Source organism: Caulobacter sp. Root1472 (assembly GCF_001426985.1).
GTDB classification, from domain to species: Bacteria; Pseudomonadota; Alphaproteobacteria; order Caulobacterales; family Caulobacteraceae; genus Caulobacter; species Caulobacter rhizosphaerae.
Genome location: NZ_LMFX01000020.1, coordinates 1 through 55,322, shown reverse-complemented (window position 1 = coordinate 55,322; position 55,322 = coordinate 1). Strand labels below are relative to the sequence as shown.

Annotated in this window: 55 protein-coding genes and 2 pseudogenes (1 of these 57 running past the window's edge); 33 read left to right on the top strand and 24 right to left on the bottom strand. The window is 67.4% G+C overall.

The genetic code is table 11. The features are described from left to right. From ASD47_RS14350 to ASD47_RS14280, 15 genes are all read left to right on the top strand, one after another. A protein-coding gene (locus tag ASD47_RS14350) for an ABC transporter permease (protein WP_056757735.1) crosses the window boundary here: on the top strand, window positions 1–890 show its 3' portion. It extends 241 nt beyond the left edge of the window; only the last 890 of its 1,131 coding nucleotides appear in the window; the start codon falls outside the window, past its left edge; it ends in the stop codon at window positions 888–890. Window positions 891–901: 11 nt separating this feature from the next. Continuing rightward, window positions 902–1,804: an HlyD family efflux transporter periplasmic adaptor subunit gene (locus tag ASD47_RS14345; RefSeq protein ID WP_056757732.1), complete on the top strand. Its 903-nt coding sequence runs from the start codon at window positions 902–904 to the stop codon at window positions 1,802–1,804. Continuing rightward, complete coding sequence (locus tag ASD47_RS14340; protein WP_056757727.1) at window positions 1,801–3,126, top strand: TolC family protein; 1,326 nt, start codon at window positions 1,801–1,803, stop codon at window positions 3,124–3,126. Before ASD47_RS14345 ends, ASD47_RS14340 begins: the two co-directional genes overlap by 4 nt. Then, window positions 3,123–3,797 (top strand): ABC transporter ATP-binding protein, encoded by a 675-nt coding sequence (locus tag ASD47_RS14335; RefSeq protein WP_056757726.1) that lies wholly within the window; start codon window positions 3,123–3,125, stop codon window positions 3,795–3,797. The genes ASD47_RS14340 and ASD47_RS14335 overlap by 4 nt, the downstream gene beginning before the upstream one ends. 72 nt (window positions 3,798–3,869) lie before the next feature. Beyond that, window positions 3,870–4,157 carry a hypothetical protein gene (locus ASD47_RS14330; protein WP_056757723.1) on the top strand — a complete coding sequence of 96 codons (288 nt, stop codon included), beginning with the start codon at window positions 3,870–3,872 and terminating at the stop codon, window positions 4,155–4,157. A gap of 63 nt (window positions 4,158–4,220) precedes the next feature. Beyond that, window positions 4,221–5,453, top strand: a complete 1,233-nt coding sequence (locus ASD47_RS14325) for a hypothetical protein (RefSeq protein WP_056757720.1) — start codon at window positions 4,221–4,223, stop codon at window positions 5,451–5,453. Continuing rightward, the gene (locus ASD47_RS14320; protein WP_056757716.1) at window positions 5,453–6,574 is read left to right on the top strand and encodes a glycosyltransferase family 4 protein; all 1,122 of its coding nucleotides are present in this window, start codon (window positions 5,453–5,455) and stop codon (window positions 6,572–6,574) included. Before ASD47_RS14325 ends, ASD47_RS14320 begins: the two co-directional genes overlap by 1 nt. Then, the gene (locus ASD47_RS14315) at window positions 6,571–7,827 is read left to right on the top strand and encodes a cyclopropane-fatty-acyl-phospholipid synthase family protein (RefSeq protein ID WP_056757713.1); all 1,257 of its coding nucleotides are present in this window, start codon (window positions 6,571–6,573) and stop codon (window positions 7,825–7,827) included. Before ASD47_RS14320 ends, ASD47_RS14315 begins: the two co-directional genes overlap by 4 nt. 136 nt (window positions 7,828–7,963) lie before the next feature. Then, a complete protein-coding gene (locus tag ASD47_RS14310; RefSeq protein WP_056757710.1) occupies window positions 7,964–8,641 on the top strand; it encodes a response regulator transcription factor in 678 nt (225 codons plus the stop codon). Beyond that, window positions 8,642–9,964: a HAMP domain-containing sensor histidine kinase gene (locus ASD47_RS14305; protein WP_056757706.1), complete on the top strand. Its 1,323-nt coding sequence runs from the start codon at window positions 8,642–8,644 to the stop codon at window positions 9,962–9,964. 90 nt (window positions 9,965–10,054) lie between these two features. Then, complete coding sequence (locus ASD47_RS14300; RefSeq protein ID WP_056757703.1) at window positions 10,055–11,416, top strand: TolC family protein; 1,362 nt, start codon at window positions 10,055–10,057, stop codon at window positions 11,414–11,416. Continuing rightward, window positions 11,413–12,306 (top strand): efflux RND transporter periplasmic adaptor subunit, encoded by an 894-nt coding sequence (locus tag ASD47_RS14295; protein ID WP_056757700.1) that lies wholly within the window; start codon window positions 11,413–11,415, stop codon window positions 12,304–12,306. Before ASD47_RS14300 ends, ASD47_RS14295 begins: the two co-directional genes overlap by 4 nt. Window positions 12,307–12,309: 3 nt before the next feature. Next, window positions 12,310–15,405, top strand: a complete 3,096-nt coding sequence (locus tag ASD47_RS14290; protein WP_056757697.1) for an efflux RND transporter permease subunit — start codon at window positions 12,310–12,312, stop codon at window positions 15,403–15,405. A 41-nt stretch (window positions 15,406–15,446) separates the two neighbouring features. After that, complete coding sequence (locus ASD47_RS14285; RefSeq protein WP_056757695.1) at window positions 15,447–16,466, top strand: YncE family protein; 1,020 nt, start codon at window positions 15,447–15,449, stop codon at window positions 16,464–16,466. Between the two features lie 144 nt (window positions 16,467–16,610). Then, on the top strand, window positions 16,611–16,853 hold the full coding sequence (locus tag ASD47_RS14280; RefSeq protein ID WP_056757692.1) for a hypothetical protein: 243 nt from the start codon (window positions 16,611–16,613) through the stop codon (window positions 16,851–16,853). A gap of 317 nt (window positions 16,854–17,170) precedes the next feature. On the opposite strand, the gene ASD47_RS14275 is transcribed toward ASD47_RS14280, so the two are convergent. The 6 genes from ASD47_RS14275 to ASD47_RS14250 form a co-directional block, all read right to left on the bottom strand. Then, window positions 17,171–18,079 carry a hypothetical protein gene (locus ASD47_RS14275; protein WP_056757689.1) on the bottom strand — a complete coding sequence of 303 codons (909 nt, stop codon included), beginning with the start codon at window positions 18,077–18,079 and terminating at the stop codon, window positions 17,171–17,173. Between the two features lie 340 nt (window positions 18,080–18,419). Further along, entirely contained in the window at window positions 18,420–19,061 is a 642-nt protein-coding gene (locus tag ASD47_RS14270; protein ID WP_056757684.1) for a ChrR family anti-sigma-E factor, read from the bottom strand. Continuing rightward, window positions 19,058–19,621 (bottom strand): sigma-70 family RNA polymerase sigma factor, encoded by a 564-nt coding sequence (locus ASD47_RS14265; protein ID WP_308424030.1) that lies wholly within the window; start codon window positions 19,619–19,621, stop codon window positions 19,058–19,060. Before ASD47_RS14265 ends, ASD47_RS14270 begins: the two co-directional genes overlap by 4 nt. A gap of 136 nt (window positions 19,622–19,757) precedes the next feature. Further along, window positions 19,758–20,276 (bottom strand): lipocalin family protein, encoded by a 519-nt coding sequence (locus ASD47_RS14260; RefSeq protein WP_162251646.1) that lies wholly within the window; start codon window positions 20,274–20,276, stop codon window positions 19,758–19,760. A 14-nt stretch (window positions 20,277–20,290) separates the two neighbouring features. Further along, on the bottom strand, window positions 20,291–21,064 hold the full coding sequence (locus tag ASD47_RS14255; RefSeq protein ID WP_056757676.1) for a DUF1365 domain-containing protein: 774 nt from the start codon (window positions 21,062–21,064) through the stop codon (window positions 20,291–20,293). Continuing rightward, window positions 21,064–22,410 (bottom strand): NAD(P)/FAD-dependent oxidoreductase, encoded by a 1,347-nt coding sequence (locus tag ASD47_RS14250; RefSeq protein WP_056757674.1) that lies wholly within the window; start codon window positions 22,408–22,410, stop codon window positions 21,064–21,066. The genes ASD47_RS14255 and ASD47_RS14250 overlap by 1 nt, the downstream gene beginning before the upstream one ends. A gap of 136 nt (window positions 22,411–22,546) precedes the next feature. On the opposite strand from ASD47_RS14250, the gene ASD47_RS14245 reads away from it, so the two are divergent. The 4 genes from ASD47_RS14245 (at window position 22,547) to ASD47_RS14230 (ending at window position 26,181) form a co-directional block, all read left to right on the top strand. Beyond that, a complete protein-coding gene (locus ASD47_RS14245) occupies window positions 22,547–23,401 on the top strand; it encodes a DUF1295 domain-containing protein (RefSeq protein WP_230983663.1) in 855 nt (284 codons plus the stop codon). After that, entirely contained in the window at window positions 23,398–24,423 is a 1,026-nt protein-coding gene (locus ASD47_RS14240) for a cyclopropane-fatty-acyl-phospholipid synthase family protein (protein WP_056757672.1), read from the top strand. Before ASD47_RS14245 ends, ASD47_RS14240 begins: the two co-directional genes overlap by 4 nt. 11 nt (window positions 24,424–24,434) lie before the next feature. After that, on the top strand, window positions 24,435–24,836 hold the full coding sequence (locus tag ASD47_RS14235) for a DUF2177 family protein (RefSeq protein ID WP_056757669.1): 402 nt from the start codon (window positions 24,435–24,437) through the stop codon (window positions 24,834–24,836). Window positions 24,837–24,954: 118 nt separating this feature from the next. Further along, on the top strand, window positions 24,955–26,181 hold the full coding sequence (locus tag ASD47_RS14230; RefSeq protein ID WP_056757666.1) for a cyclopropane-fatty-acyl-phospholipid synthase family protein: 1,227 nt from the start codon (window positions 24,955–24,957) through the stop codon (window positions 26,179–26,181). On the opposite strand, the gene ASD47_RS14225 is transcribed toward ASD47_RS14230, so the two are convergent. The 3 genes from ASD47_RS14225 to ASD47_RS14215 form a co-directional block, all read right to left on the bottom strand. Then, a complete protein-coding gene (locus ASD47_RS14225; RefSeq protein WP_056757662.1) occupies window positions 26,178–26,498 on the bottom strand; it encodes a DUF4238 domain-containing protein in 321 nt (106 codons plus the stop codon). The two genes, ASD47_RS14230 and ASD47_RS14225, sit on opposite strands and share 4 nt — an antisense overlap. 337 nt (window positions 26,499–26,835) lie before the next feature. Beyond that, on the bottom strand, window positions 26,836–27,666 hold the full coding sequence (locus ASD47_RS14220) for an aldo/keto reductase (RefSeq protein ID WP_056757659.1): 831 nt from the start codon (window positions 27,664–27,666) through the stop codon (window positions 26,836–26,838). A gap of 81 nt (window positions 27,667–27,747) precedes the next feature. Then, a complete protein-coding gene (locus tag ASD47_RS14215; RefSeq protein ID WP_056757656.1) occupies window positions 27,748–28,467 on the bottom strand; it encodes a DUF2786 domain-containing protein in 720 nt (239 codons plus the stop codon). Between the two features lie 684 nt (window positions 28,468–29,151). Here ASD47_RS14215 and ASD47_RS14210 point away from each other — a divergent pair. Continuing rightward, the gene (locus tag ASD47_RS14210) at window positions 29,152–30,573 is read left to right on the top strand and encodes an aldehyde dehydrogenase family protein (RefSeq protein ID WP_056757653.1); all 1,422 of its coding nucleotides are present in this window, start codon (window positions 29,152–29,154) and stop codon (window positions 30,571–30,573) included. 32 nt (window positions 30,574–30,605) lie between these two features. Here ASD47_RS14210 and ASD47_RS14205 read toward each other — a convergent pair whose 3' ends face one another. Beyond that, window positions 30,606–31,226, bottom strand: a complete 621-nt coding sequence (locus ASD47_RS14205) for a TetR/AcrR family transcriptional regulator (protein ID WP_056757783.1) — start codon at window positions 31,224–31,226, stop codon at window positions 30,606–30,608. Window positions 31,227–31,427: 201 nt separating this feature from the next. Here ASD47_RS14205 and ASD47_RS14200 point away from each other — a divergent pair, with 201 nt between their 5' ends. From ASD47_RS14200 to ASD47_RS14185, 4 genes and pseudogenes are all read left to right on the top strand, one after another. Continuing rightward, window positions 31,428–32,222: a Coq4 family protein gene (locus ASD47_RS14200; RefSeq protein WP_082564616.1), complete on the top strand. Its 795-nt coding sequence runs from the start codon at window positions 31,428–31,430 to the stop codon at window positions 32,220–32,222. Between the two features lie 86 nt (window positions 32,223–32,308). Continuing rightward, complete coding sequence (locus tag ASD47_RS14195) at window positions 32,309–32,581, top strand: 4a-hydroxytetrahydrobiopterin dehydratase (RefSeq protein WP_056757778.1); 273 nt, start codon at window positions 32,309–32,311, stop codon at window positions 32,579–32,581. A gap of 87 nt (window positions 32,582–32,668) precedes the next feature. Beyond that, a pseudogene (locus ASD47_RS28240) lies at window positions 32,669–33,332 on the top strand (SDR family NAD(P)-dependent oxidoreductase). Between the two features lie 265 nt (window positions 33,333–33,597). Then, on the top strand, window positions 33,598–33,837 hold the full coding sequence (locus ASD47_RS14185; protein WP_056757650.1) for a hypothetical protein: 240 nt from the start codon (window positions 33,598–33,600) through the stop codon (window positions 33,835–33,837). Between the two features lie 54 nt (window positions 33,838–33,891). On the opposite strand, the gene ASD47_RS14180 is transcribed toward ASD47_RS14185, so the two are convergent. From ASD47_RS14180 to ASD47_RS14160, 5 genes are all read right to left on the bottom strand, one after another. Next, window positions 33,892–35,115 (bottom strand): NAD(P)/FAD-dependent oxidoreductase, encoded by a 1,224-nt coding sequence (locus tag ASD47_RS14180; protein ID WP_056757646.1) that lies wholly within the window; start codon window positions 35,113–35,115, stop codon window positions 33,892–33,894. Between the two features lie 310 nt (window positions 35,116–35,425). Then, entirely contained in the window at window positions 35,426–35,896 is a 471-nt protein-coding gene (locus ASD47_RS14175; protein ID WP_056757643.1) for a VOC family protein, read from the bottom strand. An 18-nt stretch (window positions 35,897–35,914) separates the two neighbouring features. Further along, entirely contained in the window at window positions 35,915–36,235 is a 321-nt protein-coding gene (locus tag ASD47_RS14170) for a 2Fe-2S iron-sulfur cluster-binding protein (protein WP_056757776.1), read from the bottom strand. Between the two features lie 79 nt (window positions 36,236–36,314). Beyond that, window positions 36,315–36,800 (bottom strand): RidA family protein, encoded by a 486-nt coding sequence (locus tag ASD47_RS14165; protein ID WP_082564614.1) that lies wholly within the window; start codon window positions 36,798–36,800, stop codon window positions 36,315–36,317. A gap of 134 nt (window positions 36,801–36,934) precedes the next feature. Further along, on the bottom strand, window positions 36,935–37,663 hold the full coding sequence (locus tag ASD47_RS14160; protein ID WP_056757637.1) for a TetR/AcrR family transcriptional regulator: 729 nt from the start codon (window positions 37,661–37,663) through the stop codon (window positions 36,935–36,937). A 267-nt stretch (window positions 37,664–37,930) separates the two neighbouring features. On the opposite strand from ASD47_RS14160, the gene ASD47_RS14155 reads away from it, so the two are divergent. The 3 genes from ASD47_RS14155 (at window position 37,931) to ASD47_RS14145 (ending at window position 42,060) form a co-directional block, all read left to right on the top strand. Next, window positions 37,931–39,145, top strand: a complete 1,215-nt coding sequence (locus ASD47_RS14155) for an MFS transporter (RefSeq protein WP_235525882.1) — start codon at window positions 37,931–37,933, stop codon at window positions 39,143–39,145. 63 nt (window positions 39,146–39,208) lie between these two features. Then, window positions 39,209–39,547: a hypothetical protein gene (locus ASD47_RS14150; protein ID WP_056757633.1), complete on the top strand. Its 339-nt coding sequence runs from the start codon at window positions 39,209–39,211 to the stop codon at window positions 39,545–39,547. A 245-nt stretch (window positions 39,548–39,792) separates the two neighbouring features. After that, entirely contained in the window at window positions 39,793–42,060 is a 2,268-nt protein-coding gene (locus ASD47_RS14145; protein ID WP_056757631.1) for a TonB-dependent receptor, read from the top strand. Window positions 42,061–42,231: 171 nt separating this feature from the next. Here the strand turns inward: ASD47_RS14145 and ASD47_RS14140 are convergent, their stop codons facing one another. The 5 genes from ASD47_RS14140 to ASD47_RS14120 form a co-directional block, all read right to left on the bottom strand. Further along, the gene (locus ASD47_RS14140; protein ID WP_056757629.1) at window positions 42,232–42,999 is read right to left on the bottom strand and encodes a class II aldolase/adducin family protein; all 768 of its coding nucleotides are present in this window, start codon (window positions 42,997–42,999) and stop codon (window positions 42,232–42,234) included. 47 nt (window positions 43,000–43,046) lie between these two features. Continuing rightward, on the bottom strand, window positions 43,047–43,856 hold the full coding sequence (locus ASD47_RS14135; RefSeq protein ID WP_056757626.1) for an SDR family oxidoreductase: 810 nt from the start codon (window positions 43,854–43,856) through the stop codon (window positions 43,047–43,049). Between the two features lie 266 nt (window positions 43,857–44,122). Next, window positions 44,123–45,397 carry a D-arabinono-1,4-lactone oxidase gene (locus tag ASD47_RS14130; protein ID WP_056757623.1) on the bottom strand — a complete coding sequence of 425 codons (1,275 nt, stop codon included), beginning with the start codon at window positions 45,395–45,397 and terminating at the stop codon, window positions 44,123–44,125. Between the two features lie 60 nt (window positions 45,398–45,457). Then, window positions 45,458–46,240: an HpcH/HpaI aldolase/citrate lyase family protein gene (locus tag ASD47_RS14125; protein ID WP_056757620.1), complete on the bottom strand. Its 783-nt coding sequence runs from the start codon at window positions 46,238–46,240 to the stop codon at window positions 45,458–45,460. Between the two features lie 37 nt (window positions 46,241–46,277). Continuing rightward, a complete protein-coding gene (locus tag ASD47_RS14120) occupies window positions 46,278–47,444 on the bottom strand; it encodes an amino acid deaminase (protein ID WP_235525881.1) in 1,167 nt (388 codons plus the stop codon). A 343-nt stretch (window positions 47,445–47,787) separates the two neighbouring features. Between ASD47_RS14120 and ASD47_RS14115 the strand changes: the two genes are divergently transcribed. Together ASD47_RS14115 and ASD47_RS14110 are read left to right on the top strand one after the other, a co-directional pair. Continuing rightward, a complete protein-coding gene (locus tag ASD47_RS14115) occupies window positions 47,788–48,648 on the top strand; it encodes an SMP-30/gluconolactonase/LRE family protein (RefSeq protein WP_056757614.1) in 861 nt (286 codons plus the stop codon). A gap of 76 nt (window positions 48,649–48,724) precedes the next feature. Then, complete coding sequence (locus ASD47_RS14110; RefSeq protein ID WP_056757612.1) at window positions 48,725–50,002, top strand: cytochrome P450; 1,278 nt, start codon at window positions 48,725–48,727, stop codon at window positions 50,000–50,002. Window positions 50,003–50,039: 37 nt separating this feature from the next. Here the strand turns inward: ASD47_RS14110 and ASD47_RS14105 are convergent, their stop codons facing one another. After that, a complete protein-coding gene (locus ASD47_RS14105) occupies window positions 50,040–50,387 on the bottom strand; it encodes a cupin domain-containing protein (RefSeq protein ID WP_056757610.1) in 348 nt (115 codons plus the stop codon). 338 nt (window positions 50,388–50,725) lie between these two features. Between ASD47_RS14105 and ASD47_RS14100 the strand changes: the two genes are divergently transcribed. From ASD47_RS14100 to ASD47_RS14090, 4 genes and pseudogenes are all read left to right on the top strand, one after another. Beyond that, a complete protein-coding gene (locus ASD47_RS14100) occupies window positions 50,726–51,574 on the top strand; it encodes a metal-dependent hydrolase (protein WP_056757774.1) in 849 nt (282 codons plus the stop codon). Window positions 51,575–51,692: 118 nt separating this feature from the next. Further along, window positions 51,693–52,802, top strand: a complete 1,110-nt coding sequence (locus tag ASD47_RS14095; protein ID WP_056757607.1) for an S-(hydroxymethyl)glutathione dehydrogenase/class III alcohol dehydrogenase — start codon at window positions 51,693–51,695, stop codon at window positions 52,800–52,802. A 60-nt stretch (window positions 52,803–52,862) separates the two neighbouring features. Further along, window positions 52,863–53,093 (top strand): annotated as a pseudogene (locus ASD47_RS27655) (hypothetical protein); the annotation flags it as partial. After that, window positions 53,060–53,836, top strand: a complete 777-nt coding sequence (locus tag ASD47_RS14090; protein WP_056757606.1) for an SDR family oxidoreductase — start codon at window positions 53,060–53,062, stop codon at window positions 53,834–53,836. The pseudogene ASD47_RS27655 and the gene ASD47_RS14090, both read left to right, overlap by 34 nt. 115 nt (window positions 53,837–53,951) lie before the next feature. Here ASD47_RS14090 and ASD47_RS26675 read toward each other — a convergent pair whose 3' ends face one another. The 3 genes from ASD47_RS26675 to ASD47_RS14075 all read right to left on the bottom strand — a co-directional run. Further along, a complete protein-coding gene (locus ASD47_RS26675; protein ID WP_056757601.1) occupies window positions 53,952–54,296 on the bottom strand; it encodes an epoxide hydrolase N-terminal domain-containing protein in 345 nt (114 codons plus the stop codon). A 63-nt stretch (window positions 54,297–54,359) separates the two neighbouring features. After that, window positions 54,360–54,776, bottom strand: coding sequence for a nuclear transport factor 2 family protein (locus ASD47_RS14080; protein WP_056757599.1), 417 nt, complete (start codon window positions 54,774–54,776; stop codon window positions 54,360–54,362). Window positions 54,777–54,844: 68 nt separating this feature from the next. Beyond that, a partial coding sequence (locus tag ASD47_RS14075) for an SDR family NAD(P)-dependent oxidoreductase (protein WP_156402249.1) occupies window positions 54,845–55,322 on the bottom strand: 478 nt, incomplete at its 5' end.

Sequence of the window (55,322 nt, the reverse complement as noted above, 5' to 3'; positions counted from 1 at the left end):
CCGACCCGCGCATCGCCCAGGTCGAGCCCTTCTATTGGGGCTCGGGCGAATGGCGCACCAGTCGTCACGGCATGGTCAATGTCTATATCGTCGGCCTGGACCCGAGGCCTGGCGCGATGGTGTTGTCCGACGTTCTGCCGACCGACCTGCGCGTCGTCCTGGGCGAGCCGGACGCGGTGCTGGTCGACCGCGCCGACCTCGCGAAACTGGAGACCGGCGTCGGCGGTCTGGCCGAGATCAACGGTCGGCGGGTGAGGATCGTTGGGGTGACCGAGGGCCTGCGCGCTCTGGGCGGCGTCAACGTCATCGCCTCAGCCGCCACGGCCCGGCGCCTCGATCCCGCGATCGGCGTCGGGGAGGGCGCGGCCTACTTCACCGCCCGGCTGAACGATCCATCGCAGGCCCGCGCCGTCGCCGCCGGCCTGCGCGAGGTGGGGCGCCGGCGCGGCTTCGAGCCGATGACCAGCCAGACCTTCGCCGACCGCAGCGTCCGCTACTGGCTGGCTGAGTCCGGGGCCGGGGTGGCCTTCGTGTTCGGCAGCGCCGTGGCGATCCTGGTGGCGGTGATCGTCACAAGCCAGACCCTGGCGGCGGCGGTCGCGGCCTCGCTCAAGGACTACGCGGCCTTGCGCGCCCTGGGTTTCACCATCGGCGCCCTGCGCGCCATTGTCCTGGCCCAGACCGCCTGGATCGCGGCGGCCGGCGTGCTGCTTGCCGGCGCCTTGGCCGCCGTCCTGGCGATAGCGGCGCGGCTGGGCGACACGCCGCTGGTCTTGACCGCGCCGATGGTCGCCGCCGCGATCGGCCTGGTGGCGCTGGTCGCCTTCGGCTCGGGCCTGTGGGCGCTGCGCCGAGTCGCGCGGGCCGATCCGGCCGTGTTGCTTCTGTGAGGATTTTGACGATGCCCCGCCACGCGCCCAACGGCCGCGTCCTGATTCCGGTCCTGCTGGCGACCGGGGTGCTGCTGGCCGCCTGCCAGAAGGGCCCCGACGTCGCCGACGCCCAGAACCGTCCCGCGCCGGTCGCCGTGGCCCGAGGCGTAGTCGCCGTCGAGGGCGGTCTGATCCCGATCGCCGCGCCGCGCGACGGGCTGATCGCCCAGGTCAGTGTCGAGGAGGGCGCGCATGTCGAGCGCGGCGCGGTGATGGCTGAGCTCGACACCGACCGCAGCGCCTTGCTGGCGGCCCAGGCGGCGGCGGAGACCGCCCAGCAGGTGGCAGCCTGGCGAGGCGCTCAGGCGCGGTCCTCGGCGGCGGCGATCGAAGCCGCGCGCCTGATGCGATTGGCCTTGGCCGACGCCGCCACCCGGCGCGAAGCCGAACAGGCCAAGCAGGCGGCGGCGGTGGCGGCCGCCCAGACCGACGAGGCGGCTCGCGCCGTGGACGTAGCGCGAGCTCGCCAACGCCTGGCCGAGCTGGAACGGACCGTCCGCACGGTTCGAGCCCCGGCGTCGGGCCTGATCCTGCGCCGCACGGCGGCGGTGGGCGCGGCGGCGGTGGCTGCGTCAGGAACACCCCTGTTCATCCTGGCGCCCGACGGACCCCGGATCGTCCGCGCCGAACTGGACGAGGCCTTTGTCGACCGGGTCACGCCCGGCGCTGTCGCCTGGGTCACCGACGCCGCCGGCGGGGGGCGCGTGCTGAAGGCGCGGGTGCTTCGAATCTCGCCGTCCTTCGAGGCCGCGGCCCTGGACGACCAGCCCGGCGGCCGGGCCGATGGCCGGGTGCTGCGCCTGGTCCTGGCGTTCGACGAGCCCAACACCCTGCGGTTGGGTCAGCGCGTGTTGGCGAGGATCGGCGGATGATCAGGTTCGCGCTTGCCGCCGTCCTGGCCGTGACGCCCGCGACGACGTCGGCCGGGTCGCCGCGCGCCCCGACACCAGCGCCGGGCGCCGCGTCGCTCGCGGCGAACCCTTGGTCGCCGACCCTCGACGATCCCGTCCTGGCCGACCTGCTGGCCCACGCGGAGCTGGGTTCCTTGGACATCCGCATGGCCCTGGCGCGGCTGGAGAAGGCGCGGGCCGATGTCGATCTGGCCCGGGCCGGCGGCAGGCCGCGCCTGACGATCGGCGCCGAGGCCGCGATCGGCGGGGCCGACTTCTCGTCGAGCAGCGCCGGGGCCGGCGCGCCCGTGCTGGGCGGCTACGAGGTTGATCTTTTTCATCGCCTGAAGCACGGCCAGGAGGCGGCCAAGTCGGACGAGGCCGCCGCCCTGCAGGACGTCGCCGCCGCGCGCCAACTGGTGCTGGCCGAGGTGGCTCGGACCTATGTGGGCCTGCGGGCCGATCAGGAGCATCGCGCGGCCGCCCAACTCCGGGCGAGCCTGGCGGGACAAATCGAGGACCTGATCCGCCGCAAGACGGTGGAGGGCTCGGCCCGTGACGAGGAGCTGACGTCGGCGCGGACGGCCCAGACGCGGGCGCGCGCCGAGGTCCAGCGCGCCAAGCACGCCGTGGAGGCTGACCGGATGCGGCTGGGCTTGTTGCTGGGACAGGACAAGCTCATCGACGAGCCGGCCTATGCGGGCGACGAGATTCCGGCCACGCCATCGACGACCACGATCGCGTCCGAAGCCGTCCTGGCGCGTCCCGACATTCAGGCCGCGTTCGCCCGCCTGCAGGCCGCCGACGCCCGTCGGGCCGAGGCCGTCGCCGCGTCGCGTCCGAGATTCACGCTGACCGCCGGCGTCGGGTCCGGCGACACCGATCTGCTCTATCTGCTGGACGTGCGGGCGCTGGCCTGGGCGGTCGCCGGCGGGCTGACCCACGAACTGCTGGACGGGGGCGCCGCCAAGGCTCGCAAGCGCGGCGCCGAGGCCGAGGCGCAGCTGGCCGAACTGGCCTACCGAAAGACAGTTGGCGAGGCCTGGGGCCAAGCCCGGCTGAACCTGGCGGCCTTGCAGGACGCCGCCACCGCCGAAGCCGTGGCGAAGAGGTCCTGGACCCAGGCCGTCCGGGCCTTCGGAACCGGACAGATGCGGCACGATGACGGCGACATCGACGGACTGGCCCTGGCCGCCCTGGAGGCCGGGGCCGCCGACGCCGACGTGGCCCTGACCAACGCCCAGGCCGTCCGCGCCCAGGACTATGTCGACCTGCTGCTGGCTTTGGGCGGACATGCGACGTGACCATTTCCCTGCGCGCCGAGGCGGTGCGGAAGCACTACGGCGAGGGCGTTCTAAGGATCGACGCCCTGCATCCCGTCAGCCTGAGCCTGAGGCCCGGCGAGCTGGTGATGATCACCGGTCCGTCCGGCTCGGGGAAGTCGACCCTGCTGGCGATCCTGTCAGGCCTGCTGAGCCCCGACGCCGGTTCGGTCGAGGCCCTGGGCCGCGCCTTGGTCCCGATGAGCGCCGACCAGCGTGATCGCTTCCGGCTGGCTCATTCCGGCTTCATCTTCCAAGGCTTCCACCTGCTGCCCGCCCTGACCGCCAGCGAGCAGGTCGAGATCGTGCTGCGGCGGCTGGGCGCTTCGGCGCGGGAGGCGCGGTCGCGGGCCGTCCAGGCCCTGGCGGCGGTGGGGCTGGAGCGAAGGATGTCCAACCGTCCCGGTGAGCTGTCGGGCGGAGAGAAACAGCGCGTGGCCATCGCCCGGGCCCTGGCCAAGCGGCCGGCCCTGATCTTCGCGGACGAGCCGACCTCGGCCCTGGATTCCGACAACGGGCGGCAGATCGCGGCCCTGTTGCGGGCCGAGGCCCACGCCAGCGGCGCCACCGTGGTCTGTGTCACCCACGACGCCCGGCTGGCCGACCAAGCCGACCAGGTGCTGCGGATGGAGGACGGCCGGATGCTGGCGTAAGGCGCGTCAAATCGGTGAGGAGGCGCTCGCCGCGCGGCGTCATTGGACCAGACCCCACGGGAGCTTCGCGCCATGATCGACGCCCTTTTCGCGCATGCCTTTCTCACCGACGACGACGTCGCCGACCTGATCTCGACCAAGGCGGGATTGGCCCGCGACTTGCTGCAGCGTCCGACGCGGATCTGCGATCTCCGCCTTTCGCTGGAGGCCTACGAGGCGGTGCTGGTCGAGATCGAGGATCACTTCCACATCGAGATCGACGACATGGTGGGCGCCGACTGCGATACGCTCGGAACCCTGATGGACCGCCTCAAGGCTCGCGTCGCCCGTCCCACGGTCCTGCCGCGGCGGGCGGCCTGATCAGCGTCCGACCCACGGTTAGGAATCGGTGAGGGGCATTTGCGGGCGTGGCGTCGTTGGGCCATGCGCATTGGATTTCTCTTCAACCATGACCAGGTCCATCAGGTGGCGCACAGCCTGCCGATCGCCCTGGCCCTGACCGGTGGCGACCGCGACCTGGAGATCGTCGTCGCCACCACCAGTCGGCGGCTGACCGCCGAGGTGATCCGCCTGGGCGGCGGCCTGATCGGCCACGGCGTCAGCCTGGTCGAGCTGGGCCTGACCCGGCGCTCGTCGAAGATCCTGGCCGCCACCGCCGAGGCGGTGCTGCCGGCCATCAAGCTGCTGGTCTACGGCGACAACCTCGAATTCTTTCGGTCGCTCGACATCCTGGTGGTGGCCGAGAAGACCTCGCTGATCCTCAAGACCCGCTACAGGCTCAAGGATCTGAAGATCGTCCACACCCGCCACGGGGCCGGCGACCGCGCCATCGGCTTCGACAAGGCCAGCGCCGGTTTCGACCACGTCCTGGTCTCCGGTCGCAAGATCCGCGACCGGCTGATCCACGAGACCGGCGTCGATCCGGCCAAGATCTCGATCGTCGGCTACCCCAAGTTCGATCTGCTGCCGGCGGGGGTTACGACCCACCCGCTGCTGGACGACGGCCGGCCGGTGACGCTGTACAACCCGCACGTCTCGCCGCACCTGTCGTCCTGGTACGAGGCCGGCCGCCAGGTGCTGGACTGGTTCGTCGAGCATGACGACCACCATCTGATCTTCGCCCCCCATGTGATGTTGTTCGAACGGCCGTTCGTGGCGACGATCGACAAGCTGCGGCTGGACCGCGCCGGGCGGATCGAGGAGCGCTATCTTCGCGCGCCCAACATCCATATCGACCTGGGCAGCCGGGCCTCGACCACCATGGTCTACACCCAGCGCGCCGACCTCTATCTGGGCGACGTCAGCAGCCAGATCTACGAGTTCCTGCGCAAGCCCAGGCCGTGCGTCTTCCTCAACAGCCACCACTTCGCCTGGACCGGCGACCCGAACTTCGGCCACTGGCGCGCCGGTCCGGTGATCGAGGACGCCGCCGACCTGGGCCCGGCCATCGACCGCTCCCGCCAGGAGCACGCGACCGTCTGGCGGCCGGTGCAGGAGGCCCTGTTCGACGAGCGTTTCGACCTCACCGGCGAGCCCTCGGCCCAGCGCGCGGCGCGCGCCGTGGCGCGGTTCGCGGGGCGGGCCTGGCCGGACCCGCCGGTGCGGCCGGTGGTCGACACGCCCGACCTGGCGTGGACCGGAACGGGGGCGTTCTGATGCGCATCCTTTACGTGATCAATTCCCTCGAAGGCGGCGGCGCGGCCTTGCCGGTTCCGGCTGTGGCCAAGGTGCTGGCCGACCAGGGCGCCAGGGTCGAGGTTCTGGCCCTGACGCGCCGGGATGGTCGGGCCCTGCCGCCGATGATCCGTCAGGGGCTGGATGTCCGCGTCCGGCCCGGCGGCGAGCGCGATCACGTCGACGCCCTGCGCTGGCTGGACCGGATCGTCGCCGAGGAGCAGCCCGACCTGCTGTGGACCTCGCTGACCCGCGCCACCCTGCTGGGCCAGATCGTCGGCCTGCGGCGTCGCGTGCCCGTCGTCAGCTGGCAGCACAACGCCTTCCTCAAGCCGGCCAACCGGCTGCTGCTGCGCGCGACCCGAAGACTGTCGGGCCTATGGATCGGCGACTCCTATAGCGTCACGGCCCTGACCGCCGCGCGTCTGAAGGTGAAGCCGGACCGCCTGGCCGCCTGGCCGCTGTTCGCCGCCGACGCGGCCGCGCCTCATGCCGCGCCCTGGCGGCCGGGCGAGACGCTGCGACTGGGAACGCTGGGGCGCCTGCACACGGCCAAGGGCTATGACGTGCTGATCAGGGCGCTGGCCCACATGCGGGCCAACGGCTTCATCCCGCCCGCGCCGTTCGAGATCGAGATCGCGGGGGAGGGCGCGCAGCGTGAGCGGCTGCAGGCCATGCTCCATCTGGCGGGCTTGGAGAACGTCAATCTCACCGGCTTCTGCGACACGCCACGCGAGTTTCTAGCCGGCCTGCACCTCTATCTGCAGCCGTCGCGCCGCGAGGGCCTGTGCGTGGCGGTGCATGAGGCGATGCAGGCTGGTCTTCCGGTCCTGGCCACCGCCGTGGGGGAGATGCCCTACAGCGTGGTGCACGGACTGACGGGACAGGTGGTTCCGCCCGACGATCCTGAGGCGCTGGCCAAGGCGCTGGAATGCCTGCTGCGGACGCCCGACAGGCTGGCGACGATGGGCCAGGTCGCGCGGTCGCGGGTGCTGGAGCGGTTCGGCCAGGCGCGTTTCGCCGCCACGGGCGCGGAGATCTTCGCCCGTCTGCCGGTGCGGCGGGCGGCCATGGTCCCGGCGGTCGCGAGCCCAGCCTCGTGAGTTTCGCCGTCTGGGCGCTTGGCAAGGCGTTGACGCCGCTGGTCCGGCGCGGCGCCCTGACGCTGATCACGCCGTCCGGCGAGCCCCTGGCGTTCGGCGACGGCGCGGGCGAGCCGATCGTCGCCCGCTTGACCGACAACGCCGCCGTCTGGGCGCTGCTGCTCGATCCCGACCTCAAGACCGGCGAGCTGTTCACCGACGGCCGGCTGGCGATGGAGCGGGGAACGATCTACGAGTTTCTCAGCCTGATCCTCGACAACGACGGCGAGGCGAACCCGTCGCCGATCGTCCAGGCGTTCGATCGCTGTCGCACGGCCACCCAGCTTTGGCGCCAGCGCAACGACCCGGGCCGCTCGCGCCGCAACGTGGCCCATCACTACGACCTGGGCGACGCCCTCTACGCCCTCTTCCTGGATCCGGACTGGCAATATTCCTGCGCCTATTTCGAACATCCCGGTCAGGGCCTGGCCGACGCCCAACGTGCCAAGAAGCGGCACATCGCCGCCAAGCTGCTGCTGGAGCCCCATCACCGCGTGCTGGACATCGGCTGCGGCTGGGGCGGACTGGCGCTGTACCTGGCGGGGGTGGCCGGTGTCGCCGAGGTGCTGGGTGTCACCCTCTCGGAGGAGCAGATCGCCCGCGCGCGGAGCCGGGCCCAGGCGGCCGGGCTGGCGGCCCGGACACGGTTCGCCCTGACCGACTATCGGGCGGTCGAGGGCCTGTTCGACCGGATCGTCTCTGTGGGCATGTTCGAGCATTTGGGGCTCGGGGCCTACGAGACCTTCTTCAAGACCTGCCGCGAGCGTTTGACCGACGACGGGGTGATGCTGCTGCACACGATCGGCTGTTCGGACGCGCCCAGCGTCACCAATCCGTGGATCACCCGCTACATCTTCCCCGGCGGCCACCTGCCGTCGCTGTCGGACATCCTCAAGGCGGTCGAGCGATCGGGCCTGGTGGTTTCCGACATCGAGGTGCTGCGGCTGCATTACGCGGAAACCCTCCGGGCCTGGCGCACGGCGTTCATGGCCCGTCGCGCCGAGGCGGTCGCGATGTTCGACGAGCGCTTCTGCCGGATGTGGGAATACTACCTGGCCATGTCGGAGACCGCCTTCCGTTACGAACAGGTCGTGGTGTTCCAACTGCAATTGGTCAGCCGGCAGGGGAGCGCGCCGTTGACACGCGACTATGTCGCCGCCGCCGAGGCCGATCTGCGGGCCCGGGAGAACGCCATCTCGATTGGCGATCGGTAGTCGCGCGGCCATCGCCCCAAGGGTCGCGACGGTCGGGGGGCGAGGCGGCCGAGGGCAAGCTGCTGGAGAACGGGGCCGAGGGAGGAACTCCGACTAGGCGATTTCTTCTCCCGGCAAATCGAGGCAGGTTGGCCGCATGAAACTGTTGCTGGTCGAGGACGACAAGGAAGCCGCGGCCTATCTGAAGCGGGCCTTGTCGGAGGCCGGTCATACGGTCGACTACGCCGCGACCGGCCGAGAGGGCCTGATGCTGGCGGCCGCCGAAACCTACGATGTCATCGTGCTGGACCGCATGCTGCCCCAGATCGACGGCCTGGCGATCCTGCGGACGATCCGCGCGTCCGGGGTCAAGACGCCGGTTCTGCTGCTGACCGCCCTGGGCGGCATCGACGATCGCGTGGAAGGTCTGGAGGCGGGCGGCGACGACTATCTGGTCAAGCCGTTCGCCTTCGCCGAGCTGCAGGCCCGGGTCAACGCCCTGGCCCGCCGTCCGCCGCCGCAGGAGGATCCAGCCACCCTGCAGGTGTCGGACCTGACGCTGAACCGGCTCAAGCGCACGGTCATCCGAGCCGGCGCCCGGGTCGAACTGCAGCCGCGGGAGTTCCAACTGCTGGAATATCTAATGCGCCACGCCGGCCGGGTCGTGACGCGCACCATGCTGCTGGAGAGCGTCTGGGATTTCCACTTCGATCCCAAGACGAACATCGTCGAGACCCACATGAGCCGGCTGCGGTCCAAGGTCGATCGCGGCCAGCGCCACGATCTGATCCATACGGTGCGCGGCGCGGGCTATTGCCTGCGCGAACCGGACTAGATGTTCCGCTCCACCAGCCTGCGCCTGGCGGCGCTCTATACCGCCGCCTTCGCTCTGTCGGTGGTGGCGCTGGGAGCGATCACCCTGCTGACGACGCGGAGCGCGCTGTCCGAGCAGTTCGACGCCCGCATCCAGTCCGAATCCGGGGCCCTGACCCAGGAGTTTTACAGCGAGGGTCTGGAGGGCGTCGTCCAGGCCGTCCGCGAGCGGGACCGCACGCCCGGTGCGCTGGACTATGGCCTGGTCGGCCCGGGCGCCAAGCCCCTGGCCGGCCGTCTGGCCGTCAGCGGGGCGAGGCCCGGCTGGTCGACAGTCCGCAGCGGGCGGCGTGACGGCGAGGTCGAGCCGATCCGGGTGCTCACCGCGGCGCTGCCCGGCGGCTATCGCCTGATGGTGGGCGATGACGAGGCGCGGATCGAGGCGCTGGACGGGGCGGTGCTGCGCGGCTTCGGCTGGGCGTTCGCGGGGGTGGTGATCCTGGGCGTGGCCGGCGGCTTTGCGCTGAGCCGCGACGTCCACCGGCGACTGGCGGCGATCTCGGGCACGGCCGAGGCGATCATCGACGGCGACCTGAGCCGCCGCGTGCCGGTGCGCGGATCGCAGGACGACCTGGATCGCCTGGCCGAGACCATCAACCGCATGCTCGACCGGATCACCGGCCTGATGGAGAGCCTGCGCCAGGTGTCCAATGACATCGCCCACGACCTGCGCACGCCCCTGACCCGGCTCCGCCAGCGCCTGGAGGCGGGCCTGGCCCGCGAAGGCGAGCGGGGCGAGGCGATCGAGGGCGCGCTAGACGACCTGGACACCATCCTCGACACCTTCGCGGCGCTGCTGCGCATCGCCCAGATCGAGGGCGGGGCCAGGCGGGCGGCGTTCCGCGCCACCGACCTGGCCCAACTGGCCGGCACGGTCGTCGACGCTTTCGCGCCGTCGGCCGAGGACGCGCGCCAAACCCTTCGGCTGGAGGGCGAACCGGACGTGGTCATCGACGGCGACCCGGAGCTGCTGACCCAGATGCTGGTCAATCTGGTCGAAAACGCCCTGCGTCACGCCGGGGAGGGCGCGGCGATCCGCGTCGGGGTCGCTCGCGGCGTGAGCGCGCCCGTGCTGTGGGTGACCGACGATGGGCCCGGCGTGCCGGCGGTCGAACGCGAGAAGCTGTTCGACCGCTTCTATCGGCTGGAACATAGTCGCTCCGCGCCGGGCAGCGGCCTGGGTCTGGCGCTTGTGGCCGCCGTGGCCAGGCTGCATGGCGCGGAGGTGCGGCTGCACGACGCCCGGCCGGGGCTGGAAGCGCGCGTCACCTTCCCCGCCTCGTGAGGCCGGCCGCGTCAGGTTGGGAATTCGCAATGTGCCCGTCATGAGGTCGTCAGCTCGCCACTGCTAAGCCGGCCCGGTCCAGGAGTTCGCATGCGCGCCGTCCGCCTCGCCGTCGTCTCATCCGCGTTCGCCGGCATGATCCTGATATCGGCCGGCTGCACGCCTTATGTCGCTGCCCCCGTTCACCTGGAGGCCTATCCCATCGCGCTGGAAGCCCGCCGGCTGAACGAGAAGCCAGCCGGCGCGACCTGGACCGGCGGCGACCTGCTGGCGGCCGCCCTGGCGCGCAACGCCTCTGTCGCCGAGGCCGCGGCCAAGTACCGGACGGCCGTGGCGGCGGCCAAGACCTCGCGGGTCGCGCCCAGCATGACCCTGACGCTCACGGCCGAATACGCCAGGCGCGAGCCGAAACAGTGGCTGTACGGTGTGGGTTCCGACGTCCCGCTGGACATCGGCGCGCGACGCGGCGAGCGGCTCAACGCCGCCGACCTGGCCGCCATGCAAGCGCTCTACGACTATGGCGAGGCGGTGTGGACCGTCCGCACCGCCCTGACGCGGGCCCGGGCCGATCGGCTGTCGGCCGACGCCGAGGCGGCCTTGGCCCAACGCCTCGAGGCTGTTCGCCAAGCTCGTGTAGATCGCCTGGACCGCCGGGTCGCGGCCGGCGAGGACGACCGAAGCCTGGCCCTGGCTGCCCGGAGCGATCTAGCCGTCGCCCACCGCCGCCTCGTCGACGCCCGCGCCCGTCGCGTCCAGGCCGACGCCGCCCTGGCCCAGGCTCTGGGCGTGCCGGCCGCCGCCATCGCCGACCTGTCGCTAGCCCCCGTCGCGCCGCCGCCGGAAGGGCTGCACCTGATCCAGGCCCGCCGCGACGCCGCCCTGACCCGGCGTGACGTCCTCAGGGCCGTGGTCGGTTACGACCTGGCCGAAAGCGCGCTACGGCTGGAGGTCGCCAAACAGTATCCGGAGATTCATGTCGGGCCGGGCTACACCTATGACCATGGCATCGCCAAGCTGCCCTTCAACCTGGGTCTTCTCCTGTCGCCGATGGACCTGAACCGCGCCGCGATCGCCCAGGGCGAGGCCAAGCGCGCCGAGGCAGGGCGCTCCCTGGAAGCGGTCCAGGCCGTTGCCCTGGGCGCGGTCGATCAGGCGTGGGCGACCCTGGGCGCGGCGCGGATCACCGAGGCCTCGACCCGCGAGCGCGACCTGCCCGTCGCCCGGCGCCTGGCCGAGGCGACCGCCCGCGGCGCCAAGGCCGGCGAGGTCGACCGCGTTGACGACCTGGGCGCCCAGGCGACCCTGATCGAGGCCGAGTTGGCCGTGCTTGACGCGCGGCGCGCCGCCATCACCGCCGGCGTCGATCTCGAGGACGCCCTGCGGGTCCCGTTCGATCCGGCCGAGATCGCCCTGCTGCAGAATGCGTCCCGCGCGCTTGGAGGCCAACAATGAACAAGCTCGCGTTATTCGCCCTCATCGCCGGCGTGAGCTGGGCGGGTGTCGTCCAGGCGACTGAGATTCAGGTCGATGCGGCCACTCAGAAGCGGCTTGGCGTCACGACCGCGCCCCTGGCGGCCGCCCGGCGTCAGGCGGTGGCGACCGGTTTCGCCCGGGTGCTGGATCCGGTGCCGCTGGCCACGCTGGACGGCGATCTCGTCACCGCAGCTACGGCCGCCGCCGCCTCGCGCGCCGAGGCCGCTCGGACCAAGACCCTAGCCGCGGCCGACGCCACCGTCTCGCTGAAGGTCGCCCAGGCCGCTCAGGCCCAGGCCAGCGCCGACCTCGCCAAGCTGGTGCTGCTGCGCCGCCGCGTCGGTCTGGAATGGGGCCCGGCCTTCACCAATGACGCCAGCCGCTCGCGGCTAATCGCCGAACTCGTCGAGGGACGGACCGTGCTTGTGCGGATCGATGCTCCGACCGGAACCGGCGGGGCCCACGGCGCGCGAATGCAGCTGAGCGGCGGCGAGACGGTCGATATCGCGATCCTCGGGGTCGCACGGACGGCCGACCCGCGCGTTCAGACCGGCGGACTGATCGGCGTCGTGCGAGGCCCGGTCGCCGCCCGCCTGGGCGTGGGCATGTCCGCGCCGGTCACGCTGGCCGGCGCGGCCGGCGGGGCAGGGGTGCTGGTTCCCCGTTCGGCCCTGATCCGCACGGCGGGTCAAACCTTCGCCTATGTCCGCAAGGACGCCACCCATTTCGAGCGGCGGGCGCTGGTCGCCCCGACCTCGCAGCCGGAGGGCCTGTTCTCGGCTAGCGGCTTCGCCCCTGGCGAACCGGTCGTGGTCTCCGGGGCCTCGGCCCTGCTGGCCGCCGAGACCGCGCCCAAGGCCGAGGACTAGGCGATGCTCAGCGCCATTGTCCGCTGGTCTCTGGCTCGGCCGCGCCTGGCCGCCGTCGCCGCCCTGCTGCTGTTCCTCTACGGCTGCATCGTGTTGGCTCACGCCAAGTTCGACGTCTTTCCAGAGTTTGTGCCGGCCCAGGCCGAGATCCAGACCGAGGCTCCGGGCCTGACCGCCGAACAGGTGGAGCAACTGGTCACCCGAGCCGTCGAGCAGGCGGTCAACGGCGCGTCGGGCGTAGCCACGGTGCGCTCGGAATCCATCCAGGGCATCTCGATCGTCAGCGTCACGTTTGCCGAAGGGGCCGAACCCTATCGCGCCCGCCAGGTGGTGGCCGAGGCGCTGGCCGAGGTGCAGGGCGCCCTGCCGGCCGGTGTGCTGCCGCCCAAGGTCGCGCCCCTGACCTCCTCGACCATGGACCTGCTGAAGATCGGCTTCACCTCCGACAAGCTGACCCCCATGCAACTGCGCGACCTGGTGCAGTGGACCGTGCGGCCGCGCCTGCTGGCCGCTGCCGGCGTGGCCCGGGCCACGGTCTATGGCGGCGAAGTGCGACGGTTCGAGGTGCGCGTCCGACCCGATGACCTGGCGGCGCGAGACCTGTCGCTGGCCGACATGGTGGCGGCGGTGAAGGCCTCCACCGGCGTCAGCGGCGGCGGCTTCATCGACACCCCCGAGCAGCGGATCTTGATCGATGCACGCGGCCAGGCCATGAGCGCCACCGACATCGCGGCCGCTCCGATCCCCGGCGCCGCCAGCGGCGCGCCGATGCGGGTGGGGGACGTGGCCGACGTGGTCGACGCCCCGGCCCCCGATACCGGCGCGGCCCTGATCATGGGCAAGCCCGGCGTGCTGGTGAACCTGTCCAGCCAATACGGGGCCAACACTCTGGACGCCACGCACGCTGTCGAGGCCGCCATGGCCGAGCTGAGGCCAGCGCTGGAGGCCCAGGGCGTGAAGGTGGACGCCGGCTTGCACCGTCCGGCCAATTTCATCGCCGCCGCCCTGAGCGGCATCGCCGAGGACCTGGTCATAGGCGCGGTGCTGATCGCCGTGGTGCTGCTGCTGTTCATGCGCGACCTGCGCACGGTGCTGGTGTCGTTCGTCTCGATCCCGCTGTCGCTGCTGACCGCGGTGATCGTGCTGGACGCCCTGGGCTGGACCCTCAACACCATGACCCTGGGTGGTCTGGCCGTGGCCTTGGGGGTGGTGGTCGACGACGCGGTCATCGACGTTGAGAACATCGTCCGCCGCCTGCGCTCGCGCGGCGACGCGCCCGCCGCGGCCACGGTGCTGGCCGCCTCGCTGGAGGTGCGCGCGCCGGTGATCTACGCCACCCTGGTCGTGGCTCTGGCGCTGACCCCGGTGCTGATGCTGGGCGGGCTGCAGGGGGCGTTCTTCTCGCCCCTGGCGGCCTCGTTCATCCTGGCCACCGTCGCCTCCCTGGCTGTGGCCATCGTCGTCACCCCGCCGCTCTGCCTGCTGATGCTGTCCAACACCCGCCTGCCGGACGAGCCGGGCGTGATCCTGCGGGCCAAGGCCTGGCACGAGGCCGTGCTGGTTCGCGCGGCTGGCCGTCCGGTGCTGGCGGTGATCGGCGCGATCCTGGCGACGATCGTCACCGTCGTCGGCCTGATGCTGTTCAATTCCGAGCTGCTGCCCAGCTTCCGCGAAGGTCATTTCGTGCTCGGCGTCGCCGGCCCGCCCGGCGCCTCGCTGTCGGTGATGCGCAAGTATGGCGAGGGCATCACCCACGACCTGCTGGCCATCGACGGCGTCGAGAGCGTCGAGCAGACGATCGGTCGCGCCTCGGGCGGGGAGGACACCTGGGGCACGGAACGCAGCGAGTTCCACGTCGAGTTGAAGCCCAAGCTGCCCGGCAAGGACCAGGACCGCATTCAGGAAGAGATCCACCAGACCCTGGACGCCTATCCCGGCCTTGAGACCGAGGTTTTGACCTTCCTGGGCGACCGGATCGGGGAGTCCCTGTCGGGCGAGACCGCCGCCCTGGCCGTCGGTGTCTACGGCGCCGATCTGGACACCCTGGACGAGACCGCCGCCCAGATCGCCGCCGTCATGGAGAAGGTCCCTGGCGCGGTCGACGTGAAGATCCAGACCCCGCCCAGCACGCCGATGATCCGCGCCGATCTCGACCTGCCGGCCCTGGCCCGCTACGGCCTGGCGCCGGCCGAGGTGCTGGACGCGGTCCAGACGGCCTATCAGGGCTCGGTCGCCGCCCAGGTCTACCAGGAGAGCCGCGCCCTCGACATCGCGGTGACCACCACGCCGGACACCCGCCAGGATCCCGAGGCGATGGGTGAACTGCTGATCCGCTCGACCAGCGGCCAGGTCGTGCCGTTGAAGGCGGTGGCCCACGTCTACCTGACTGACGGCCGCACCAGCGTCTCGCACGAGGGCGGGCGCCAGCGGCAGGTGATCACCACCAATCCGCCGCCCAGGGACGCCGCCAAGGTGACCAAGGCCGTACAGGCCGCCATCGCCAGCCAGGTTCGCCTGCCGCCGGGCGTCTACGTCGACTATGTCGGCACGGCCGCCGGGACGCAGGCCGCGCAGCGCCAGCTGCTGTTCAACGTCGCCATCGCCCTGATCGCCGTGGTGGCCGTGCTGCTGATCACCTTCGGCGACGGTCGCGCGGTTGGCCTGATCCTGGCCTCCGCGCCGTTCGCTCTGGTCGGCGGCGTGATCGCCGTGGCCCTGACCGGCGCCAGCCTGTCGCTCGGGTCGCTGGTCGGCTTCGTGACCCTGTTCGGCGTCGCGGCTCGCAACGCCATCCTGCTGGCCTCGCACCTGGACAACCTGATCACGGTGGAAGGCCACGACTGGTCGCTGGCCACCCTGGCCCAGGCGACCCGCGAGCGGGTGACGCCGATCCTGATGACCGCCCTGGTCACGGCCTTGGGCGTCCTGCCGCTGGCCGTCCAGACCGGCCAGGCCGGCCGTGAGATCCAAGGACCTATGGCCATCGTCATCCTGGGCGGCCTGATCACCTCGACCATCGCGAGTCTCGTCGTGCTGCCGTCCCTGATCTGGCGCTACGGCCGCGCGCCGCGCTCGGTCGGCGCGGCGGAAGTCCCCTAGTTCACCCCTTGTCGTTCGGCTCGTCTCAGCAGGATTTCCCCATGAAGACCAAGTTCCTGGCCGCCTCCATCCTGGCCCTGACTGTCGTGACGGCTGCTCAAGCCCTGGCCGCCGCCGGGCCCGCGCCGATGAAGATCGTCGACCGCATCGCCGGTCCGGACGGCGGCTGGGACTATGCCAATTTTGACCCCGTCCACCGCCGCCTCTACGTGGCGCACGGCGCGGCGGTCACCGCCATTGATGTCGACACAGGCAAGGTGACGCCGGCGCTGGTGGCCGCCCAACGCGCACATATCGCCCTGCCGCTGCCGGGCGGTGACGAACTGCTGGTCACCAACGGCGGCGCCAATACCGCCACTCTGGTCGACGCCATGACCGGCATGGTCCGCGCCACGGTCGCGACCGGTCAGAATCCGGACGCGGCGCTGTTCGACCCCGCCAGCGGCCTGGCCTTCGTCATGAACGGCCGCAGCGGCGACATCACGCTGATCGACGCCAAGGCGGCCAAGGCGGTGGGGGTGATCCCGGTCGGCGGCAAGCTGGAGTTCGGCGTTTCCGACGGCCGAGGCCGGGTGTTCGTCAATATCGAGGACAAGAGCGAGATCGCCGTCATCGACACCGCCGCGCGCAAGGTCGTCGCCCACTGGGCCATGGCCGGCTGCGACGAGCCCAGCGGCCTGGCCTACGCCGCCGACGTCCGCCTGCTGATCGCCGCCTGCGCCAACGGCAAGGCCGAGGTGGTGTCATCGACCTCGGGCAAGGTCGTGGCCAGCCTGCCGGTCGGCGAGGAGCCCGATGCGGCCTTCTACGACGCCCAACGCCACTTGGCCTATGTGCCGAGCGGCGGGGCGGGGACCCTGTCGGTGATCGCCGTACGCGGCCCGACCGACGTCGCGGTGATCGAGACGGTGGCGACCAAGCCTGGCGCCCGGACGGGAACGTTCGATCCGCAGACCGGCAAGGTCTATCTGCCGTCCGCCGACTACGATCCGCCGGCCCAGCCAGGTGGCCGGCGGAGCGCCAAGAGCGGGACGTTCTCGGTGCTCGTGCTGGGACGCTGATCCGTTCTGATGCAGGTCGTCGAGGCGCTGGGCGAACTGCGCTTGCAGTGGCCTGATACGCCAACTCAGTCTAATCGCAGGCCATGTGTCAACCGACGGGGCCGCCCACCGGGCCGGCTGTCCGTCGCATAAAGGTCGAAAGCAATGGCGCTGGGCAATATCGTGATGATCGTTCTGGGCCTGGCCGCCATGGCCCTGGGCTATTTCATGTTTTCTTCGCCCAAGGTTCGCAGGTGGACTCTAAGCTATGGCCGGGGGGCGATGTGGACGCGCCTGCTCGGGGAGCATCGCGCCGACTGGGCGGGCCGCTTCGTCTTCGCGCCGATCTGCTTGGTCTTCGGCCTTTTGATGGCCCTGATGGCGGCCTTCTCGGGACCTATTGGCTAGGGTGTGGGCGTCGGGGCTAACCACCCCCTAGGCGTCTTTATCTACTATCACCTGCCGCGTCCGCCGCAGTATAGCTACCTCGGCTTCCGCTTCGAACCTGCGGCCGACGCTGCGGCGCGCTCATGTCTCGTCGTCCGGCTGAAAGCCGTTCCATCCCTGACGATCTATCCGAAGAGGTGAAGTCGAGGCGAGGTTGGATGCCGTGAGTTTGCTCGAGCTTCCTCCTGGAGCCGCGGGTGTGTGCTGATGGCGACGCGACGATCGCCTATCAGGTTGCGCCCGATTGAACGGCGGCGGGTTGGATCCCTAGCCGCGGCCTATCGAAGCCCCAGCAAACGCGCGAGGTAATCGACCATTTCCCCTTCACTGCGGTTATGCCGCACGAGGCTATCGAAATAGATCGCACAAAGCGCGCTTGGCAGTAGCGCAAGGTCGATGCGGTAGCCGGCGGTCTCGATCATTTCCAGGCCGTAGGTGGGAAGATCCCACAGCAGGTCGGGAAGTCCGTCTGCCGACGTGTCGCCAGTCGCGTCGACAAAGAGTTCCGTCAGTGCGGTGTCGTCGAGTTCGGCGACTCCGGTCGACAGCAGCCGGCAGACGCAGGCCAGTTTCATCAACGATTCGGTCGGACGATCCGGATCCACGGCGGCGAGCGCGGCTTCGAGCACGGCGTCCTGCTCGCACAGCAGACGGGTAACGAACGCGCGCACGTCGTCCGGCGTCATCTCGAAGAAGCTCAGTGCCTGAGACGGCAAGATGATTTTGAGCTTTTCCCAACCGGCGATTTCCGAAGACAGGGTCTGAATCTGTCCCGCGTGCGCGACTTCGTCCGTGCACAGCACGATATAGTAGTCGTCGACCCGCTGCACGGCCGCAGCGTATTGCGCCTTCAGATTCTTGACGAAGCCAGGATCCTTGCCCGAAGCGTAATCCTGAATCTCCGAATAGCTCTTCATCTGTAAGCCGACGCGCCGGCTTTCAACATCGTACTTATAGGTCAGCAGCACATCGACGCCGTTGTCCCTGGGCCCTTGAGTGGTCTGGACGTCGGTCCGGTGGCTCTTGTAGGCGTCCATCATGGCCCGGATCGAGCGTCGGAAGCCTGGACACAGGTGCTTATCGTGCTTGAATGCCTTGAACCGGGCTGTGTCGGTTTCGTCGCGGCTCGACATCGCCAGCAGTTCAGCCAAGGTTTCGGCCGGCGTGGCCTGGTTTGAAATGAACATTGGATCGTTTCGCGGTAACCGGGTGCCTCGACTTATTGACGGCCGAGCCTCCGCAACTCAACTGAAAAGCTACACCCGCTGATGGCCAGCCCACGTACGGATATCTCCATTCCGTCGAGAGGCGACCGCTCGCTTCGCTCTATGCCAGGAGAGACGGACGACGCCATTCGGGCTTGCCAGCTAACGTCTGGTTCCTGGAGCTACGCCTAGGTCGGCTCATGGCGCAGTGTCGCCAAGATGGAGCGCCACCAGCAACGCGACCTGCGATATTGGCGTCTCGGAGCGCTCCGAACCCAACCTTGACCAATAGACAGCAGTCAGGCGGCCAGGATGGGACCGGTTAGAGGCGCACGAAGGGCGCTAGGAGCATGCCCAGCCGCCCTGGCAAGACGATCTGCCCATCAAGAGCCGCCACGCACAGGCAGGGTGTGTCGGAGACCACGCGCGGCTGATGGAGCACGCTAGGATCGGCCTCCTCGAAGTCGCCCGGCTCGAAAACGCCGTCCTCCGTCGCGTAGGCGCCTTCTATCACGCAGGTCAGCTCCACGCCCACGTGGGTGTGGCGCGGCGCCGACTTGCCCGGCGCTATGCGCAGCAGAATGACCCGGCAATCACCGTCACGGGGGCCCAGGACATTGCGGACATGCACGCCAGGTCCGGCCCAGCGCCAGGGACCCAGCTCGAAGCTCCGCAGCGGACTTGGCAGGCTGTGATCGGCGGTGGGCAGCGGCGGTGCGACGCCGGCCTCCGGGTCGGGGCTGTCGAGGCGCGCCAGGACCGCGGCCAGGGCGCCGTCCTCGAGCGCGCTTGGCGCCAGGTCGTCGAGGACCGCTCCGCCTACGGCCTGAGCCAGATGGGTCCAGGCGCGGGTCTGGGGCCGCATCGCCAAGTGGGTGGCGACGACGACCGCCTCCGGCGCGCTGAGCGTTCCGGCCTCGAACGCCAACAAGCGCTCTTCGCTGGGATGATGGCGCGCGCTCATGCCTGGCCTCGCATTTCGCGCTCGACGAACGCTCTCAGTTTCATCATGCCAAATCGGATCCGCGCCTTGACGGTGCCGAGCGGCACGCCGAGGGCATGCGAAATCTGACTGTGTGTCTGTTCCTGGAAGAATGCCATTTCAATCGCTTGGGCTTGATCGGGATTAAGGCTGCGCATCGCGGCCCGGACGCAGGCGCCGTCCTGCGCGCCGCTCAAGATCGCGTCCGGCTGGGCCGGCGCCTCGGTCCCGAAGGTGGCGTCGAAAGCATGTAGCGCCGAGGATCCCCGACGCAGGGCGTCGCTCCTCAGGTTGCGCGCGATCGTGAAGATCCAGGCCGCGACCGACGCGCGCGTCGGATCGTAGGCGGCGGCCTTGCGCCAGACCGTCAGCATCGCTTCCTGCGCCAGCTCCTCGGCAGCGGCGGGCGGGGTTCCGCTTCTGACGAGCAGGGCTTTGATGCGCGGTCCATAGAAGTTGAAGACCTCGACGAACGCGTCGCGGTCCTGGCTCTGGGCGATGCAGGCGATCAGAGCGCGAAAGTCGCGTGGCGGCTGGCTCACCAAAGCGGCGGCCTCTCGTTGGACTGGAGCGGGTCGAGTCGCATGCATGACCCTTATACGGCGCGAGCGTCCCGGCGGATGAATCGGCGCGGCGTCGGCGGCCAAATTTTGTGGAATCGATCTGGGCCGGGTCTCCTCATGGCATGGTCGCGCCCACGTCCTCGAGGGCGTTGTCGAAGCCGAGCGCGCGCATGCGGGCCTTCAGCGCGGCGTGCCTGGCCGCTGGCAGTCCTGGGGCGCGCGCCAGGAGCGCCACGAACTTGCCGTCCGCGGTGCTGGCGATCATCCAGCCGTAGTCGTCGGCGCGGTCGACGACCCAGTACTGTCGGCGGATCAGCCCGCCGAAGAAGCTGGCCTCGAACTTGGCGTTGGTGGTCGGGTCCACGATCCGGGCGACGGTATCGACATGGCGGGCCGGTCCGTTGCGCTCTTGGGCATGGCAGACCTGGTCGATGTTGAAGGTTCCGTCGCCCTTTTTGGCCCAAACCTGGTATGCGCCGTGACAATTGCGCTGGCGGGTGTTGGGCGTGCGGACGATCTCGTACCAGCGTCCCATGAAGCGTTCGATCTCAATCGCGCGCCGGGGCTCGGGCGCGGACTCGGCCAGGGCCGGGGGCGCGGCCAGCACGGCGGCGAGCACAAAAGGCAGGAGCACGCACGAGCTCATTGTCACGGCCTCAGGGCCGCGCCATGGGTGATCGGACGAGCCGGCGCGGGTGGGCGCGGACGCAGGCCGACGCCCTTGGCGAAGATCTTCAGCGCCTCCCAATGGATCGCCGCCATGACGCCGAAACTGAGCATTGGATGACGGACCAGAGCTGAGAGCAGGCTAGCATCGGTGAGCGGCGAGCGCCTGCCGGAGAATCCCGCGGTGAGCACCAGGCCATCGGCGTCCAAGACCTCGACCCGTACCGCGATTGCCTCGGCCGGCGGCGATATGGTGAAACGATAGGTCAGGTCCATGTCCATGAACGGCGAGACATAGAAGCGCTTGGGCGCGGTCTGACGAACCGGACCATCGTCCTCGGGGACGGCGATCATGTAGCCGTGGTCCTGGCCGAACGTGTTGCGCACCTCATAGAGGATCGCGCTCAGGACGCCGTCGCGGCCATGGCAGAAATAGAGGCTGAGGGGATTGAACCCATAGCCGAGGACCCTTGGCATGCAGAGCAGGCGCACGGGCCCTCCCGGTTCGAGCCCAGCCTCGACCAGGCGCTCGGCGACATAGGCCCGAAGATCCCCGCCGCGATGATCGCCGTGGTCGCGCGGATCGAACGACGCCCAGCCCCGTCGACCGCGGCGCAGCCAGCGAAGGCGGGCGAAGAGATCGTCCAGCTTGTCCAGATCGAGCAGGAGCATGAAGATCCGATAGCGCAGGCCATGGACACGTGGGCGTTCGCGCTTGTGGAACACCAGGCCGCTATAGATCGCCGAGGCGCTCATCAGGCGGCCTGGGCGACAGAATGCGGCGCGAGCACGATGCGGCCGCTTTCGCCGGCCACCCGCCAGGGGCGGCGGACGCCGCCCAGCTGCTCGGCGACCGCCAGGCCCGCCTGCAGCCCGTCCTCGTGGAAGCCCGCGCCGAAATAGGCGCCGCAGAACCAGGTGCGTTGCGCGCCCTGCAGCGACCAGAGCGACTTCTGGGCCGTCAGGGCGGCGGCGTCGAAGTGGGGGTGCTCGTAGGCATGCGTGCTGTAGGTGAGGGCGGGATCGGGCGCGATATGGGGATTGAGCGTCACGAAGAGGGGCGGTCTTCGGGAAAGGCCTTGCAGGTGGTTCATCCAGTAGGTGACGCAGCCGGCCGCAGGATCATCGCGCCGGCCAAGATGGTTCCAGCTCGCCCAGGCCCGCCGGCGGCGCGGCATCAGCCGAACGTCGCCGTGCAGGACCGCGGTGTTGGGCATGTAGCGGAAGGCGCCGAGCAGCGCGCGCTCCTCGGGTGACGGATCGTCCAGCAGGGCCAGGGCGCTCGGGGCGTGGGCGGCGATCACCACGTGATCGAAAGCCTGCCGGCCGCCCGCGGCGTCCTCGACGATCGCCTGGGCGGGCGTGCGCCGCACACGGGTGACGGGCGCGCCTTGGCGGACGTCACCGCGGAAGGCCTTGGCCAGGGCCTCGACATAGACCCGGCTGCCGCCGTCCACGGTGCGCCAGGTGCGCCGTCCGATGAACCGCAGGAGGTCGTGGTTTTCGAAGAAGCGGATGAAGGCCGCGGCCGGATGATCGCCGACGCCCTCGATGCTGGCCGACCAGATGGCCGCGGCCATCGGCAACAGATGGTCCTGCCGCAGCGCCGCGCCATAGCCCTGGTCCTTCAGGTACTGGCTGAGCGATATGACCGGATCGAGCGTCGCCAGATGTCCCGGCGCGGTGCGATAGAAACGGTTGAGGTCGCGCAGCATCGACCAGAAGCGCGGGCGAAGCAGGATGCTCGGCTGGGCGAAGAGCGAGGCCAGGCTCTTGCTGCCATATTCCAGCTCGCCCTCGTCCAGCGAGACGGCCAGCGACATGTCGGCCGGTTTGGTCGGCACGGCCAGGTGCTCGAAGAGCGCGGTCAGGTTGGGGTAGTTGACCTCGTTATAGACGATGAAGCCGGTGTCCACCGCCAGGCCGTCCGCCTCGACCGTATTGGCGTGTCCGCCGAGGCGTCCTTCGGCCTCATAAAGCGTCACGTCGTGTTCGCCGCTCAGCAGCCAGGCGCACGAAAGCCCTGAAATCCCGGCGCCGACGACGGCGATCCGCAGCCGGCGGGCGTTGGGCGGTCGAGCGGGAAACTGGCCGAGCGGCATAGACGACTCCAGGACTGCGGCGCGCCGTCGAGCGCGCTTCAAACCCTGGTACGGACGACATGGTTTTTTGGACGACCATGCGTCCACTCAAATGGCCGCCCCGTATCGAGGCCATGACCCTTCCCAAACGCCTTCGATGGACGATCGGTCCGGCGAGATCCACGCTGGCGCGGCCCCGGGGCCGCCGATGATCCTCGCCGCGACCCTGGCCCTGGGCCTGATGACGCTCGTGATGGGTCTGGCCTGGTGGTGCGTGCTGCGGACAGGCAACGGTGGCTGGACGGACGTCTTCTGGACGTTCGGGACCGGGGCTTGCGGCGTCCTGGCCGCCCTGGCCCCGTGGGCGGGGGCGCCCGGCGCGCGGCGGGGCCTGGTCGCGGCGCTGGTGGCGCTGTGGTCGTTGAGGCTTGGAACCTATGTCGTTGTTCGCGTCGCCCGCGGCGCCGAGGACGTGCGCTATCGGACGCTCAAATCTGAATGGGGCGAGCGGTTCAGGCCTCGGATGCTGGCCCTGGCCCTCGTCCAGGCGCCGGCCAGCGCCTTGCTCTGCCTGTCGATCGCCTCGGCCGCGGCGCGTCCTGGCGCGGGCCTGCGGGCCGCCGATGTCCTCGGCGCGGCCATCGGGCTGATCGCCATCGGCGGCGAAGCCTTGGCCGATGAGCAGATGCGTCGCTTCAAGACCGCTCAACACGCCCCCGACGCGGTCATGGATCGCGGTCTATGGGCTTGGTCGCGTCATCCGAACTATTTCTTCGAGTGGTTGGGATGGCTCGCCTATCCGGTCATCGCCATCGACGTTTCGGGCGGGTGGAGCGCGGGTTGGCTGTCGCTGCTGGCCCCTCTGGCCATGGGCCTGGTGCTCACGCGCCTGACCGGGGTCCCGCCGCTGGAACGGGCGATGCTCGCCGCCAAGGGCGAAGCCTACGCCCAGTACCAGGCCAGGGTCAGCGCCTTCTTTCCCCGTCCGCCCCGAAAAGGAGCTCCCCGATGAGCCTTTTGGCCGCCTCCATCAACCGGTTGCAAGACGCCCCTTGTCCCGACTTCATCGTGCGGCCCGCCATAGGCGCGCTGGTGGCCAACGCCCGTCGCCAGCTCGCCCGGACGCCGGGACAATCGGAGGCCGATTTCGCCGCCGTCATGGCGGCCCGTCCGATCGCCGAGCACACCCAGGCCGCCAACGTCCAGCACTACGAATTGCCGGCGCGGTTCTTCGAGCTCGTCCTGGGGCCGCGGCTGAAATATTCCAGCGCCTATTACGAAACGCCGGACACGAGCCTGGCGCAGGCCGAGGAAGCCGCGCTGGCGCGCACCTGCCGGAACGCCGGGCTGGCCGATGGGCAAGCGGTGCTGGAACTGGGCTGCGGCTGGGGCTCGCTGTCCCTGTGGATGGCGGCGGCCTATCCCGCCGCGACGATCACCGCGGTGTCCAATTCCCATGGCCAGAAGGCCTTCATCGATCAGCAGGCGCGCGAGCGGGGTCTGGCCAATCTGACGGTCGTGACCGCCGACATGAATGACTTCGCGACCTCGTCACGCTTCGACCGCATCGTCTCAGTCGAGATGTTCGAGCACATGGCCAACTGGCGCGCGCTCCTGACCCGCGTGCGCGCCTGGCTCACGCCCGGCGGTCGGGCCTTCGTCCACGTCTTCGCCCATCGCGCCGCGCCCTACCGCTTCGAGGTCGAGGATCGCTCGGACTTCATCGCCCAGCACTTCTTCACCGGCGGCCTGATGCCCAGCCATGGCTTGATGCATCAATATCCGGACCTCTTCGCGGTCGAGGCCGACTGGCGCTGGAGCGGGGCGCACTACGCGCGCACCGCCGACGACTGGCTGGTCAATTTCGATCGCCACGAGCGCGAGATCATGGGGGTGATGCGTTCGGTCTACGGCCAGGACGCCGTTCTCTGGGCGCGCCGCTGGCGCCGGTTCTTCCTGGCGACGGCTGGCCTGTTCGGCGATCGCGGCGGCGCCGAATGGGGCGTCAGCCACTACCGACTCGCGCCGGTCTAAGGAGAACCGCAATGCCTTATCTTGTCGCCTATGTCGCATCGATGATCGTCTTCCTTGGGCTCGACGCCGTCTGGCTGTCGCTGATGGGCCCCCGTCTTTACCGACCGGTCCTGGGCGACATGCTGGCCCAGAAGTTTAACGCGCCGGCCGCCATCGCCTTCTACGTGATTTATGGCCTAGGCGTCGTGGCCCTGGCCGTGGCGCCGGCCCTGCGCGAGAACGCGGGGGGCAAGGCCGCCCTGAGCGGCGCGGTGCTGGGCTTCGTGGCCTACGCCACCTATGACCTGACCAACCAGGCGACCCTGCGCGTCTGGTCCACCCGTCTGACCCTGGCCGACATGGCCTGGGGCGCGGCGCTCACGGCGCTGGCCGCCTATGCGGGCTTCCAGGCAGCGCGGCTCGTGGCCCGCTAGCCGCCCACGCCGGCCAGAGCGAGGTCGGCGACAGCAGGGTTTTCGAAGTACGGTTTCGTTTCAGGAGGCGCGGGCGTGACGACTGCGGCGCCGCCTCAGTGCTCGCAGGGCCTCGACCATGAATGACCTGTCCCACGCCGCCTTGGCCCCCGCGCCGCGCCGCCAGACGCTCTTCCATGCCTTCGTGGACCTGCTGTCGGCCAACTGGACTTGGGGAGAGCTGACCATCGTCGAGCGAGGCGGAGCCCGTCATCACCTCGTGGGCAAGGTCGCGGGGCCTCAGGCGGTGCTTCAGGTCCGGGACCTGAGATTCGCCGCCCGTGTGCTGGCCAGCGGCGATATCGGTTTTGCCGAAGGCTATATCGCCGGCGAGTGGACGAGCCCGGACCTGGCGGCGCTGCTTGAGGTCCTGGCCAACAACTACGATCACATCCGTCGCCTGTTCGACGGCGGCTGGTGGATGAAGGCGGTCAACTGGGCGTTCCACCACCTCAGGGCCAACAGCAAGTCCGGCGCGCGCCGCAACATCCACGCTCACTATGACCTGGGTAACGATTTCTACGCCGCCTGGCTCGACCAGACCATGACCTACTCGGCCGCCCGGTTCACCGCGCCGGATCAGTCCCTGGAGGTCGCGCAGCGCGCCAAGTACATGGAGCTGGCCCGCCTGATCGACCTGCAACCCGGTCACAGCCTCGTCGAGATCGGCTGTGGCTGGGGCGGCTTTGGTCTGTTCGCGGCCGGTGAGATCGGCGCTCGCGTGCAGGGCGTGACGATCTCGCGCGCGCAGTATGACCTGGCGCGTCGCCGCGTCTTCGAGGCGGGCCTCTCCGAGCGGGTCGACATCCGCCTGCTGGACTATCGCGAGCTGGACGGCCAGTTTGATCGCTTGGCGTCGATCGAGATGTTCGAGGCGGTCGGCAAGGCCTATTGGGGCATCTACTTCCAAAAGGTCCGGGACCTGCTCAAGCCCGGCGGCCGCGCCGGCCTGCAGGTCATCACCATCGCCGACGCGCTCTTCGAGGAATATGACGCGCGCACAGACTTCATCCAGCGCTACGTCTTTCCTGGCGGCGCGCTGGCGTCAGAGACGCATCTGGCCGACCTGGCGACCCGGCACGGCTTGGCGCCACGGCGAACCGTGCGGTTTGGCTTGGACTATGCCGAGACCTTGCGCCGTTGGTCCGAGCGCTTCGAGGACGCCGCCGCGACGGGTGTCCTCGGCGCGATGGATTTGGACGAGCGGTTTCGGCGGCTGTGGCGGTTCTACCTGGCCTACTGCGAAGCAGGCTTTCGAACAGGGCGCACCAACGTCATTCAATTCTCACTGGACCGCCATGCCTAGCTCTGTCGCCGAACCCTCAGATGAACGTCCAGTTCTTGGAGGACTGACAACGTCAGCAAATGGCGCAGCACGGGCGCGGCCGCGTCTTCGACCTTCCCCATGCCAGTTTCGAGGCAATAGCTGGCTTCTTCCGACTCGAAGGTATTGAAATCGCGTTGGTGGAGAATGTTCTCCGGCGAGGTTTTGAAGACCCTATCCTCGTGTTTGTCGAACACGAAGAGCTGCGGTTTCTTGCCCTTCCCAGGCCTGGTGAACGCGTCCTGGAGCATCTGAGGAACGTAGTGTTGGCCGCGCGCGTCGGACCGTGTCTTGGTCATGAGCGCTTCCTTCGTATGAGGACGATCACGGCAGGGCCCCTAGGACGCGCCGGGCTCACCGAGGCGATCAGGAGGCCACGATTCGCGGTGGGAGCATCGTTTACGATCCCGCGAACACGAAATTGTCTCTGGCCTGGGAGCTGGCCTTGCGATCGTCCGACCTGGGGCAGAAATGGATGCGGAATGACGGTGCCTGAATGTCGTCTATCGGGAGGCATGCCAACGTCCGCTCCTGGCGCAGATCGGGCGTTGGCCGAGATCGCTCTACACGTCTGCAAACCAACCGATATCGAACGCTGGCGAGGTCTGCGGTTCAGTTCCACACCCGTCGGTCAATTCAGAGCATTTCCAGTGGGCGGCCGCGGCTGGGTTTGGGGAATGCGTGGTCGAGCGCAGCTAGATCGTCGTCGTCGAGGACGAGATCCGCAGCCGCCCGGTTGTCCCGCACGTGCGCGACCGAACTCGCCTTGGGAATGGCGATCACGCCTGGCTGACGTAGTAGCCACGCCAGAGCGACTTGAGCCGGGGTGACGTTCTTGCGGTCCGCGATGCCCCGCAGAGCCGAATGTCCGACGAGCCGGCCTTGTTCAACCGGGCTGTACGCCATCACCGGGACGGAACGCTGCTGAAGCCAGGGCAGGAGCTCGAACTCCGGGCCGCGACGCGACAGATTGTAGAGGATCTGATTGGTGGCGCAGTCTTCTCCGCCGGCTTCCAGCAGTTCCCGCATGTCGTCGGTGTCCAGATTGCTCACGCCCCAGCGCGCAATCTTTCCTGCCTCGACGAGGCGCTCCATCGCCTCGACGGTCTCGGACAACGGAACGTTTCCGCGCCAATGCAAAAGGTAGAGGTCGAGCCTCTCGACCGCGAGGCGTTTGAGGCTGGCTTCGCAGGCCCGTGGGAGGCGCGCGCGCGATGCGTTTTGTGGGTAGGCCTTGCTCACCAGGAACACGCGATCGCGCAGGCCGGCGACAGCTTCGCCGACGAGTTCTTCGGCGGCGCCTTCGCCGTACATCTCCGCGGTGTCGATCAGGGCCATGCCAAGCTCGACGCCCTCCCGGAGGGCGGCGATCTCCTGCGACCGCCGGTCAGGTCGCTCAGCCATCATCCAAGTGCCTTGGCCCAGGGCCGGGACGCTCGCGCCGTCGGGAAAGCTGATCATCTTCATGGTGGCCTAACGCTGATGGAGCACTTTCGGTCACGGCGAATTGAGGGCGGGCGCCCGCCATAGGCGGGTCTTTGGCGGGCGTTAGGTGGCCTTCCGGATGTGGGGATCGATGGCCAAGGAAGCGCCCGCGTCGCCGCCGGCCTCGTATGCTTTCGGCGACACCATGCGGGTTGGGCCGCGCACCGTTCTTAGCTTCAGATCGAGCCTGTCGAGTTCAGCGTCGACGACCGCCGATTTGAGAACGACAAGATCCCGCCCACCGGCGCTGTTGGCCTGGTCGCGCCCGGCCTTCATCGCGGTCAACTTGTCTGCGATCGACGCGATCATGCCCAGGGTGAAGGACGCGTTCGCGATGTGACGCTCTTGGTGGCGAAACCGCTGATAGTCGGTGGTGGTCTTGTAGCGGCCAAGCTCAAACCGGACGGCGCTGTCGATCAGTTCGGTCAGGCAGCGAGCAGCTTCGATATCGGAGCGGAGGCCAAAGAATACGTATCGCGCGTCGCCCGTCGGGTTTTTCTCGCGCCAAACTCGGCAATCGCAGAAATTCGCGATGGCCCCGATGCAATCGCCCAGCGGTATGCGCTTGTTGCGGTGGGTCTGGTATTCAAGCCGTTCACACGATGCGTCGCGAATTTCGACGTCTGTCAGCGACAAGTCGTAGCGACTGAGCAGCTCGGCGACCTTGGCGGCGGCCGACAAGGCTTCGTCTTCGGTGCAACCGTTGTCCGTGGTCTTGGCGCGTAGGCCTTGGATGCGCGTCTTGAGCTTATCAAGGGCGGTGAGATCGGGATTTGCGTTCACGAATGCGTCCCGAAAAGTCAACTCTTGGCCATATCAGAGCCGGTCTGCTGAGCTTGCCCGCCGCCTTTCTAATCGAAGCCTGCAGCCCATCCCAGCGCTGTAATCCAACCAAATCGCCGCCGGCCCCAGATCTGCGGCTACCGCCAACAGCGTCGCACGTCCGTGGCCGCCAACTTTTGAGCGATGGCGGCTCCGGTTCCGCTGGCCGCGCCAGCGATCAGATCTGTTTGGGAGGAGTTGGGCTTCATGTCGGGTTCTCTATGTCGGCCAGACGGCGAGCCATCGGGTTCGTAAGGAAGCGGGGCGCGCCGATTGACCGCCGGCGTTGACCGTGTCCGAACCTTCGACAAAACGATCGAGGACGCCGCAATCAGCGCACGGCATTATGTAGTGAAAACTATGTTAAGCGATTGTCAGTCGGCAGCGCCTGGAGGGACATAGCTCCGTGTTGAGGCGAAATCCAAGGCGCCATAAGCCGTGAGAGCGATTGCAGGTCCATTCGATCATCGTTATAGTAAAAACTATAGTTATTCATTCCGCCCCCTTCTGCCGCGACTCGGACGCTCGCTGGCCCTGGACCAATGGAACGCCGGCTCGACGCAGCGTTTGGCGTCCCGGTTCTGGGCGGCCTGGTAACCTTGAACGGCCTGCGTCCGGGTCGTCGTCAGCCTGTCTGGAGATGCTATGCGCGAGTTTCTGCAATTCTATATCGGCGGGGCTTGGGTCGAACCGGCCCGTTCGGTGACGCTTGATGTCGTCAATCCGGCCACCGATCAGGTCTATGGCCGCGTCGCCATGGGCTCGGAGGCGGACGTTGATCGCGCCGTCGAAGCGGCGCGCGGCGCCTTCTCGGCATGGTCGGCGACAAGTCGCCAGCAGCGTTTGGACGTCCTGGGGCGGGTCCTGGACGCCTACCAAACGCGGTTCGGCGACCTCGCCAGCGCGGTCACCCAGGAGATGGGCGCGCCGGCCGTGCTGTCCCAGAGCGCCCAGGTTCCGGCCGGCATGGCCCATCTGGCGATCGCCAAGCAGGTCCTGGAGCATTTCGTGTTCGAGGAGCCGCGCGGCGAGACGCGTATCCTGCGCGAGCCCATCGGCGTCTGCGCGCTGATCACGCCTTGGAACTGGCCTCTCAACCAGATGCTCTGCAAGATCGCGCCGGCGCTGGCTACGGGTTGCACCATGGTGCTCAAGCCCTCCGAGACCGCGCCGTTCTCAAGTCAGATTCTCGCTGAGATCATCCATGACGCCGGCGTGCCGCCCGGCGTGTTCAACCTCGTCAACGGGGACGGCGCTGGCGTCGGCGCGGCGCTCTGCCGCCATCCCGACGTCGATATGGTGTCGTTCACCGGCTCGACGCGGGCTGGCGTCGAAGTGGCCAAGGCCGCGGCGGCCAGCGTTAAGCGGGTGGCCCAGGAATTGGGCGGCAAGAGCGCCAACATCGTGCTCGATGACGCGGCGTTCGGCGCCAGTGTCGCCGCCGGGGTCCGGGCTCTAATGGTCAATTCCGGGCAGTCCTGCAACGCGCCTTCCAGGATGCTGGTGCCAGCCGCGCGCATGGATGAGGCGGCCGCGGCGGCCCGCGCCGCCGTCGATGGGATCAAGGTCGGCGATCCGACCGGTAATGCGACGATGGGCCCGGTCGCCAACCAGGTCCAATGGCGCAAGATCCAGTCGTTGATCCAATCGGGGATCGACGAAGGCGCCGTGCTCGTCGTGGGCGGGTTGGGGCGGCCAGACGATCTTCAGGCTGGCAGCTATGTCAGGCCCACGGTGTTCGCTCACGTCGACAATACCATGACCATCGCGCGCGAAGAGATCTTCGGTCCGGTGCTGTGCATCCTGGGATACGACGACCTGGACCATGCGGTGCGCCTGGCCAACGACACTCCGTACGGACTGGCGGGCTATGTCAGCGGCCAGGACTTGGTGCAGGCCCGAGCCGTGGCGGGGCAGATCAAGGCGGGCCAGGTGTCAGTCAATGGGGCCAACGACCTGAGCGCGCCCTTTGGCGGCTACAAGCAAAGCGGCAATGGGCGCGAATGGGGCGATCACGGCTTCCACGATTTCCTCGAAACCAAGGCCATCCTGGGCTACGGCGCTTAGGCGAACGGCGCTTCACGGGCCCTCTTCACTGGCTAGCCCTCGAGCAAGCCGGTGAAGAGGCGCAGGGCGCTTTCGACCACATCGTCGATGGGCAAGGCATAGCCGTCGGCGATCCAAACGGACGATATGCGCGCGGTCCCGGCAACGGCGCCAAGCCGCTGGAGCGATGCGCGCCCGTTTTGCTTCGCGCCCGCTTGCATGGGCACCAGCACGTCGGCGATGTCGCTTTGCGCTTCGCGCATGGCGTCCACGACGTCGGACCCGACCCCATCGGTCTCCAGCAAGAACAGCCGGGCCCGCGGCGGATCTTCCTTCAGGGTTTCGAAATAGGCGCGCAGAATGAGTCTGGCGCGCTCTTCGCGGCCGATCTGCGTCGCCGGCGCGGCCTGCGCCAATTCGCCCGCGAACTCCACCACCACCCGGCGAAGGCAGGCCGCGAGCAGATCCTCGCTGTCGCGGTAGGACTCGTAGAAATAGCGCTTGGTCAGGCCCGCCGCATCGCAAACCGCCTGAACCGTAGAGGCGCGGTAGCCGTGCTCGCCATACACCTGGATCGCGGCCTCAAGGATCTTCTCGCGCCGCATCTCCCGTCGTTCCTCGGCGGAGTTGCCGGCGTAGCGACGAGAAGGCGACACCACGTCAGAGTGCGTCATCGATGTCATCCGATTTTCGTCGGAGGTAGAGCCATTCCCTTCATTGGGGTCAAGCCGGAGTGAGCTTGGAGCAAGGCCTTTCTTCAGCGCGCGCGCGGATCAGCGCCGCCGCGCCAGAAAGTGACACCAGATAGTTCCAGATATATTGACACTGAGCGGTTCCTGATTGATGGTTGTGCGATCAAAGCTTGGAGACGCGCAATGACCCCTTCGATCGCTGGCGCTCAAATCGACAAACCCTTGGTTGCCCGGCGTGACTGGGGAGGCGCGTTCGCAGCGCTTCGCAAACTCATGGCCAACAAGCACGATACCGAGCAGGTGTTCGTCATCATGAGCGCTCTGAACGCCGACGAAGATGTGCGGCTTTACAAGCGTCTCCTGACCAGCCGCGGCGGCGGCCAAGTCGCCTACCGTCGCGTGGAGTTGGCCGAAAAGCTCATGGACCGGACGTGGCTTGAGCGCTTTGAGCCTGACACCGTCGGCGGAGTCTACCGGGCCTTCCTCGACGCCACCGGCTATTCCGCCGAGGGACTGGCCGAGATCAGCCAGGCCGGCGCTAGCGACATGCATGCCGAGCATCCTTACGTCTGGATGGGGCGCCGCACACGAGACGTCCATGACCTTTGGCATGTGCTGACCGGCTACAAGGCCGACGAGCACCTGGGCGAGGCCTCCCTGGTGGCCTTCTCGTTCGCTCAGCTTGGCGGCTGGGGCTGGGCCGCGATCGCGCTGGCCAGCTGGCTGGAGACCTTGCCGGGCGGGCTGTCCAATCCGCAGGGACAGGCTATCTGGGAAGGCTATCGTCTAGGGCGCAAGGCCGTCTGGCTGGTCGGCGAAGACTATGAGAAATTGCTGGGGGAGCGCTTGATCGACGCCCGTCGCCGACTGCGGATCGGGACGCCTGAGCGGTATTTCGCCATCCCGCAAGCCGTGCGCGCGACCAGCCTTGGCCAAGGTCGAGAGCCCGAAGCCAAGCAGGCCTTGCTTTCGGCATGACGGATTCCGCAAAGGCCTCGAGCGGCGAGGGCGCGACCCTGGCGCAGCCGCAAGCGTGTTCTGGTTCTGAACCGCGGGTACGTCTGATGCCCGACATCGCCGCGGCCATGCTCCAGGGCTGGAGCGCGCAGACCGGGCCGCGCGAGGCTCTGTCCAAGACGTTCACCTTCGCCAGCTTCGCCGACGCCATCCAATGGATGGTCCAGATCGCGGCCGAGGCCGACCGCCTCGATCACCACCCCGAATGGTTCAACGTCTATGACCGCGTCGAGGTGTGCCTGACAACGCACGACGCAGGCGGCGTGACGACGCTCGACCTAGCTCTCGCCCGGTTTATGGACGCGGCGTTCTCAAAATAGCGCTGGAGGGTCTCTGGGCCTCGACGCGTCGAGCCCGGCGCTACGTTCGTCCAAGGTTGGAAGTCTCAGATCACGGGAGTCTGCTCTATGGCGGGCGTTATCATCACGGGCGGATTGGGCGTGCTGGGCCAGGCCGTCGCTCAGGCTTTCAAGGCGGCGGGCTTCAAGATTGCGCTCATTGACCATGCTGCCGTAGCCGAGCCTACGCCCGACTTCACGGTGTCCGGCGTAGATCTGGCCGACGCCGACCAGGCGGTCGAGGCTTTCGAGCAGGCCTGGACGGCTCTTGGCGACGTGCGGGCGCTGATCAATGTTGCTGGCGCCTTCGCCTTCGAGATGATCGACGGTGGCGATCCGGTCCTTTGGGACCGTCTGTTCAACGCCAATCTCAAGACCTGCGCCAACATGTGCCGGGCCGCCGCGCCTGCCAAGCGGTGGCGCAATCGTCAACATCGGCGCGTCGGTCGCCGAACGCGCAGGCGCGGGCTTGGGGGCCTATGCCGCCTCGAAAGCGGGCGTGGCGCGACTGACCGAGAGCTTAGCGGCCGAATTGGCGGGGCGCGTCCGCGTGAACGCCGTCCTGCCGTTGATCCTCGATACGCCGCAAAACCGCAGGGACATGCCCGATATCGATCCCGCGTCCTGGACGAAGCCGGCCGCTGTGGCCGACGTCATCGTGTTCCTGGCCACCGAGGCCAGCCGAGCGATCAATGGGGCGCTCATTCCAGTCTCCGCGCCGACGAAGCGATAGGCGCAGAGCCGGATTGCAAGCGGCCAAGATCTGCGTAACGGCTGGTCGCTCATTCCATGCAACTTCACCGCGGAGCGCTTCGGGCAGATGGGCGGGAACAGCGTCACGCTCGATATCCAGCACGGTCTCCCCGACTACAGACCGGCCTTCACCTGCTTCCAGGCCCTGCAGGCCATCCATTAACACCGCTGGTGCGCGTGCCCTGGAACGAACCGGCCATCATCGGCAAGGTGCTGGACGCGGGGGCCTGGGGATCATCGGCCCGATGATCCGTTCCGCCGCCGACGCCCAGGCCCGCGTCAAGGCCAGCTTCTACCCGCCGATGGGCGAGCGCTCCAACGGTCCGGTCCGCGCCGCGACCTATGGCGGCCGCACGCCCGACCAGGACATCGCCAACAGCGAGATCCTGACCTTGCCGCAGATTGCAAACCCAAGAGGCGGCCGACGACCTGGAGGCCATTCTCGACGTTCCGGGGGTCAGCGGCGCCTATATCGGGCCCAGTGAGTTTCGTCGTGAGCGACCTGGATGATCCTGGCCATGGTGCTGCTCGCGCCGCGGCTAGGCGAAGACCTCCTTCATGGAAACGGACGGGTCGATGAGCCGCGCGCGATCAACCGCCTTGCGGTTGCCGATCAATTGGCGGCCCATCATGAATTCGGGCGGGGCGTTGATGGCCTCCACCGCTTGGATCTGGTCGCCCTTCATGTGGAAAACGGCGAAGCTGCCGGCAGCCGGGTCGCCGCGAACCAGCACATCGTCGACATCAAATGGATAGCCGGCGATCTGCAGCTTGATGTCGTACTGGTCCGACCATTGCCACGGCGTCTCCCCTGCGGGCGGCGGGCGGCCCACGATGGCGCTGGCGGCCTGCTTGGCCTGCTCCAGCGCGTTGGGCACGCTCTCCATGCGCAACATGCGCTGATAGATCGGCATGGGCCGATGAGCGACGTCGCCAATGGCGAAGATCGAGGGGTCGGCCGTGCGAGCCTGGAGATCGACGACGACCCCGCGCGCGCACTCCAGGCCGGCGGCCGCGGCCAGGTCGTCATTGGGAACCGCGCCGACGCCCACCAGGGCGGCGTCGCAAGCCACCACGCGTCCGTCGGACAGGCGCACGCCGGTGACGGCGCCGTCTGCGCCCTCAAAAGCCGTGACGCCGCCGCCGAGGATGAAGCGCACCCCACGCGCCTCGTGGCGCGCTTGGAAGAAGCTCGACAGCACATCGCAGGCCACCCGAGCCAGAATCCGGGGCTCGCGTTCGATCACCACGACGTCCGATCCCAGCGCGCGCGCCGAAGCGGCCGCCTCCAGTCCAATATAGCCGCCGCCGATGACCGCCAGGCGTCGGCCGGGGCCCAGGGCGGCTTTGAGGTGTTCGGCGTCGGCGGCGGTGCGCAAAAAGAGCACGCCTGGTAGATCCGCGCCGTCGACCGGCAGGGTCATCGGGCGCGCGCCCGTGGCGATGATCAGGATGTCATAGGCGATCGGCCCTCCGGCGGAGAGCGTCACGGTTTTGGTCGGTCGGTTGATCGTGATCGCTCGCACGTTCGGCCGAAAATCGATGCCGCTGTCGGCGTAAAAGGCCAGCGGCCGCAGCGCCAAGGTCTCTGCGTCGGCCTCGCCCTTGAGCCAGGCCTTGGACAGGGGCGGCCGCTGATACGGCGCGATCGGCTCCTCGCCCACCAAGGTGATCGAGCCTTCGTGGCCGTACTGGCGAAGGTACGCCGCGACGCATCCGCCGGCGTGGCCTGCCCCCAGGATTACGATTTGCTTCCCCGACATGTTGTGTTCCGTCGTCTAGTCCGCTTGCGGCGATGGGGCGGTTGAGTTCGCCACGGTCCCCGGCAACGGGGAACCCTGGCGCGAGCCGGCCCCACGGCTCCACGTCGTGGACGCCAGGGTCCAGCGCCGTCCTCAACCAGCGTGGCTGTGGCTGGGGGAGACGAGAGGCGCTCAGGCGACGCCGGCTTCGCTCGCGCGCATCACGCCCGACCGCCGCTCAGCGCGCTCTCGGCCAGCCGCCTCAGAGCAGTCCCCTCTGCGCGGGAGCGCGCGGGGAGGGGGATGACACCGCCTAGGCCCTAGCGCGGGCCTAAACGGTTGAAGGCGCGTCGAAATAGGCGCGCAGATCGGCCAAGGCTCGCGCTCCGAGCGGGAATTCTATGAGTTCGAAGGGATAACCATCGGGATCGTAGACATAGAAGAACTTGACGCCCTCGGTCTCCTTGACCGCGCTCTCGACCGACACGCCCTCCGCCTTGAGCCGGCCATGAGCGCCGACGGCGTCTTCGATTGTGAAGGCCATGCAGGGAGCGCCTGCCTGCGGCCGCACCTGGGATGGGCTGCTTGAGGCCGGCGGCGGCTGGATTTGACCCAGTTCGATAGCGAAGCCGGCGACTATGCCCTTGATGCTCGGCGGCGTTCCTGTCTGGCGCTCGTCATAAAAGATCTCGAGCCCAAGCACGCGTTGGTAAAACGCCAGCGAGCGCTCGAGGTCTGTGACTTCCAACGCGATGTGCGACGGGCCAAGAACGGACGCCAGGGGCGAAGAGGATGTCGGCATTGGGCTCTCCTTGGAAGGTCAGTGTTGGTGGGTCGGCACGCGCACCACCAAGCCCTCGTGTCGCTCATCGAGGGTGATTTGGCAGGCCAGCCGGCTAGAGGGTTGCGGGTCGCTCGTGAACGACAACATCTCGGTTTCCGTGGCGCCGGGAAGCGTCAGGGCCTCTTGCCAGGGCGCTTGCACATGGACTTGACAGGTGCCGCAGGCGCAGGCTCCGCCGCAGTCGGCGTCGATACCGGGCACATTGTTCTGAACGGCGGCTTCCATCAGCGACTGCCCTAGACGGGCGTCGACGACGAAGGTCGCGCCGTCGTGCTGAATGAACGTGATCTTGGGCATGGTGCTCGTCGCCGACAATCGGCGACCCCCTTCTGGGATCAGGCTGGAGTGGTGTTCGCGCCTCGCGGGCCGCTGCCGGTCAATCTTCGAGCGCGACGATCATCTCGATCTCGACCGTGATTTGATACGGCAGGGACCCCATTCCGACCGCCGATCGCGCATGGGCGCCGACTTCGGGGCCGAACACCTCGATGAGCAGATCCGAACAGCCGTTGATCACGGCCGGATGGGCGATGAAGTCGGGCGCGGCGTTGACCATGCCCAGCACCTTGACGACCTTGCAGACCTTGGAGAGCCCGGCGGCCTCCTCGATCACCGACAACAGGTTGAGCGTCGTCAGCCGCGCGTGCTGATAGGCCTCCTCGAGCGAAACCTCCGCGCCCACCTTGCCCGTATGAACGCCGCCGGCATGCACGGGACCTTGCCCCGAGAGATAGAGAAGTCGCCCATCGCGCACGGCGGCGGCGAAGTTACCAACCGCGGCCGGCGGCTTGGGCAGTTGCAATCCCAGCGCGGTCAAGCGCGCCTTCGCATCGGGGCGCGGGCATACGGCGTTTGCGGTCATGGTCGCTCGCTCAATGGGACGGTCTGGCCGCGACCCTCATTGAGCGACAGTCGCGTCGTTCAATCAGGCCCGCGTGGGCCTTGATTTGAATACGTCGCGATTTTCGATATAGCAATAACTATATTCTTGGGTCTCTACCCGGTCGGCTTGGCGCGATGGTCGTCGTCGAGCGAGCGAGTCAGCAGCCGCGCCGCTTCCCGCAGGAGGATCGGCCGAGGGATGCGGTCCTCCTCGAGCGCCAGTTCATCGACCGCCCAGCCGAATTCGGACCGGATGCGAAGTCGGCACCAGAGCGTGTCTGGATCGACCGCGGGAAAGAGGCGTCGGTAAAACGCGAACATCTGGTCGGCGCTCTGCCGCTGGGATTCCAGGCGGACATGCGCCAGGTTAGGCAAGGCTCTCAGCGCCCGCATCGTCCAGAGCGCGCCCGGCTCGCTCTCGAGAATTTGGGTGGCTATGCCGAACCATTCCTCAAGCGCTTCGACCGCTGTCTCGGGATTGGCCCAAGCGCCGCCCTTGAAAAGCCAGGCGGCGTAAGCGTCGTTCTGGCGCTTGAGTAGGCGTCGCGCCATCACCTCGAGGATGTCGTACTTGTCGTCGAAGTAGTGATAAAGCGCCGGTGGCGACAAGTTGGCGCGCGCGCAAATCGCGTTGGTCGTCAGGCGCTCAAATCCGATTTCCCCGAGAAGCTCGCCCGTTGCGGCGATCAGCCGCTCATAGGTCTGCAGCGGCTTGCCCGCCGTTGGGGGATCCCTGGGTTTGCCGCGTTCGGCCGGCGGCGCGTCGGCCGCGGAAGCCAACTTCTTCCGCGGCGCCCTCGACGGGCGCGCTGCGGCGTCGTTTTCGGATTTGATGAGGGTCACAGCGCTCGCGAAGTTGGGTGAGAATGCGGTCGATGGGCGCACCTTGGGGCGCCGACTGGCAGAGTAGTCGCCTGCAACACCCCGTACAAGCGCGCGGCGGTCAACGCGAAGGCGTTGGCGCCCTGGATCGCCCACCAATGAGGCGCCGGGCGGGGCCGCGCACCCTGGGGTGCGTTGACATCTATCACAATATAGCAAAAGCTACATCTAATTCGGCGGGGGCGGCTATGATGTCGCCCGGCGGCTCAGGGAGATTTGCGGATGGGCATGCGGCTGCTGGATCGCGCGCAAGAGGCGGCTGATGACGACCATTGGATAGGCCGTCCGCCAAGCGGGCCGCAGATCGTGGCCTATCTTACCGTCGGCACGGTCGCCCTGCTGTTCTCTGGTGTGCAGCCCATCCTGCTAGACGCGCTGGTCGCCGAGCAGCGCTTGACCGTCGGCCTGGTGGGCTGGTCCTTCACCGTGGAGTTTCTGACTTTGGCGCTGGGCGTGGTGCTGGCCGGCGCGTTCGCCAAGCCCGACAAGCTCGCTTTGAAAGGGTTGCTGGCCGGCCTGGCCTTGGCGATCCTCAATGGCGCCATGCTGCACGCTTCAGGACCTCTGGTCCTGGCCGATCGCGCCGCCGCCGGCTTGGCCGAGGGCGTTCTGGTCTGGCTGACGATGTTGATGATTACGCGCGCGTCCACCCCCGCGCTTTGGGCCGGCGTCTTCCTGGTCGCCCAAGGGCTACTGCAGGTGGGCTTCGCGGCGATCTTGCCGGTGACCCTGATGGCTCGGTTCGGCGCGAACGGCGGCTTTGCGGCCGCCGCCGTGGTGGCCCTGATTGGGGCGCTCGCCTCTTTTGCGTTGCCCAGCGCGGCGGCCGCGCTGCCAACGGACGTGGAAGCCGAAGCGGGCGGGGCCAAGGGCCATGGCGCGCGCGCCATCGCGAGCTTGGCGGCGGTTTTCCTGACCTATGCCTTCTTCATTGGTTTCTTCGCCTACCTGCCCCAACTGGCCGGCCAGGCGAAAATGGCGCCGGGTGAGGTCGGTGGCGCCGTGTCTTTGAGCCTGGCGCTGTCGATCCTGGGCTCGGGTGTCGCCGCGCTCCTGGCCAAACGACTATCCTACTACCCGGCCTGCCTGGTCAGCGTTGCGGCGTTTGCTGTGGTCCTGGTGTGGGTCTGGAGGCTGCCGGCCGCGCCCGTGTTCATGGTCCTTGCGAGCCTGCATGGCTTTTTCTGGGGCTTCTTCATGCCCTTTCAGATGCCTCTTGTCATCGAGTCCGACCCGACGCGGCGGGCTGCGGCCCTGGTGCCGACGGTTCAGGCCCTGGGCGCGGCGGCGGGCCCGGTGCTCTGCTCCTTGTGGGTCACCGACACCGAAGCGCGGGGCGGATTGCTGGTCGCGGGAGCCTGCCTGGCTCTGGCCCTGCTGACGGTCACGGTGCTTCATGTCCGGCGTCTCGCGACGGCGTCTTTGAGAGCGGTGTCGTCTTAGGACCTCTCCTCGTTCGGCGTCTTTCAAGGTCCGACGGCGTGGATCAGGAGACGTTCGGCGACGATGGCCCGTCGGGCGGCGGCGCGGCGGGGTTCGAGCTCGATCGCGCCGATCCCGCTGGGCGCGCCCGGCGTTGTGCGCGTCCTGACCAGTTCGCAGGACCCGCCCCAGAGCTTCGGCGTGGTCCGCGACGAAATGCTGACCGAAGCCCTGACCATGACCGGCGAAACCCCAGACCGCCTGGTGCGCGCCAGCATGGTCCATGCCCAGACGCCCGCCGGCGGAAATATCTTTTCGACCGGTCCGATCACCTTCTGCGGAAGCCTGGCGAACGGGCGGGGGTTCGACGGGACGGTATCGCGCTTCCTCGAAAATGTGGTCCGCGGTCTTAGGGGCAAGTAGCGCCAAGAATTCTAGCAAAAGCTACATAACGCGGGTCGAGTTTTGCGCACGTCGCTCCATTTCATATCGCGGACGCAATTCCGGCTATCGCGAAGTGAGGGTCAATCTAGGCTCTATAGGCTGCTGACGGGTGGTTTTGCGGCAAGAAGCCGACGCGGGGCTCCACCATGGGTAGCCATTGCAATGGATATAGTTTTCGCTAGCTTGTGCTTGAGGAAACGCAAATCAGAAAAAGGGGATATCCTATGATCGACAAGCGCTGGTGCATGGCGTCGGCCTGTGGCGCCGCCCTGATGTCCGCCGCCGCCGCGCAGGCCCAGACGGCCGCGCCCCAGGACGCGGCCTCGACCGTCGCCGAGGTCGTGGTCACGGCCAACAAGCGATCCGAAAATCTCATGGACGTGCCGGTGGCGGTGACGGCCTTCACGTCCCAGGCCATCGCCGACAAGCGGCTGGCGGTTCTGTCCGATCTGAACAACGCCGCGCCCAATGTCCGTATTTCCGGCGGGGACGCGGCGGCCAATCCGAAGATGTTCATCCGCGGCGTGGGCTTGAGCGACTTCAATCCGACGACCGCCAGCGCGGTCGGGGTCTATGTGGACGGGGTCTATATCGGATCGCCGTTCGCCACCCTCAGCTCGTTCTTCGACCTTGGCCAGATCGAGGTTCTCCGCGGGCCGCAGGGCACACTCTACGGCAAGAACACCACCGGCGGCGCGATCAGCATCACGAGCAATCGCCCCACCTGGAGGCCCAGCGCCGAAGGCTCGGTGGAATACGGCCGCTTCAAGGCCCTGACCGTCAATGGCGCGGTTAGCGGCCCGCTGATCGAGGACAAGCTGGCCTTCCGACTGGCCGGCCAATACCTGCGCGACGACGGCGCGACGCTCAATACGGTGACGGGCGACCACGTGAACAACGCCAATCGCGGCGCGATCCGCGGCTCGTTGCTGTTTACCCCATCGGACAAGGACGAGGCCTTGCTGTCGGTGACGCGATACGCCAATCGAGGCGGCGCCCGCCAAGCCAAGCAGCGTCCTCTGTTTCCGTCAACCGCGGCGGCTACCGGCTCTGATGGTCTGTGCAAGCCGGGATTCTATTACAGCGGGGCGTGCACCGACATTAGCGGCTATGCCGATCCGAGCGCGGATCCCTATCGCGTCGCCGCCGACGTCCAAGGGAAGGACCGCGTCGATTATTATTCGACGTCGCTCAACTACACCCACCATTTTGGCGGTGTCGACCTCGTCTCGGTCTCGGCGTTCCAGAACGTCAGGCGAAACATCGACGAAAACAGCGACGTCAGCCCCGCCGACATCCTGCACAACAACTTCATCGCCTATCAGAAGGAGTGGTCGCAAGAGTTGCGGCTGCAGGCGGACGTCGGGAAGCTGAAGTGGGTGCTCGGCGCCTACTACATGCGCGACGAGTTGAAGAACAACAGCACCTTCGACGTCCTGCGCGACTTCCGGCCGTTCTTTACGTCGCCGAGCAATCCGACCGGCGTCAGCGTTGACAATAGCGTGGTGTTCCTGCGCTACGCCTACACCCAAAATACCGACACCTATGCGCTCTTCGGCCAGGCTGACTACAGTCTGACCGACAAGCTCACCGCCACTGTCGGCCTTCGCTATTCAGCGGACAAGAAAACCTTCGACTATCATGAGACCGCCGAAGAGGCGTTCGACCTGGTGCCGCCCTACGCCCAGCGCAAGACTTTCGGGGCGTTCTCGGGACGGCTGGGTCTGCGTTACGACCTCACCGACCAGGCCAACATCTACGCCACCTATAATCGCGGCTTCAAAAGCGGTGGCTTCTTCGGCGGCCAGGCCGACCACGAAAGCTATGCCGAGCAGCTGGCGCCGTATGGCAACGAGACGGTCGACGCCTACGAGGTCGGCTCCAAGAGCAGCCTGTTCGACCGCCGCCTGCGTCTGAGCCTCTCGGCCTTCTACTACGACTACAAGGATCTCCAGGCCTTCGCTTTCGTGGTTCGCGGGGCCCGCACCGTGCAGATCCTCGACAACGCCGGTTCGGCCCAGGTCTATGGCGGCGAGGCCGAGATCACCGCCGTTCCGATCCGCAACCTGACCCTCACCGGCGGCCTGGCGCTGCTCCACGCCAAGTACAAGGACTACAAGTCCGAGGGTGGCGACTATTCGGGCAATCAGATGCCAGAGGCCCCGAAGTTCAACGCCAGCCTGTCGGCCAAGTACAAGGTCGAGCTGGCGTCGGGCGCCTCGATCGAGCCCTCGCTTGATGCGTCCTATCGGACAAGGATCTTCTTCGATCCGAGCCAAACCGAACGCCTGTCATCGCCTGCGGTGTTCCAGCTCAACGGGCAACTGGCCTGGCGCTCGCCGGACGAGCATTTCGAAGCTGGGCTCTGGGCCAAGAACCTCACGAACAAGGCGGTGCTGGTCGAGATCTCGCCGATCGCGGGCCTAGGCTATGACATGCTGAGCTATGCGCCGCCCCGGACCTTCGGCGTCTTCCTCCGCTACCACTACTGATCAAGCCCTCCGCGCCCCCCTTGCAATTTCCTGGGGCGTTACTGGCCGGTCCCGCTCTGATGCGGGATCGGCCCTTTTTTGGGCGCTGCTCCACACGAAAAAGCCGCGCCGGCTTTTGCGCCGGCGCGGCCTCTATCCTCATGGAGGGAGTAGGAGGAAAGCTTCCCGAGGTTAGGTCTTGTAGCTGGGGTCCAAGCGATCAAGCTTGCGCAGCAGCGCGGGCCAGGCCAGGCGATCGGAGACGACGGACATCCCCGGCCCGGTGGACTGGTCGCGAACCTTCTCGGCCACGCCGGCAGGCGGCGCATGCAGATTGGCCCGGCCGGCCGAAAGCATCATCACCTGAGCTTCGCAGGCGCGCTCGAGGAAGTACATGCGAAGATAGGCCTGAGCGATCGTGGGTCCCGTCGTCAGCGTGCCGTGGTTGCGCAACAGCATTACCGACTTGTCGCCAAGATCGGCCACCAGCCGCTCCCGTTCGTCCAGGTCCGTCGCCACGCCCTCATACTCGTGAAAGGCGATGTCATGGCCGGCGATCAGCGCTGTCTGCGTATACGGCAGGAGACCCTCGTTCATGGCCGACACGGCTTGGCCGTGCGGGGTGTGCAGGTGCAGGACCGCATTGGCGTCGTCGCGGGCCATGTGAATGGCCGAGTGAATGGTAAAGCCCGCGGCGTTGACCGGCGCCTTGGTCGCCTCGATCGGGTTTCCATCCAGGTCGATCTTCACCAGGCTCGACGCGGTGATCTCCTCGAACATCCGATCATAAGGGTTGATCAGGAAGTGGTGGTCGCCGCCGGGAACCTTGGCCGAGAGGTGGGTGAAGATCAGATCGTCCCAGCCGTTGAGGGCCACCAGCCGATAGGCTGCGGCGAGGTCAACCCGCACGGCCCATTCCTCCGGCGCCATATCGGCCGGGCCTTTGGATGTAGAAGGCATCGGTAACTCCTTGAACAGGGCCGCGACCGGCGGCCCGAAGGGCAGGGTCAGGCCGCGGCCGATTGGCGCTTGGCCAGTCCGTCCTTACCCATCGCCTCGAGGTGATCGGCATAGGCGCGCAGCTTTTTCGGATCGACCCCAAGCGCCTTGACCGTCCCGGAGCCGGCCTGCGGCATGCAAACCTCGATCGCCTTGCGCTTGATGGCCTTGACCACCGTGTCGGCGACGGCCTCGGCCGAAACGCTCGGGGCGACAAAGCACATGACCGCGTCCGGATCGGCCGCCTCCTGCTCCAGCATCGGCGTCTCGGTCGCCGTGGGGTGGACGATGGTGAAATCGATGCCGCTATGGCGCTCCTCGATGGCCATGCCGTGGTGGAAGGCGCGCAGGGCGTGCTTGGAGGCCCCGTAGATGGCCACGCCGGGGAACGGCAGGAAGGAGGTCATGCTGCAGACCGTGACGAGGTGGCCCGCGCCCTGCTTGTGGAAGCGCTTGAAGGCCCCGACCATGCCGGTCACCGGTCCCATCAGATTGGTGTCCATGGTCAATTGGTGATCGGCGATGGCGACGTTCCTGGCCAAGCCGGTGCGCACGAGACCGGCGTTGTTGATCAACACGTCAAAGGCCCCAAAGTGCGCGAGGGTGGCGTCAAACGCGCGCTCCCAAGCGACCGGGTCTCGGATGTCGAGGGCGACGGCGCTGGCGCGCTCGCCCAAGGTCTCGGCCAGGGCGGCGGCGCCTGCGGCGTTGATGTCGGCAAGCATCACGTTCTGACGCGCCCGGGCGAGCTTGGTGGCGATCGCCGCCCCGATTCCGCTGGCCGCGCCGGTGATGAGGTAGGTCGTGGGCTGAGTCATGTCTCGATCGCTCGTCTGGCCGCCGCGGCCGGCGGGCTCTGGGGAAATTGCTGCAGGCTGCGCCGCTCAGCGACATCATTCGTTCAAGATATAGTAAAAGCTATATAATTGTTCTGTCAATCGAAGCCCAGACACTTAAGGCGTATGGGCGTCTATGTGGCCGTGGCCAGGTGAGGGGGGCTTTCGATGTTAGTAAAAGCTAAATCTGCCGTCGCCTTCTGACGACGTTTTGTCGCAGCGCCGCGCGGGGGCTGCGGAGCGCCTGGCTAAGAGAGCGCCGCGAAGAGCGCCCCCAGATGGCCATTGAGGAATTTCCCATCCGGATCGGCGGCCTCACGCGCGGCCAAGAAGCTGTCCAATCGAGGATAAAGCGCGCGCACATCGGTCGCGCCCAGGGTGTGGTGCTTGGCCCAATGAGGCCGGCCTCCGCGTGCGCGCAGGCGCGCCTCGATAGCAGGGAAAAACTCTCGCCAGGGGAGCTTCGGATACTGGTGGAACGAAATGGCCGTGCAGGGGCCTTGGCCTTGAGGGCTGATCCAGATGTCGTCCGCCGCGACGGTGCGCACCATCAGCGGGAAGCAGACGGGCAGGGCGTCTGCCTTGACGGCCGCGATCACGTCCCTGACGGCGGCGACGCCCTCGGCTCTGGGGACCTCGTATTCCATCTCCTCGTTGCGCACCACGCGGGTGCTGGGGAAGATCTGGAAAGCGGGGCCCTGTCGCGGCGTGGGCTCAGACGGCGCAAAGCGCATCAGCAGTCGCTGGAGATCAGGGATCAACGGCGGCGCGGCCGCGGACATCTCGCAGAAGCCGGCCAAAAGCGCCTCGTCGTCTTCCTCGGGCGGCTCGAATGCGCCGTTTGGGTCCACGGGGTCGAGGGTCTTGACCAGAACCTCATCGGCATAGGGAAAGGCGAAGAATTCGAAGTGACGATGATCCGCCGCCAGTTCGTCGAAACGCTCGAGCACGGCGTCGAGCGGCAGCTTGAAGATCCGCTCCTCCAGATGATAGGCCGGGGCGACCTTGAGCTTGATGGCGACGACGACCCCCAGCAGGCCCAGCGACAGGCGCAGGGCCTGGAAAAGCTCGGGCCTATGGGCGGCGTCGCACTCGACGAGCTCGCCGTCCGCCAGAACCACCCTGAACCCTTGGGTATGACTGGCGAGGTTACCCAGCGCCTCGCCAGTGCCGTGGGTGCCTGTCGCGCACGCGCCGCCAAGGGTCTGGGCGTTGATGTCGCCCTGATTGAGCAGCGACAGGCCCTCGGTCCAGAGCGCGGCGGTCAGATCCTTAAGCGTCGCGCCGGCCGGGGCCCACACGGTCTGTCGGTCCTCGGCGACCTCAAGTACCCCGGGGAGCCGGTCCAGGTTGATCAAGACCTGGTCGGTCAGCCACAGGGGCATGAACGAGTGACGCGAGCCAGCCATCCGCGCCTTGGGCGCGGCGCGGACCAGGTCACAGAGCGCTTCTATCGTCTCTGGCTGCGCGAAGGTTTCGGGCGCGCACGTGACGCCGCCAGACCAATTCTTCCAAGGGCCCATAGGGTTCTCCTGACCTCAGCTAGGCGGGGGCGGGGGTGGCGAACGCGCCCGTTGCGGGTGTTAAGGCGCGGCGCGCTCGCCAGCCGCGGCCCGGGTGGCGTTGACGGCCGTATAGGCGCTGAAGGCCAGGAGCTCGACGTCACTGCTGACGGTGACGATCCCAAAGCCCATCTGAGCCATGCGCGCCGCATAGGCCGGCGTGAGGTTCTGGATGCCGGTGAACTTGCCGCGCGCGGCCGCGGCGGCCAGCACGCGTTCGTAGATCGCCAGGATCTCGGGTTCTTCGCGATCTAGAATGGGGGGCAGGCCCATCGAGAAGCCCAGGTCGCTAGGGCCGACATAGACGCCGCTGACGCCCGGGACGTCGAGAATGGCTTCGAGGTTTTCCACGGCCTGGGCCGTTTCGATCTGAGGCAGGATCAGCACCTCGTCATTGGCGAAGCCCTGATAGGCTCCGGGCACGCCGTAGCCCCCGGCGCGGATCGGGCCGTTCGAGCGCTCGCCCGCCGGCGGATAGAGGCAAGCGCGCACCAGGGCCTTGGCGTCCTCGGCGGTGTTGATCATCGGACAGATGATCCCCCACGCCCCCGCATCAAGCACCTTGCCGATGATGCCGGGCTCGTTCCACGGCACGCGAACCAGGGCCGTCACGGGATAGCCGGTCATCGCCTGAAAGCACTCCGCGGCCGAACGGTAGTCGTGCAGGCCGTGCTGGATGTCGACGGTGATGCTGTCCCAGCCGACCTTGGCCATGAACTCGACGGCAAAGCTGGACGGCAAAAGCGACCAGCCGTTGACGCAGGTCTTACCCGCCTGAAGCCGCTTGCGGAGCGGATTGGTCATGAAACCTCCCAAGGTGTTTTGCGTGGGCCAAGGCGGCCTAGAAGTAGGTTCGGATCGAGCCGGTCACGGTGTAGGCGTCGTCCACCAGGTGCAGGACCTGCCACTTGTCGAAGGTCAGGCAGGGGTGGGAAATGCCGACGCCGACCAGATCGCCGACTTGCAGCGGCGAATCTTCGGGGACGTCGAGAAAGGCGTGCTGGTCGCTCAGATTGACCACGGCGTGACCGTCCGGAATGGCTTGCGGCGCTGCGGACGGATCGCCTGGGCGATACCAGGCCAGCGGTCTTGGCAGATGGTCGTAGGAGACGTCGCGCTTGCCGAACGCCAGGATCACCCGGCCCGGCTCGGGACGTGACTGGACATAGGACCAGACTTCAAGCGCTGCCGAATAGGCCCCGAAGGCCTCGACCTCGGGCGACCGGAGGGTCATTCGCCGAAAGAGTTCGGTGTACATCAACGAGTCATGCGTGAGGTAGCAGCCGGCCCGAATAAGGATGATGCGCTCGCCGGGAGCTTTAATCTGGCCAAGCTTGGCGGCGACCAAGTCGTAGAAGGTCGAGCCGCCGGCGCTGAAGATGGTCGGGCCGGGCGCGTAGAGCTTCTCCACCGCGCAGGCCTCCGACAGGGCCACTAGGCTGTCGAGGAAGGTCTCGACCTTGGCGACGGTCTCTTCCTCCGTCTGTTCTCGAATGATGCCCTCGAAGCCTTCGACCCCGACCAAGGCCAAGGTTTGCGGCCGCGCGGCGACGAGCCGGGCCAGCGCAAGACCCTCCTCCAGCGTCCGGCAGCCGGTGCGCCCGCCCAAGTAGCCCATTTCGACAAGCACCTTCAGGGGCCGCTCCAGCCCCCTTTCGGCGACCGCGCGGGCCAATTGCTCGGCGTTGGCCTCGGAATCGACCAGACAATAGAAGTCCAGCTCCGGGTCGGATTTCAGCAGGTCGATCACCAAGCCGATCGCGGCGCGTCCAACCAACTGGTTGGCGAGGAAGAGGCGTTTGAAGCCGAACCGGTGCGCGACCTGGATCTGGTGCGGCGTGGCGACCGTGATGCCCCAGGCGCCGTCCTCCATCTGCATGTCGAAAAGCGCCGGGGCCATGGTGGTCTTGCCGTGCGGCGCCAGCTTGGCGCCAGTGGCGGCAAGAAAACGCCGCATCCAGTCGCTGTTGTTGCGCAGCGCCGAAGCCCGGAGGATGGCCGCAGGCATCGGCAGATCCTCCCTCAGAAGGTTCCAGCCCTGATGCGCCACCTGATCCAGGGGGAGCGTATGGGGCAGCGCGGGGACGCCCTTCTCGATCCCATCGAGACCGCGCTGCGCCGGCCTGTTCGAGCGGCTGTTCATCTCGCCTCCTCATTGTTGTAGCTTTTGCTATATTCATTGCGATGACAGATCAAGCCGGTTCTGGTCTTTCCTTGGCTCATGGCGCGACTTGGCGCGTCGCGGCGTGCAAATTCGCGGATCGCGACCTGTGTGAAGATTGACGAGAGATATATAGTCATAGCTATATAGTGTAAGCGCGCCGATTGGCGGCGGCAGCGACGAGGGATCCATGGGCAAGCGCTTCCAGACCCTGATTTCCGACCTGGCGTTTGGCGAGTCGCCGCGCTGGCATGACGGTCGCCTCTATTTGGCCGACATGCACGCCCATCGGATCGTGGCGTTGAGGCCCGATGGCGGGCTTGAGACCATCGCCCAGTTCGACGCCCCAGTCGGCGGGATCGGCTGGTTGCCGAATGGCCGGATGCTCGTGGTGTCGATGCATGACCGGCGGGTCCTGAGGCAGCAAGCCGATGGCGGCTTTATCGACCACGCCGATCTGTCGGCCATCGCAACCTGGCACGCCAACGACATGGTCGTGGCGCCGAACGGCGAGGCCTATGTCGGTAATTTCGGCTTTTCCCTCGATCCGCCGATTGATCCGGCTAGCGTCAAACTCGCCAAGTTGGCGCGGATATCGCCGGATGGCGCCGCCGAGGCCGTTGGCGAGGATCTGTTCTTTCCCAATGGCATGGTGATCACGCCCGATGGCGCGACCCTGATCGTGGCCGAAAGCGCCTCGCGTCAACTGACGGCATTCAGGCGCAACGCCGACGGAACCCTGACCGATCGGCGCCTCTGGGCCAGCCTGCCGCCCGATGTCACGCCCGATGGCGTCTGCCTCGACGCTGAGGGCGCGATCTGGGTGGCGGGACTGTCGGCCAATGCGGTTGTGCGCATCGGGGAGGGCGGCCGAGAGCTCGACCGCATCGTCACCGAGCAGCAGGCCGTGGCGTGCGTGCTGGGGGGAGATGACCGGCGCACGCTCTTCGTCTGCACAGCCGACACCACCGACCCGGCGACGTGCCGGGCCAGCCCGACGGCGCGGCTTCTTTCGGCGCGCGTGGATGTGCCTGGCGCGGGATGCCCGTAGCCGACCCCAGCGTCAGCTTTCGGGTGCTCTGACGCCAAGCCCAATCGGTTCGCTCTTGAGAAACTAAGGATACGCCATGAGTCATCTGCCTCGTCGGATCGAAGACCTGCCATCCCTAGAACCTGCGGAGCTGGCCGGCTGGGCCGCGAACCTCGACGGCAGTCTGGTGCGCCTTTTCGAGCGTTATCCGGACGGTCTGGCGCAAGGCGCGGGCTCGCGGCTTTTGGTGTTCGGCGCCGAACCGCTGAGACGGATCGCCGCCACGGAGGCCGCAGGCAACATGCCCGCCGACGTGCTGTCGTCTTCGGCCTTCAATGTCGGCCCCGATGGCGCGCCCGTCGAGCCCGAGATCCCGGCGGCCTCCTCGCTCGCCAAGCTGGTGTCCAACCAGGTCTTTACCGCCAATCCGCCGCTGCATGGGCCAACCCGGCAATTGTTCATGCGCCAGTTCGTGCCCAAGCAGCTGCCGCGCTTCGCCGGGCTGATCGAGGCGACGGTGGCGACGCTGCTCCAAGAGGCCGGCGCCAGGACACAGGTCGATTTCGGAACGGACGTGGCCGAACGCCTGACGGCCCGGTTTTGGGCCCAGGTGCTGGGCCTGACCGCCGACGAGGAGGCCCGCGCCCGCCATCTGATCTCAGCGCTGTCGCCGATGTTCTATCTGGTGCGCACCCCCGATGAGACCCTGAGCGCGGACGCCGCGGCGGCTGAGTACCTGGATATGGTCAGCGCCGCCGTCGAACGCGGCTTGTCTCAAGGCGACAATCCCCTCTTGCAGGACATGGCCGCCGACTTCTCGGCCATTCTTCAGCCCGGGCGGCCAGAAAGCCTGGGCATGATGCTGGCGGCCAATCTGATCGACGGCTTCCACACCGCCGCCGTCGCCGCCGTCAACGCCGTTTACGGCCTGGTTCGCAATCCCGAGGTTCTGGCCAAGGTGAGGGCTGATCAAAGTCTCGTGCCGGCGGCCTTCTTCGAGACCATCCGCTTGAACCCGCCCGTCGTGCTGACCCAGCGCTACGCCTTGCGGGATTTCGACTATGACGGCCTGACGGTGCCGGTCGATACGCCGCTCGTCATGTTGTGGATCGCCGGAAACCGCGATCCCAAGGCGTTCGCCGAGCCCAACCGAATTGATCTGTCTCGGCCGCAGCGGGGCGATGGGACGTTTGGCGGTGGGGCCCATATCTGCCCCGGCCGCAACATCGCGCGCGCCCTCGTGGAGGCTGTCTTGCGTGGCGTAACCGCGCCGGGCGTCCAAATCGAGGCTGCGGCCGCTATGGACGACTGGATGCCGCGAAGTTCGATGCGTCAGTTGAGCCAGTCGCCCATGCGGGTTTCGGTCAGCCTCTAGGGCCTGGCCGGCCGCCTTTCGGCGGCCGGCCAGGCCCTCAGCCCGTCTTGAGCAAGAACCGCTTGTAGACGGGCTCGACGATCCGCCACACGCCCTTGAAATCGGCCTCGACCGTAAAGGCGTCGCCGGCGCGCGCTGTCACCGTCTCGCCGCCGTCGGGGGTCAGTTCAATCACCCCTTCGACCAGATAGACATATTCATGGAAGCGGGCTTCGGCCCGGTAGGGCCCCGTCGTGGACCGCCACGTCCCCGTGACGATCGACTGGTCCGGGGATTGATACTCGAACCAGGTCGTCATGGTGGGCTCGCCTTCGATGGCGGTCCAGCCGTCGGAGATATCGGTTTTGACGAGGCCGGTTTCGGGCGTGTGAAGCACTACGGTCATGAAGACTCCTTTGGACGCGGCGGCAGGGCCGGACGGTTCTGAACCAAGGTCTGCCAAGGCCGGTGTCGGGTTAGCGGGTCGGTTGGTCGCCAGGACGACAAGGCATAAATGGGTGGCGACAAAAATATAGTGAAAGCTATATTTATGCGAGTCAATGCATCGCGATCGACACCAGCAGCGAGCTGGGCCGGCATGACCAAGAGCGCATGAATCTCGGGATTCACGAGGGTTGGAGGATCGCGCTTGAGGCAAATCGCCAGAGAAGACGGATGCTTCGGTTTATAGTTGAAACTATATAAACTGTGTGACACGGTTCGCTGAACTCGATGGAGATGCCGATGACCGCACCTACCGCTCCGGCCGACCTTCACATCACGCCGCGCAACGTCGCCTTCGGACGGGGGCAGTCTCATCCTCGCTGGTGGATGAGCGGCGATCCTGTGGCGACGGCCTTCTACAACTCTCTGTCTCTCAGCTTCCCGGCGGGCGAGGGGTACTTCGTCCAGAGTGTCCGGCACTACCTGAACGAGCTTCCCGAGCCGCTGCGCAGCCAGGTCGCCGATTTCGCCCAGCAAGAGGCCTATCACTCTCGCGAGCACATCGCCTTCAATCGGCAGGTCCACGACGCGGGCTACGAAACCAAAGAGATCGAGGCGCTGAACCGCGAGGATGCCCGTCGGAGCCGGGACCTGGAGCCCGAGGTGAACCTAGCGGCCACCGCGGCTCTTGAGCACTTTACCGCCATGTTCGCCCACGCCCTGCTTGCCGACGAGCGCCACTTGGCTGGCGCGCCGGCCGAAGTCCGTCGCCTGTGGCAATGGCATGCGGTGGAAGAGATCGAGCACAAGGGCGTAGCGTTCGACACCTTCCTGTATGTCACGCGCGATCTATCGCCGTTCAAGCGCTGGTTCTTCCGGGTGATGGTGATGTGGCAAGCGACGAACGACTTCTGGAAGGAACGCACCCGCGACCTTCACCTGCTCCTGCAGCAGGACAACATCGACACCCCCAAGACCTGGCGGAAGCTGGCGCTCTTCCTGTTCCTCAAGCCTGGCATGTTGCGGCAAGTCTTCCTGCCATACCTGGCTTACTACCTCCCGGGCTTCCATCCCTGGGTACATGACGACCGCAAGCTCGCCAACAAGGTTGAGCGGTCACTGAAGCTGGACGAAGCCGCGCTGGCCTAAACGCGGCGAGGGCGTTCAGACAGGGAAGTTCTCGGCAACACTGTTTTGCGCCCTTCGGGATTAGCGACGCAGCCGGCGCGGCGCACCTAGATCTCTCATCTGACTGGAGACCTGATCGATGAAAACCCGCGCCGCCGTCGCCTTCGCCGCCAAGCAGCCGCTGGAGATCGTCGAGGTCGACCTGGAAGGCCCCAAGGCCGGCGAGGTGCTGATCGAGATCAAGGCCACCGGCGTCTGCCACACCGACGCCTACACGCTGGACGGCCTGGACAGCGAGGGCCTGTTCCCCTCGATCCTGGGCCACGAGGGCGCGGGCGTGGTGGTCGAGGTCGGCCCCGGCGTCACCAGCCTGGCGGTCGGCGACCACGTGATCCCGCTCTACACGCCCGAATGCCGACAGTGCAAAAGCTGCCTGTCGGGCAAGACCAACCTGTGCACGGCCATCCGCGCCACCCAGGGCAAGGGCCTGATGCCCGATGGGACCAGCCGGTTCTCCTACAAGGGCCAAACCATCCACCACTACATGGGCTGCTCGACCTTCTCGAACTTCACGGTCCTGCCCGAGATCGCCGTGGCCCGCATCCGCAAGGACGCGCCGTTCAAGACCGCCTGCTACTGCGGCTGCGGGGTGACCACGGGCGTCGGGGCGGTGGTCAACACCGCCAAGGTCGAGCCGGGCGCCAACGCGGTGGTGTTCGGCCTGGGCGGCATCGGCCTCAACGTCATCCAGGGCCTGAAGCTGGTCGGCGCCAACATGATCGTCGGGGTCGACCTCAATCCGGACCGCGAGGAATGGGGCCGCAAGTTCGGCATGACCCACTTCGTCAATCCCAAGACCATCGACGGCGATCTGGTCGCCCACCTGGTGGTCCTGACCGACGGCGGCGCGGACTACACCTTCGACGCCACCGGCAACACCACGGTCATGCGCCAGGCGCTGGAGGCCTGCCATCGGGGCTGGGGCGAAAGCATCGTCATCGGCGTGGCCGAGGCTGGCAAGGAGATCGCCACCCGCCCGTTCCAGCTGGTCACCGGCCGGGTCTGGAAGGGCACGGCCTTCGGCGGCGCCCGCGGCCGCACCGACACGCCCAAGATCGTCGACTGGTACATGGACGGCAAGATCCAGATCGACCCGATGATCACCCACGTCCTGCCGCTGGAGGACATCAACAAGGCGTTCGACCTGATGCACGCGGGGACAAGCATCCGGACCGTCGTGACGTTCTGATTTTTGGTTCCTCCTCCTTGAGGGGGAGGGAAGGGGGGCCGGCTCGACGGCAAGTGAGCGTCGATGATCGAACTCAAGCCGCAGGCCTATGGCGCCCACAGCCTCCGCCGAACGAAGGTCGCACTGATCTACAAGAAAGCCAGCAACTTGCGCGCCCGCCAACTTCTGCTCGGACACAGGAAGCTCGAGACCACCCGAGCAGCGCCGCGCGCGTCGATCTATCCCAATCCACTGAAACATCGGAAAGACGGTCTGATATGGACTTCCAAGGCAAATCTGTTCTGGTCGTAGGCGCGTCGTCCGGCATGGGCCGCGCCATCTCTTTGCGTTTTGCTCAAGAGGGCGCGCGGGTGGCGGTCACGGCCCGACGCGGGGAGCGGCTCTTGGCGCTTGTCGAAGAGATCGAAGCGGCGGGCGGTGTCGCCCTGTCGCTCCCCGCCGACGGCGCCGACGAACAGGGCGCGGCCGAGGTGGTCTCCAAAGTCATCACGCACTGGGGCGGTATCGATCTTGTCCTATTGAACGCAGGCGGGGCGCCGGCGCTGCGCATGACCGCGATGACCGCCGCGGAAGTGAAGTCCTACATGCGCTCCAACTACGACACCGTGGTCAATTATCTGTTCCCCGTTCTTGATCACATGAAGCAGCGCAACGAGGGAATGGTCGCCCACACCAACTCCCTGGCCAGTTTTTTCGGCGTCCCTCTGGCAGGACCCTACAGCGCCGCCAAGGCCGCGGCGCGCCTGCTCATCGACACCTGTCGGATCGAGTTCGAACCGTTCGGGATCAAGTTCTCCACGCTATATCCTGGATTTATCGCCACCGAAGCCACGAAAGGAGACGGCATGCCGTCTCCTGGAGAAATCTCGGAAGAGGAAGCGGTCAGCTACATGATCGAGGCCATCCGTCGCGAAGATTGGGATCACATGTTCCCGCCAGAGGCGGCAGGGGAAATCTTGCAGGCGTTGGAACTGCCCAAGCCCGTACTGAACGAGATTCTGAAAGAGAAAATCCTCTACGGCCAGGGCACCTAGGCCTTGGCTAGGCGACGTCGTCCGACCTTGGCCGTCCCGTCATCGGCGCAGCCTTGGGGGATCACGATCGTGAGATCGCTGCCTGTAGCGTAAAGAGCGCCTGACCGGACCTTATCTATTCCGACCAGCTCTTGTGGAAAGTAACGCTGGCACGCCAGTAGGCGACCAGCGCCTTGGCCTTGTTCAAGGGCACGCCTTGCGTCCAGTCGGTCACGGTCTCCTTTTCGGGGAAGCGAGCCAAGCGCAGGCGTTGCTTGAGATCGTCGATCGACGCTTGCGGACCGGCGACGCGAAACGGGGTGATAGCGGCTGTTGCGGGCGGCGTGATGGGCGCGCCGACGTCCGCGCGAACCTCCGATGAGAGGCCAGCCAGTGTGACAACCGCAAGCCCTTCGGCCAGACCGCGCAGGGCCTGCCGGCGCGAGGCTGAGGGGAGGTTGGGGGAGAGGGGATTGAACACGGGGCAACTCCTTGCTGCCGGGGCTCACCCTGGCGAGGGCGAGCGCGTTGTCGGGAACGCGGATCAGACCGCGGGCTGGGCGCTGGCCCGTCGAAACTCGTCCGACGTGTCGTCGAGGAAGACGTAGAGCGCTGCGATCTTGCCATCGCGAACGATCAGGACGTCCCAACCGGTGTATTCGAACGCCGCGCCGCGCGGCCCCGACCCCCAGGCCAGACGCCCGGCGTTGTGCAGCACCTGAGGCTCGCCATGCGGCGTGTAGACGTAGTGCGGGTGCGTCGCCCGCAGGTCGCCGGCGAACTTGTCGATCGCATCGCGCCCGACGATCGCGCCGGGCGGTACGTAGAGGACGGCGTCCTCCGCCCAGAGCGCGTCGATCGCCGCGCGGCGTCGCGCATTGTCGCCCTCCCCGAAGACCTCCTGGAGGTTTCGGTCGAGCAGTTCGCGGATACGCTCCGCCGATTCCGTAGACTGGATCATGATGGTCTCCTTGGAAGGGAGCCCGGCCTCGGGCTGTGACATCGCCCGAGGCCGGGCTCGGTGATGGCTCAGATCTGGGCTTGGCCGCCGTCGACGAAGAGCTCGATGCCGTTGATGAAGCTGGCGTCGTCGGAGGCCAGGAACAGCACCGCCTTGGCGATCTCGTCGGGCTGGCCGACGCGGCCGGCGGGGATCAGGCCGGCCAGATAGTCGCGGGTGCCTTGCGCTTGGTCGCCGCCGCCGAACAGGTCGTCCAGGCCGGCGGTGTCGGTGACGCCGGGGCTGATCGCGTTGACGCGGATATGGCGATCCTTCAGGTCGAGCATCCAGTTGCGGGCGAAGTTGCGCACCGCCGCCTTGGTCGCGGAATAGACGCTGAAGGCCGGGGTGCCCGAGATGCTGGTGGTCGAGCTGGTCAGGATGATGGACGCGCCGTCCTTGAGCAGCGGCAGCGCCTTCTGGACCGTGAACAGCACGCCCTTCACGTTGGTGTCGAAGGTGCTTTGATAGTGCTCCTCGGAAATGGCGCCGAGGGGGACCATCTCG

Coding starts and splice junctions, on each gene's coding strand:
- ASD47_RS14120 (WP_235525881.1), bottom strand. CDS start 47,444: ATGCCTGCGGCCATCCTCCGGGCTTCGGCGCTGCGCAACAACAGCGAC.
- ASD47_RS14100 (WP_056757774.1), top strand. CDS start 50,726: ATGACCGCACCTACCGCTCCGGCCGACCTTCACATCACGCCGCGCAAC.
- ASD47_RS14185 (WP_056757650.1), top strand. CDS start 33,598: ATGATCCGTTCCGCCGCCGACGCCCAGGCCCGCGTCAAGGCCAGCTTC.
- ASD47_RS14135 (WP_056757626.1), bottom strand. CDS start 43,856: ATGACTCAGCCCACGACCTACCTCATCACCGGCGCGGCCAGCGGAATC.
- ASD47_RS14205 (WP_056757783.1), bottom strand. CDS start 31,226: ATGACGCACTCTGACGTGGTGTCGCCTTCTCGTCGCTACGCCGGCAAC.
- ASD47_RS14305 (WP_056757706.1), top strand. CDS start 8,642: ATGTTCCGCTCCACCAGCCTGCGCCTGGCGGCGCTCTATACCGCCGCC.
- ASD47_RS14095 (WP_056757607.1), top strand. CDS start 51,693: ATGAAAACCCGCGCCGCCGTCGCCTTCGCCGCCAAGCAGCCGCTGGAG.
- ASD47_RS14235 (WP_056757669.1), top strand. CDS start 24,435: ATGCCTTATCTTGTCGCCTATGTCGCATCGATGATCGTCTTCCTTGGG.
- ASD47_RS14155 (WP_235525882.1), top strand. CDS start 37,931: ATGCGGCTGCTGGATCGCGCGCAAGAGGCGGCTGATGACGACCATTGG.
- ASD47_RS14310 (WP_056757710.1), top strand. CDS start 7,964: ATGAAACTGTTGCTGGTCGAGGACGACAAGGAAGCCGCGGCCTATCTG.
- ASD47_RS14145 (WP_056757631.1), top strand. CDS start 39,793: ATGATCGACAAGCGCTGGTGCATGGCGTCGGCCTGTGGCGCCGCCCTG.
- ASD47_RS14300 (WP_056757703.1), top strand. CDS start 10,055: ATGCGCGCCGTCCGCCTCGCCGTCGTCTCATCCGCGTTCGCCGGCATG.
- ASD47_RS14295 (WP_056757700.1), top strand. CDS start 11,413: ATGAACAAGCTCGCGTTATTCGCCCTCATCGCCGGCGTGAGCTGGGCG.
- ASD47_RS14255 (WP_056757676.1), bottom strand. CDS start 21,064: ATGAGCGCCTCGGCGATCTATAGCGGCCTGGTGTTCCACAAGCGCGAA.
- ASD47_RS14200 (WP_082564616.1), top strand. CDS start 31,428: ATGACCCCTTCGATCGCTGGCGCTCAAATCGACAAACCCTTGGTTGCC.
- ASD47_RS14330 (WP_056757723.1), top strand. CDS start 3,870: ATGATCGACGCCCTTTTCGCGCATGCCTTTCTCACCGACGACGACGTC.
- ASD47_RS14285 (WP_056757695.1), top strand. CDS start 15,447: ATGAAGACCAAGTTCCTGGCCGCCTCCATCCTGGCCCTGACTGTCGTG.
- ASD47_RS14280 (WP_056757692.1), top strand. CDS start 16,611: ATGGCGCTGGGCAATATCGTGATGATCGTTCTGGGCCTGGCCGCCATG.
- ASD47_RS14175 (WP_056757643.1), bottom strand. CDS start 35,896: ATGCCGACATCCTCTTCGCCCCTGGCGTCCGTTCTTGGCCCGTCGCAC.
- ASD47_RS14345 (WP_056757732.1), top strand. CDS start 902: ATGCCCCGCCACGCGCCCAACGGCCGCGTCCTGATTCCGGTCCTGCTG.
- ASD47_RS14180 (WP_056757646.1), bottom strand. CDS start 35,115: ATGTCGGGGAAGCAAATCGTAATCCTGGGGGCAGGCCACGCCGGCGGA.
- ASD47_RS14290 (WP_056757697.1), top strand. CDS start 12,310: ATGCTCAGCGCCATTGTCCGCTGGTCTCTGGCTCGGCCGCGCCTGGCC.
- ASD47_RS14125 (WP_056757620.1), bottom strand. CDS start 46,240: ATGACCAATCCGCTCCGCAAGCGGCTTCAGGCGGGTAAGACCTGCGTC.
- ASD47_RS14220 (WP_056757659.1), bottom strand. CDS start 27,666: ATGAAGATGATCAGCTTTCCCGACGGCGCGAGCGTCCCGGCCCTGGGC.
- ASD47_RS14225 (WP_056757662.1), bottom strand. CDS start 26,498: ATGACCAAGACACGGTCCGACGCGCGCGGCCAACACTACGTTCCTCAG.
- ASD47_RS14150 (WP_056757633.1), top strand. CDS start 39,209: ATGGCCCGTCGGGCGGCGGCGCGGCGGGGTTCGAGCTCGATCGCGCCG.
- ASD47_RS14245 (WP_230983663.1), top strand. CDS start 22,547: ATGGACGATCGGTCCGGCGAGATCCACGCTGGCGCGGCCCCGGGGCCG.
- ASD47_RS14080 (WP_056757599.1), bottom strand. CDS start 54,776: ATGATCCAGTCTACGGAATCGGCGGAGCGTATCCGCGAACTGCTCGAC.
- ASD47_RS14110 (WP_056757612.1), top strand. CDS start 48,725: ATGAGTCATCTGCCTCGTCGGATCGAAGACCTGCCATCCCTAGAACCT.
- ASD47_RS14140 (WP_056757629.1), bottom strand. CDS start 42,999: ATGCCTTCTACATCCAAAGGCCCGGCCGATATGGCGCCGGAGGAATGG.
- ASD47_RS14130 (WP_056757623.1), bottom strand. CDS start 45,397: ATGGGCCCTTGGAAGAATTGGTCTGGCGGCGTCACGTGCGCGCCCGAA.
- ASD47_RS14195 (WP_056757778.1), top strand. CDS start 32,309: ATGCCCGACATCGCCGCGGCCATGCTCCAGGGCTGGAGCGCGCAGACC.
- ASD47_RS14240 (WP_056757672.1), top strand. CDS start 23,398: ATGAGCCTTTTGGCCGCCTCCATCAACCGGTTGCAAGACGCCCCTTGT.
- ASD47_RS14325 (WP_056757720.1), top strand. CDS start 4,221: ATGCGCATTGGATTTCTCTTCAACCATGACCAGGTCCATCAGGTGGCG.
- ASD47_RS14340 (WP_056757727.1), top strand. CDS start 1,801: ATGATCAGGTTCGCGCTTGCCGCCGTCCTGGCCGTGACGCCCGCGACG.
- ASD47_RS14275 (WP_056757689.1), bottom strand. CDS start 18,079: ATGTTCATTTCAAACCAGGCCACGCCGGCCGAAACCTTGGCTGAACTG.
- ASD47_RS14230 (WP_056757666.1), top strand. CDS start 24,955: ATGAATGACCTGTCCCACGCCGCCTTGGCCCCCGCGCCGCGCCGCCAG.
- ASD47_RS14105 (WP_056757610.1), bottom strand. CDS start 50,387: ATGACCGTAGTGCTTCACACGCCCGAAACCGGCCTCGTCAAAACCGAT.
- ASD47_RS14115 (WP_056757614.1), top strand. CDS start 47,788: ATGGGCAAGCGCTTCCAGACCCTGATTTCCGACCTGGCGTTTGGCGAG.
- ASD47_RS14165 (WP_082564614.1), bottom strand. CDS start 36,800: ATGACCGCAAACGCCGTATGCCCGCGCCCCGATGCGAAGGCGCGCTTG.
- ASD47_RS14210 (WP_056757653.1), top strand. CDS start 29,152: ATGCGCGAGTTTCTGCAATTCTATATCGGCGGGGCTTGGGTCGAACCG.
- ASD47_RS14250 (WP_056757674.1), bottom strand. CDS start 22,410: ATGCCGCTCGGCCAGTTTCCCGCTCGACCGCCCAACGCCCGCCGGCTG.
- ASD47_RS14320 (WP_056757716.1), top strand. CDS start 5,453: ATGCGCATCCTTTACGTGATCAATTCCCTCGAAGGCGGCGGCGCGGCC.
- ASD47_RS14090 (WP_056757606.1), top strand. CDS start 53,060: ATGGACTTCCAAGGCAAATCTGTTCTGGTCGTAGGCGCGTCGTCCGGC.
- ASD47_RS14270 (WP_056757684.1), bottom strand. CDS start 19,061: ATGAGCGCGCGCCATCATCCCAGCGAAGAGCGCTTGTTGGCGTTCGAG.
- ASD47_RS14170 (WP_056757776.1), bottom strand. CDS start 36,235: ATGCCCAAGATCACGTTCATTCAGCACGACGGCGCGACCTTCGTCGTC.